A 57671-nucleotide genomic window follows, 5' to 3' on the forward strand; every position below is an offset into this window, starting at 1 on the left:
ATTACCCGTGATCGCCTTGCGTCCCACATCTGGGTTGTCTGTTGCAAACGGCTTCACTAAGCCCATCTTTTGGTACATTTGACCACCGGCGAGAGGACCACTGTGACACGCAGTACAACCTTTTGCTTTAAATAGGTTATAACCCTCGACTTGCGCAGTGGTTAGTGCGTTGTCGTCGCCTTTCAACCAAAGATCGAACGGTGCGTTCGGTGTGCGTAAGGTTTGCTCAAATGTCGCAATGGCGTCAGTCACGTTATCAATAGTGATCGTCTCACTGCCATAGGCTTGTTTAAACCACTCGCGATATTGAGGGATTGACTTAAGTGTGTCGATCGCAAGCTGGTGGCTAAAAGCCATTTCGAGTGGGTTCTCGATTGGACCGGCCGCTTGTTCTTGCAAATCTTTGGCACGCCCATTCCAGAACTGAACAAAGTTCAAATCTGAGTTAAACACCGTTGGCGAGTTGATAGGACCAATCGCCCATTTATGACCAATGGAACTTGGCAAGTTATCGACGCCACCTTTTGCGATGTTATGGCAAGAGTTACAAGAAATGGTGTTGGAGGCGGATAATCGAGGTTCAAACCACAACGTTTTACCCAGTTCTACCTTTTTCGCGTCAAGCCCAGCAACCGGTTCAATCACCTTGATGGGCTCTGCTGATTGGCGCTCTGCATAAGCACCGAAAGATAGGACTGACAAGACGCTCACTGCTATAAGAGTTTTCATAATAACTTCCTTTTTAAGTGATTTTTTCACTCTCACTAGGGCGGCGTACTTCTTATTGGTACGCTCTGGAAGTCACGGTATAGCAATCGTTTTTATCTATAAAATGCAAAAAATCGATGGTTTTTATGGCAAAAAACGATGTTAAAAGCGAACAAAGTTTGCACGATTTGATTTTGCTTGCCTCCCAAGGAGCTGATCACTTTTTGTTTACAACTATGCAAAGAATATAAACGAATGGTTCGTTGACTTAGGTCAATTATGCAATTGGATTCTTCAAACCTCTCAGTGCGACGGTGTTAACAATATTTCCCTTTGCGAGACATGGTATTACTGAAACGCATCAGTCTTTTGTCTTAAGAACTCAATCAGTGTTCGTACTCGTAACGGCATCAGGGCTTTCTCTTGGTACACCGCATAAATTGGGATCTCTAAATCGTGCACATTAGGTAGGATACGGACAAGATCTCCCCGTGCTAATTCTTCCTTCATCATAAAGCTTGGCATGATGGCAAACCCAAGATGATTCAAAACAAATTCTTTGACTGTCGCAGCGGTTCTCACTTGCACTTTTGGACTGTGCATCAAACGTGTCACCTGACCTTTGCTATTGGTCATCGTAAGCTGCTTATCACCGTGAACGATATGGTGGCTAATCCAATCCAGCGCTAAAAGATCTTCGGGTGTGGATACCGTTTTAACCTTGCTTAGATAGCTTGGTGTTGCACAAAGCATATCTCGGAAGTAGCCAAGCTTAACCGCGTATAAACTCGAATCTTCAAGGGCGGAAGAGGCACGTAGTGCGATATCACAACGAGATTCAATCAGGTTGCTGTAACTGTCGCTCTCGATAATATCGAGTTTGATTTCCGGATAGAGGTGTAAGAACTCACTCAATATATCCACCATCGCGGAGCTGGGGGTGGATATTCGAATCGTACCGCTTGGGATTTGATTGGCATCTTGTGTTTCTGCATTCGCTTCTGAGGCGATATCACCAATCAGTTTGCATTTCTCGTAGTAACGTAACCCAGCGTCAGTCAACGAAAGCGAGCGAGTGGTGCGATGCAACAGGCGAGTATTCAGCGCTTGTTCGAGCTTAGAGACGATCTGTGAGACGCGCGCCTTGCCAATATCAAGATCGTCCGCTGCTTGAGTAAAGGATTGTTTTTCTGCCACTTTGGCAAAGACCATCATGTCATCGAGTGAGATCATACCGATTACTTTCCAAAAGCTATTTATTATTGTTTAGTCAGAATGAACAATTAGTTTAATCAAAGGCTAATTATCTATCAATCATCAAACTATATAGTGTCTCCATCGACAGCGGGAAGCCAAAACAGCTTGGTCATTTCCGCCTTATTCAGAAAGAAATAATGTAAGAATTGAATGGAGAAACCATCATGTCAGATCGCAAAATTCTAGTAACAGGCGCATCAGGTAAACTAGGTTCACAAGTAGTAAAAGCATTGCTTGAAGACCTACATGTTCAACCAAGCCAATTGATTGTGACCACTCGTAACGCAGATAAACTACAAGCGTTAGCAAGCCAAGGTGTAGATGTTCGCGAAGCGGATTTTTCTAGCCCAGAGTCATTAGAGAAAGCATTCCAAGGAGCAGACAGCATGCTACTGATCAGCATTGACGCTTCTGGTCCTCGTACTCAAGCACACTTGAATGCGGTATCGGCAGCCGAAAAAGTAGGAGTGAACCATATTGCCTACACATCCATGCCTTCAGCAGAAAGCTCGCCAGTGATGTTTGCTCATGAGCACGAAGCTACCGAAAATGCGATTAAACAAAGCAGCATCCCTAATGCCACCATCACGCGCAACAACTGGTATTTTGAAAACTTGGCCGAGTACTTTGCCAGCATTCTGCAATCCGGTTATTGGTTGACGTCGGCAGCAGAAGGTCGCTCGGCTCAACTGTCACGTAAAGATCTGGCTTTTTCTGCGGCGTCTGCTTTAGTAAAACCAGCACAGGGAAAAGTGGTATTGCCAATGAACGGCGTGCAATCTATGACGCACGCAGAAATGGCGAAAGTGATAGATAAAGTACTGGGTACATCGATTACTATGGTGGATTTATCTGATGAGGATTACCAAGCGAAGCTTGAGTCGTTTGAACTGCCTGCACCAATCGTAGAGTTGTGCGTCACAATGGACAAGCACAACAGAGGAAACTATTCAGATGGTACGAGTGAAGCGTTTGAAAAACTTACTGGTAAACAACCGCAAAGCTTTGAGGCGTGGTTAGAAGAGAATAAAGCAGAGCTACAGAAGCTAGCGAACATCTAAGATAAATTGAACTAGAAGAGGGACTCATGTGAGTCCCTTTTTTTGTTTGGAGTGGGGAAGTTGTCCTCTGTAGCTTTCTCCAGACTCTACGCTTTCCGTTAGTACCATCCATTCGCTTTCGTCATAGACCTTGAGGCTAGCTCCATCGATTTCCGTAACAAAGCTCATGTTGCTAGTCGTAGCCTACGACTAATGTCTAACCACCTGAGACTATTTGTATTTTTTCGTTTGGTATAAGGTACTAGCAACTGAATTTAAAGAGTTCATAAAGATCAGTCATCGAGTTCTTGTAGCAGAGAATATATAGACAACGACTCGCTTAATCTTCGTTTAGTGAGTAAACAACGTTGGTTGGAAAACACACCTTAGAGTGTGAACGAAAGGAATCACAATGAGCAGCACTTTAGAGTCCGTACATATTGGAACAGATAAGCCTAAATCCAGTGAGGATGAACTCACTTATGAACAACAACATAAACCAAGCTCGGAGTTTGAGTCCCGAGAACAATATTTAGAGCACGAGTTGCAAATCATGGCGCCTAAACGTTGGCGTCCCAATTTGCCGTTTAAAGATTATCGATTCGAGGTAGAAGACACCATTCCGGCGATGGCCGCGACCATTGGTAAAGTGGTTATGGTGGGAGCCATTGCCGCAACTTTTGCCGGGGCGCTAGGGCTGAACGAGGGCTTTATTTTAGAAAATGTTCGTTATGAATTGCTCATTGCCTCTGTTTTCATCATTCTTTTCTCAGGCTTTCTATTGCCGACCGCAAACCTCGCGGGTACACACGGCCCACTTATTCCATTAATTCCTATCGTTGTTGCAGCTGGTGGGCACCCAATGGCCTTTGGTTTGCTGATTGGTGCTTTTGGTATACTGTTAGCCATCAGTAAAGGTGGCAGCATGTTGGCAAACCTCACCAGTAAAGGCGTGTGTGGCGGCTTATTACTTTACCTTGGCTTTGTTGGAACCGTCTCTCAAGTGAAAAAGCTGTTCGCTTGGGCTGAGGGAATAGGGATGAGCCACATTGCTTTTGTCGTGATCTTTTGCACCATTATTTTGTATGCATTACTGGAACATTTTCGTAAGCGTTGGCTAGCAGTCCCTCTTAGTTGCTTGCTAGGCGGTACGTTAGCTTTTGCCATGGGAGCGCCGTTTTCTTTTCAAACCGAGCCCGGTTTACCCAATATGAACCCTATGTATTGGTGGGGGGGGAAGACACAGGTTGGATGCTAGGCTTACCGACGATTGAGCATTTCATGGTGGTATTGCCGTTTGCTATTTTAGCAGTGGCTATGTGGTCACCAGACTTCTTAGGACATCAGGTCTTTCAAAAAATCAGCTACCCGAAACGTACCGAAAAAGTACACATGAACATTGACGACACCATGACCACGGCTTCTATTCGTCAGACGTTTGGTTCTCTTCTTGGTGGCACTAACTTTACCTCTTCATGGGGGACTTACATCGTGCCAGCAGCAATTGCTAAACGCCCGATTCCTGCGGGTGCTTTGCTGACGGCTCTGTTTTGTATCATCGCCGCGATTTGGGGCTACCCAATGGACTTAGCGATCTGGCAACCTGTACTTTGTGTTGCGCTCATTGTAGGGGTATTTGTGCCTTTGCTAGAAGCAGGAATGGAAATGACGCGTGAGGGGAAAACCACACAATCGGCAGCGATAGTTGTATTTTCTTCAGCGCTCGTTAACCCTGCATTTGGCTGGTCGCTCACTATGCTGTTAGACAATTTAGGCTTAGTCGGCTGTAAAGAACGTAGTGGGGAACTGAGTAAAATGAGCCGTTGGGTGTTGCCTGGCATTATGTTTGTTGTGTTAACAAGCGTAATGGCGCTGGTTGGTCTACTACCAGGTATTCCGGCGATTATCCCAAGTTTTCGTTAAATAGGCTCATAGTACGATTTATGGTTTGAAGAACTAAACCGTTTTTTGTCCCATTTCGAGTTAGAACAGGAGTGATGAGATAACACTGGATTAATCCTCTAACATAGGCGCCCGTTTGTTCTTGTGCCGACAAGCACTTACTACCTGCCAATATCGTTGGCGCTTACAACATCTTTCAGAGTGCGTATGAAAGTGGAGTTGACCGCGTGGTGTATGCGAGTAGCGCGCAAACAATCGAAGGCTATCCGCTTGATATTCAAGTAAAAGAGAATATGCCAACACTTCCTAAGAATCTATACGGTGTCAGCAAAGTCTTTGGCGAAGCACTTGGTCATACTATGCGTATCAAAAAAATATTGAGGTAGTCGCTGTCCGAATTGGTGCTTTTGAGTATCAGCAGGAGTGGAGACAAATGATTTCACGAGATTTGAGTGCATGGAGTGAACCGCAAGATCTCTGCTCATTGCTAATAAGTAGCATTGAGTCTGAATTAAAGGGTGAACCTTTCGTCATCACTCATGGAATCTCAAATAATCGTTTTAAGAGGTTGGACATTACTGAAACTAAAAGGTCTCTTGGTTATGACCCGAAAGCAGATGCTTTTGATGCTTGGAATATAAGCTTTGCAGTCGAGAGCGAGCCAAGCGATTGTACCGAATAGCCTCCAGAAAAGGAGTCGCTGTTTTGGGATAACTTGAATACATATTCAAGAATAAAAACGTAATAACGTCACTTCTTCGTGGGGGACTTACATCGCTCCGGCAGCTACCGATAAACGTCCCATTCTTGTCAGCGCGTTGCTAACGGCACTGTTCTGTATCATCGCTGCTGTTTTGGGGCACCCAATGGACTTGGCGATCAGGCAACTTGTACTTTGTGTTGCGCTCATTGTAGAGTATTTGTTCCTTTACTAGAAGCAGGAATGGAAATTGCGCGTAAAGGTAAACCACTCGATCGGCGGCGATTGGTAAAGAGTTTTTTGAAGAAAAATATGACCTGTTGGGCTTAGATAGTTATCTTGATTGTATAGAAAAGGAATTGGAAAAAGGTATCCCAGTAGAAGTGGAAAACTATATTAATTCAAATAGATATAGTGACTTTGATATGCCAAAAGTATTTTAAGAGCACAGTATGGAAGACCTTTTTACCCTAATTCACAAGTTGGCTAGCCTATGGGTTTTTATCTGGGCATTGCCATTTATGTTTTATTCTTATCGTTTTTGCTTCGGTGATCAGCGATATATTGATGAACTGATTGACAATTTGTCTAAAGAACCAGAGCAGTTTAAGGAAAAGTGGTATCTGAATAAGTCAGGCCTAGGGGCCGGAGGATTGTTTGTCATGTATGCACTCTTCTATCCTTTAGTGCGTTATAGGGCTAAAAAGAGAACCATGAAATTTGATTTTTTTATGTGGGCTAACTTTGCTTTTTTGCTAAGTTTTCTCATTTAGCTTATTATCTTTGTTAGTATTCAATTGAATTAATGACTTGTAACTACGTTTTTCCAGTAATGTTTAAACCTTTGATAGGACTAGTGTTTTTTTTATGGGCTCTAGTCTATTTTTATCACCTTGTCGTCTATTCCTTAGGCGACAAAAAGCACATAAATCAATTAGTAGACAACTTAGCGAAAGAGCCCGAAAGCTTTAAGCGTCTAAACTACATTGCTATGAATAGTATGGGGGCGGGTGGTTTATTCTCATACTTTTGCCTAGTTTACCCTCTTGTAAGACATCGAAGAAGAGAAAAAAACTGTTTTTCTGACGTTTTTATGTTTTTAAACTGGTTGTTTTTTATGGTTGTTCTATACCTTGCAGTTTTTGTATAAAAATTATGGAGTGCAATTACTCCCTAGTGTCGTTTGTATGCTGTTTCATTGGATGATTAAGACAACCAGTATGGTACTTTAACACTCACCAGTAGCTCGATTCAGGCATGATTGTTGAAATCAATATGAAGCGTTATTCTTCTGATCAACTCAGTCACTAAAATATCGACACAAACAAAAAGGGGCTACGTGAGCCCCTTTCTTAATTGGATGTAAAGCCGTTAACCTAAGCTTTCTGTTACTACTGGTTTGGTATTGCGTTTGGCGATCCAGTAAGCCACACCGCCCCAAAATACCGTCAGAACCCAAAGTGCAGTCCAGTGTTTTGCGACTTGCTGCCACGTTGCGCCCATCTGGTTTAGTGCTAAAAAGCCTTTGATTGCCCACGTGCTTGGGCTCAAGTCTGCAAACCAAAGTAACGGGGCAGGGATCGACTCAACGGGCCAAATAAAGCCTGCCAAGAAGATTAATGGCATTGAGCTAACCAGCACGACCAATGTCACCAGCTCGCGCCTTGGTAGCAAATACCCAAGCCACAAACCTAAACCACAACAGCCAAGTAAGAACGGCAATAGCAAGGTCAACAATTCGCCTGCGTTGGCAACATGGTTGACGTTCAAGCGTTCAAAACTGAAGCCAAAATAGTAGGCGCTGAGTAGGTAGTAGATAGTGACGAAGACCAAGGTTCTGGCAAGTAGCAGAGCGCCCGTTGGCACCTGAGACCAATAACCGCGACCATGACGTTGTGTACCCGTTTGCAAGCCGACTGCCATGATCAATGTTTGTTGAAGGATCAATACAAACACCGCTGGCACCACGTATTCGATGTAGTCCATGGTTGGGTTAAAGGTTGGCTTCATGTTGAGTTTGATTGCAGAGTAGTCGTGGCTTGCCATGCTCAGTGGTACACCATCGATCACCATCTTGCTTACTTTAACTTGAGCACCAAGCGTACCGCCTGCTGTTGCCAAACCTTCTACTACGGTACCGTAGACCAAGAAATAAGAAGCGTCGGCGGCATAAGCCAGAGTAGGGCTGCTGCCAAGCATCAAGTCTTTGTAGAAGTGTTCTGGAATCACTAAGAAGCCCGTGATCTCGCGGTTTAAGAACGCTTGTTTTGCATCGGCTATGGTGTGTAGGCGAGTCACCACTTTGACTTGTGGTGTCGCGTCTACCATACGTTCAAGCTTCAGGCTGGTTTGGCTGCCATCGAGATTCACAATCGCAATAGGCTGTTCTCTCGGCGTTTGTTGCGCGTACGGGAGCGGGTATAAGAACGAATAAAACACCACGCCCCCAAAGACGGTCAGTACCACGACAGGGTTGGTCATCACCGAGCGAAATTCTGTTTTAATCAGTTGCCACAGTGTCATACAACCTCCTTTTTGCTATCTGTTGCGGACGCGCTATTTAACAAAGCTATGTTGCGATGTTTTGCTAATAAAGCTGCCGTCATCAGTAGCGGGATAATGTACCCAACCATCGGCCAGAGTGAGCCAATAGATTGTGCCGCACTTGCGCCGTAGCTTGCTTGGTCCACTTGAACTTCGATGTAATGCGTAATCGGTAGTAAGCCTCGCCATGCTTGCGCTAAAGCGTTCATGTCAGAAACCGGGAAGGTTATCCCCATAAATGCAAAGCTTGGTGCGGTAAATGCGCCAGCAAAGCTCATCGCACGTGCTGGATCCATCGATAGGAAGAAGAACAACGCTCCCATGATGATGCATGCGATAGTCGTTACGAACTGCGCCAACAGCATTACTAAGTAACTGCCTTCCATCGGCCAATCAAGCACCACATAAAACCAAACTAAGAACAGTGCACTTTGTGCCATAAAGACAGGAATGTACTGGCTTAGAATTTTGCTTAGTCGAGTGAAAGGGCGAGCGCCTAAGAACGCAAAGCTGTTGTTGCCATTTCCATAAAGGCGAAAATGCGCCGCGAGGATCAAAATGGTGCTGACCACGACGCAAATTTGCCAGATAGCGGGCACAATCGCGGTGACTAAGAACTGAGCGTAATTGGTGTTACGGTTAAACAGAGCCGTAATCTGAGTCGAAATCGGCACTGCTTGACCAACGGCAGCAAGCGTTGTGGTATTCCCCTTTGCTAAGTTACCCATGGTTTCTAGCTGCGCATCAAAATACCCTTGAGACTGCGCGACTGCCGAGTTGATCAACTTGGCAACCAAAATGTATTGGCTGTTAAAGAAGACCGATAACTGCGGTTGTCGATGCAAAAGAATGTCTTGGTCAAATTTAGGTGGAATCACAGCATAAGCGTAGATATCACCGTCGATCATCGCGTTCTTCGCTTCTGTCGAACTGGTGTAGTGATAATCAACAGCAAGAGTGGAAGAGGCATCAAGAGATTGAATCATCTTGCGTGACAATTGTGAGTGCTGCAAATCAACCACACCAATCGGGAGATCTCTTGCAATGCCTGCAGAGAAAACACCCCAAATAGTGACTGCTAATAAGATCGGCACCCATGTCAAGCAAGATAACAGCCATTTATCGCGCCCCAGGACTTGTTGTTGTGAGATTTGAATCGTCATAGTTTTAAACCAACGCGATTACAGCTCAACCACAACACTCATGCCCATGCGTAGCTCAGGCTCTGGTTGGGTAGGGCGAGCTTCGACTTCGAATGTTCGAAGATCAAAACCTTTTGATGCGTCTGTCGCGCGCCATGTTGCGAAATCACCCATTACCGCAACGTGAGTCACTTTAAATTCAACGTCTTTATCTAACGCTGGTAAGTAAGCTTTGAATGTGGTGCCTTTGGTGAAGTGTTTTAGCAAATCTTCGCGTACGTTCAGTGTCGCCCAAGAATCTTGCGTATCAATAACCGTCACAACCGGGAAGCCTTGAGGTGCAAGTTCGCCGCTTTGCAATAGAACTTGAGAGACTTCGCCATCAAACCAGCTAAAGATTTGCGTGTCTTTTGCGTACGCTTCTACTTCCGCAACTGCGCCAGCCGCCATGCGTGCTTTTTCTGCTGCTGCGACTTTGGTTTCGCTACGCGCACCTTCTTTCGCCATGTTGTACATCTGGAACGCTGCGCTTTCGGTGTATTTCGAAGCTTGCCATTGTGTCATGGCTTCATCGCGTTTTTGCTCTGCGACTACGCCATCTTTATATAGGTTGTTTACACGTTGGTAAGTCTTTTCCATCAAGTCCGCCGCGGCTTTCGCTTTCAACCATTGGTCTTTTGCAGCTTGGATTTGTTGCTCACGCGCGCCTTTTTCTGCTTCTAGTGCCAAGGCGCCAGCGGCTTTTTCACCCGCCTTCGCTTGTTCTAGTTTTGCTTCGATTTCTGGGCTGTGAAGAGTGAAGATCAATTGACCTTTTTCTACTTCATCGCCTTTGCGCACCATGACCTCATCAATACGGCCAGGAACTTTAGAAGAGATGCTGTACTGCTGCGCTTCAATCAAACCTTGTAAACGAGGTGGCTCTGGTTGGTACGCTTGGTAGAACTGGTAACCAACCCAAGAAGCGACACCCAAAGCACAAAGTGATAGTAGAGCGGGTTTTAGAGATTTTGCTGCCATGACTTATTTTGCCTCTTTGGATGCTGATGCTGGAACGTAAGCAGTATGTTGGTATTGAGCGAAGCTGTTCATTTCGCTGCTCAGTGCTAATAGTTTGGTTAAAGAAATCAGATAACGGAAACGTGCCGCTGATTGCTGTGTTTCTACGCTGGCGATATACAGTTGCGCGTCAACAACATCCAAAGATGACGATAAGCCTGAGTGAAAGCTTTTTCGCGCAGGCGTAGGTTCTCATCTGCAAGGGCAATACTGGATTCTAGACCTTGCACTTCATCGATGGCTTGCTGTGCCTCTAGGTAGGTCTTTTGTACCAGAAGCGACAAGTCCTGCTTCGCTTGTGATTTCAGCGCATTCACTTGCGTGACCATGCTTTGTGCCGCTTTCACTTTCTCGCTGCGGCCTGTGGATTCAATTAGCGGAATGTTAACACCGACGCCAACTAACCAATCTGGTTTCATTTGGCTAGCAAGGGAGTCGTCTTCATACAGGCTGTAATCACCGTATAGATAAACTTCCGGATAGTATTTGCCTTTTTCAGCTTTGATTAGACTTGATGCTTGTTTGTGTTTGGCATCCAACAAATCTAAGCCTGGGTAGGTCAGCAGGGTTTGATCAACAAACGCGTTCAACGGCGGTAGGTTATTGTTGATAAACAGGGTTTCTGAAGGCTCTACAGAATCGTTCTGCGCTAAGATCTTGCCAAGAGCCGCTTGCGCGATACTTAGATCACTGGCTGCTTTGCGTGTTTCGACTTTAGCTTTGTCTAATGAGGCTTCGGCTTGAAGGCGTTCAACACGGGCGATTTGGCCTTGTTCTTCCATCTTAATCGCAAAATCACGGTGCTTGGTTAAGCCTTTTTCTACCGCTTGGCGTGTTGCCAATACTTCTTTGGCTAGAACAACAGAAAAGTAGTATTTAGAGAGATCTTCAAAGCGGGCTTGTTGCTCCATCGCGAGCTGGCTTTTCGCCTCGTCCGTTTTACCTTCTGCGGCGGTTTGAGCCGCATTGATGCGGCCGCCGGTAAAGATAGGCCAAATAGCGCGAATAGAAGAAGAGAAGATGTCACGCTCGGTGATCGTCGATGTGGTGTTTGCGAGAGCACTAAAAATAGGTTGGAAAACGGGTGGCACGCTGATGTGTTGCCCAGTGCTATCGAGAATTTGCTGACCAGATAGGGTCACGTCTGTATCTAAACGCGTGTAATTCGCGCCGATGCTGACTTGTGGCAAGTTGAGGTTGTCTGTCGCGCTTTGCTGGTATTCATAGCTTTCTACGTTAGCGCGCTGCGCTTTAAGGGAATAGTTGTTTTCTAACAACAAATTCCATGCATCATCGAATGTGATGGGAGCAGAGTGACAGGCAAGAGAAATCGAGCTGCTGAGAAGGCCCAAAATCCAGAACTTTCCGGTTTGTTTCATAGTGGCTACTTTACTTTAGAGTATAAGCTCTAATATAAAGTATTCATGAGACAGTGTTAAGTGATTGAAGAAAAGAAATGTTGGATAAATGTTGCGTCCAGTTAAGAAGTCCTAAGCTAGACGCAGCATAGTAGTGTGACTGGTGCTAAATCACTTCATTGAAGGGCAATGGTATTCTGCTCTCCATTCAAGCTGACGAGAGCCTCGCATAGTATTCAGTAAGTCTTTACCTGTCATCTGTGGGAATGACAGTAATACTTTTAAATCTGATGTGCTGGCGTCGCTCTTTTCATAAGCTCTGACGTGAGTAAACGTTGAATACATATTCTCTGACAGCATAGCCTTATTCAGGCAAATTCCAAATGTATCGCGTTCCATGTTTTGAGTTTCCTTTTAACTATAAAGCATCTCCATTTATAGTTATTGCAGTTGCAGATGGTGTCTAAGTGTTTGTCCTACGGTCAGTATTTGTATTTTATTATCAATGTGTCTTCAAATTTTCTGACGCAAGTGCTGAGCGTTAAATAGACTTCCAGTAGGCTGCTTTATCATAATGAAGCTCTAAATGGCTTCTGACTAAAAAGTATACGACGGAAAACATAAAAACGCCTCAAAAACAGCTAAATCTGTTGTGATCATGTTCAAGATTTAGATGGCAAAATTTGTATGATGCTGAATAAATTACAACATTATTTCGTTGGTAATATGATTGTTTTTTGATATTTCATGGCGTCTATAAACTAGCCCGTCGGGGCGAGTGATTTATAGAGATAGAGGCAAGATCTGGCGCTTGCCTCGAGTCGCTTAATATAAACAAAGACGGTTAGTCGTCGGCTCCGCATTTAGCGCATTCTTCGTAAGTACGTTCGCCTTCGCTAATCACTACATACTCCTTTACGCATTGGTCGCAAAGTGCAAGCTTAGGGTAAGCGAGTTTTTGCTTCTTGGCGTTTATATTGCCTTCGGTTACGTAGAACTTTCTCATTGGATTTCATTTCAAGTTGAACTGTGGCGAAAGTTTACCTCTATTCATGTGTAATGTTGAGCGATAACCCATTTCTCTTTAACCCGGCTATAAATTGAACGCAATTTGCCGAGATCATTCCGTCTGTTCACAGAATTGTCATTTGATGAAAGCCAGTCTGTTAACTCAGTGTTAATTTAGAGGGTGTCACCACAAAGACGTGGATGTTTTACAGGGATAAGGGAAAGTTCATGAGTTGGAGTACGATCAGCTTTCGCAAGCGTATGCTCATTATAATGACCCTTTCAGGGTTGATTGAGTTACTTATCCTTGTGGCTGCGGGCTTTACTTACCTTAAATTCGATCAAGAACAAGAGATGGGGGAGAAAGCACTAGGTGTTGCGCGTTTCCTCTCGACATCCCATATCGTCATCGAGATGATCGAATCTCAAAACTCTGAGCCATACCAACAGCGATTTCGTGAAATGACCGATGCGCTAGGTGCCGCGTTTATTGTGATTGGTGACAAAAATGGTGTGCGTTTGATTCACCCTGTCGACGAGCGTATTGGTAAGCCGATGAAAGGCGGTGACAACCAACGAGCGCTGGTGGAAGGTAAGTCATACATCTCGACAGCTCAAGGATCGTTGGGTTATTCCGTTCGTGGTAAAGCAGCAATTTTCGATCAACAAGGCAACATCATCGGTGTGGTTTCGGTCGGTTATTTGCTGGAACGCTTACAAGACCGCATCGAGCCTTTCTTTGCATTCCTTATCTTAATGGCATTAATCGTTGTTGCTGCCAACGCGATTGTTTCCAACTATGCATCTCGAAAATTCCAGCGTGCCATTTTGGGCTTTGAACCTGAGGAAATTGGACGTTTGTACGGTGAACTCGATGTCACCATGAGTACCATTAAAGAGGGAGTATTAAGTATTGATGCCCAAGGTGTATTGCGTTCCATCAACCGCAGTGCATGCCAGATTTTATGCATTGAAAGGGAAGCCGCTCTTAATAGGCCATTGACAGATACGCTACGAGATAGCGATTTGTATACCGTTCTGGAAACAGGGCAAGAAGATCACGATATCGAGATCTTCCTTAATCACAAGCGTTTAATTGCCAACCGTTCGCCAATCTACGTCGAAGGAAAAATCGTCGGTGCGGTTTCCAGTTTCCGTCTGCGTGATGAAATAAACGAACTTACTGAACAGCTTTCGCAAACTAAAGAATACGCCGATTTGCTTCGCTCTCAGACTCACGAGCACAGAAATAAGCTTAATACGATCAGCGGATTGGTTCAGATGGGGGAACTCGAAGCGGTTCAACAATTGATTGGGCAAGAGACTGCACACTATCAAGCGATGATAGAGTTTTTGCGCGATACCATCAAAGACCCACTTATTGCAGGCATGTTGCTGGGTAAAACTGAGCGTGCACGTGAACTGGGATTACAGTTAGTGGTAGAAGAAGGCAGTCGATTGGAGCCATTGCCAGAGTGGTTAAATGCAGAAGATCTGGTCACGGTACTTGGCAACCTAATCGACAACGCTTTCGATGCGACGCTGTCTGCCATTCGTGTTGAAGCTGCGTTTGCATTGGAGCGTCGTAGCATTGATGTGTCGATCAGTGATTACGGCAACGAAGTGATTTTAGAGGTAGTCGACCAAGGGTGTGGTCTACCGGAAAACATTGAGCCACAAGAGCTCTTGAAAAAGGGCATTTCAACCAAGTCACGCCAGAATCGAGGTGTGGGATTGCATCTTGTTAATCAACTGGCGACGCGTTATCACGGTTATGTTGAGATGCTGCCAAATACAGAACATGGAACGAGAATTACCGTGTATTTGCCTAAGGAAGAACAAGTATGAATACGGCAACGCGAGTCATGATCATCGAGGATGATATTGCCATTGCAGAGCTACATCATAAATATCTGAGCCAACTCTCCGGCTTGGAAGTGGTGGGCATTGCTACGACACGGATGGAAGCAGAATTACAGCTTGAGGTGCTCAAGCCTGATTTGCTGCTCATGGATGTGTATTTACCCGATGGAACAGGATTAGAGATCCTCAATACGCTTCGTGCGAACAATCAAACTTGTGATGTGATTTTAATTACCGCGGCAAGAGACGTAGATACACTACAACAAGCGATGCGAGGCGGGGTAGTTGATTATCTGCTTAAGCCAGTGATGTTTCCAAGGTTGGAGACCGCATTGCAAAAGTACATTTCGCAACGTCAACAACTCAATGTCGCACAAAGCTTGGACCAGAATTTAGTTGATAAGATGCTGCAATCAAATGTGGCATCAGACACGTCGTCGCAAAGATTGCCCAAAGGGATTGATGGGGTGACTTTGGATAAAATTCGCGGGTTGTTCGTCGGTGAAGAGATGTATACGGCGGATGAAGCTGGAGAGCAAATTGGTGCCAGCCGAACAACGGCCAGACGTTATTTGGAATACTTGATCAGTTCTGGTGAATTGGAGGCAGACTTAAACTATGGCACGGTAGGACGACCTGAGCGTTGCTACAGAAAAGTGACAAGGTAACTCAATTCGAACTTTAAATACTGTTCAGAAGCGCTCTGTAGTAAAACCTAAGAGAAATGAAAAGCGGTGGCTTATTGGTAGCCACCGCTTGTGATTTGTGAAATATACGGTTTGTTTTTATGTTCTCGAATAAGAACTTATTTGAGCAACTTGTTAGGCGTTAGAACTTGTATTCAAGCTTCGCTTCGATAGATCGCTCAGCACCAAACCAACAGTTGTTCTTGTCGTAACAGCTGTAGTATTCCTCATCAAAGATATTGCTCGCAGATACCGTGACGCTTGCGCCGTCGAGTGATTGTGAAGCCGCCGATAAGTCATAGCTCGCCGCTAGGTCAAACAAGGTGTAATCTGGCACTTGGTCACTGTTTTGTGCATCCATTTCTGTTTTACCTACGTAACGAACGCCAGCACTGGTGCGAAGCCCTGCTAACGTACCTTCGTAGTAGTAGTTTGCCCATAAAGAAGCGGTTTGTTCTGGTACCCACACTGGCGTTTTGCCTTCTTGCTGGTAGTAGCTGTCTTCTTTAATTTCCATATCGATATAGGTGTAGTTTAGCGTTAGGTCAGCTTGCGGCGTTGCTTGCCATTTCGCTTCTAGCTCTGCACCTTGAGAAACCACTTCACCAGCTTGGTATTGCGGTGCGTATGGGTTGTTAGGATCGGTCAAGATTGCGTTTTTCTTGGTGATATGGAATAGCGCGAGGTTGCCTGATACGTCCCCCCCCACGAGGGGCGTATTTGAAGCCCAGCTCCCATTGATGACCAGTAGAAGGGTCGAACGCTTTACCTGATGCATCAGCCCCCGCGATTGGTTCAAAGCTCTCTGAGTAAGTCAGGTAAGGAGACAGACCAAAATCAAGCTCGTACAACGCACCAACTCGGAAAGAGATGTTGTTTTCATCAAGCTTTTCCTTGCTCGGTGTGACTGTGCCTAGGTAATCACTCACGGTGTTGGTGTCGGATTCGTATGTATCCCAGCGAAGTCCCGCAATCATCACAAGGTTGTTGTAGCGAAGCTGGTCTTGGAAGTAAACGCCAAGCTGTTTCGTCTTGATGTCCAATGCTTGCTGGTAAGCGAACTTTAGAGCGTTGCGGTCAATCTGGTTGTGATTAGGGTTAAAGATGTCTTGCGTAAGCGAGTAACCTAAAGTGTCTTTGTATTTCACATCAGAATCTAGGTATTGGTAATCTAACCCAAATAGCAAGTTATGCTCGAAATTACCATGGGCAACGTAGCCTGATAATTGGTTATCAATCACAAATGAAGTTGAGTCTTCATCCGTGAGGTAAGCATTACGACCAATCGTGCGATTATCAGCGGCTAATGGGCTGTTGTACGTGTTTTCTTGGTACGAGTCAGCCGTCATGTAACGTGCATTTTGCAAGAACTGCCAGTTGTTGTTGAAGTCGTGCAGAATTTTGTAGCCAACCATCAACACTTCACGTTCATAGGTGTTCCAGTTTTTGTCGCCCAAGTAAGTATCAGGAGACAACGAACCGAGTGGGTTATCGAGAACGGAACCCGCTGCTGGTACTGTGGTGTAAATACCTGCCGAAGGATCGTTTTGGTAGTACACGTTAACATTAACAAGCGTGTTGTCTGTCGCTTGCCAGTCGAATGAAGGTGCAATCAGATAACGTTCGTCTTCTGATGTCTCAGCTTGACCATCTCGCTGCTTCGCCAACCCTACGATGCGGTAGTTCACGTTTGAATCACCAATTTGCCCCGTGGTGTCGAAGCTCAGCTCTTTCAGGCTGTTGGTGCCAGTACTGACTGATACCGTGTTAGCTGGCTCAGATTGCGGAGCCTTTGCGATGATGTTGACCATGCCGCCTGGTGGGATGTTTCCATATAAAACAGACGTAGGTCCTTTGAACACTTCAACTTGCTCAACCGCAGCCGCATCAATTTGTGGCTGTAAGTTCCAACCGTTGAATAGCAGAGGGAGACCATCGTAGAAGTTGGTGTAGTTAATGAAACCACGGATATTGAATAGGTCTAGACGCGTAACGGCACCACCGCGTAGTTCGGTATTTACACCAGATGAGTAACGAAGTGCTTCACTGACCGTGCTGACGCCGCGTAAATCCATCTCATCCTTGGTAATGATGGTGATTGCTTGTGGTGTCTCTTCTGGATCTAATGATGTTTTTGTCGCCGTATTTCGGTAAGTTTCACCTAATACGGTCATTGTTTCGAGTTGAGTTACGTCTTCGTCAGCAACAGAGTGTCCTGCGATCAGCGCAGAAACAACAACTGCAAGTGTTGAGCGATGAAATTTAATCGGGGTTTCCATTTTTCCTAATTCCACTACTTTTTCTAGTTATTGATAATGATTGTCATTTGTATTTTATATATAGGAGAAATAGAAAAGTTAACAATTTGGTGCAATTCGCTTTAAAGGGCCAGACTTTTCTCTTACTTCGAGTGTTGGCGGTAACGCTCTACGGGTAACCAATACTGCATTTGGGCGTTATCACTATCTGGCTGGTAGTCTGCCGGATAGTTTTCAAGTTCATACCCATCTACACCGCGATAATTTGAAGCAGGTAACCAACACATGATGAACCACTCAAGGGTTTGCGCAAGTTTCGCTGCCTTACCGATGTGAGTGATCACGGCATAAGTTTGCTGTGGTACGAATAAGGTCTCTAGTTGATCGGACACTGCATTTGTAATGCTTGGTAAATGGACATTGTCGTCGAGTTCATAACCTGCCCAATATTGAAGATTCGAACCATCAAAGTGAGGGTGGGTAACATCAATAACACCGAGATGGCGAACTGGCGACTCTTCGACTTGATCGGCAATAAGAGAAAGCTGAAGCCACAACTGCGGGACTTTGTAATGGAAGTTTGGAGAAGGGGAGAACAAACCGCTGATTGGTTGAGAAAGCCCCTGTAGATAAAAGCTTGGTTTCGTTTCTATCTTTACTTCGATAAAGTGCCCATCATTGTGCGACGCTTCTGGAAGGTGGCGTAACGTAAATGGTTTACGTAACCCTGATAACTGTTGGTTCTTTCGATACTCACGAGGGCTGACAGAAAACATCTGCTTGAATGCACGGCTGAATGCGTGCTCGGAGGCAAACCCCATTTCCAGCGCAATATCCAAAGAGCGCTCACATCCACCGACTAATCGCTCTGCAGCGTAGCTTAACTTAAGCTCTCTCACGTAGTTTGCAACCGAAAGCCCGGTTTGTTGCTGAAACACGCGCTGCAACTGCCAGCGAGACCAGCAACTTTGTTGCGAGATGTCATCAACGCTCAAAGGAGAATCAAGATTACTATGAATGTAATCCAATACGCCTTGAATACGATACGTCGATTGCTGTTTTTCTGAGCCCTGGGTCATAGCTGTCCTAACGTGTGTTGATAGAATTCTCCATTATCTTTAATTAAGTATCATTATCAACAACTATGAAGTAGAGTTGTAAATTCTGCATAGCGCACAGAGCTTATGTAATGGATTGCAAACTTGAGTGAGAAGTAGTCTATTTAGAGTTTTTGCTTAAATTTTGACGTCTAATCTTCAATGGCATTTATTTCTTAATTTTCATTGCCTTATGTTGATGTTTGTAAATTATTTAAACGTTTGCACGTCCAAGTGTTGATGTAAATCAAATACTCGTAGACAATACGCCCCCGTGTCGGAAATCTCCTCCACAGAGTGCAAGGTTGTACTCGAGAGACATAAGTGTCTTAAATGACCTCAAAACGCTAAATTTCACACACTCGTGAGAGGTTTAGTCATTGCGGTAATTTTAGGCTATAGGCTTTACCTATCAACGTAATAGGTAAGACCAATTTTCTATTTTGTGGTGCCATTGATAGGGTTGGCTCAATCCTTTTAGCCGTATCCGGGCACACAATAAGTACCTCGTTTTTAAGGGAAAGATGATGGTAATACCAGAAAACAGTAGCATCGTTATTTTTGGTGCTTCAGGTGACCTTACATACCGTAAGTTAATTCCTGCTCTATACCACCTTTATGCGAACAAGCAGCTTCCAGAAAATTTTGCCATTCTAGGTGTAAGCCGCACTGAGTACAGTGATGAGTCTTACCGTGAGAAGTTGTTAAAATCGCTTCAAGAAATGGAAAAAACTGAGCCAGAAACGCTTAATGCATTTATTAACCACCTGCATTACCAAGCAATCAATACATCTGACACACAAGATTACAGCAAGTTGGCGACACGCTTAGACCAACTGGCAGACGAATACCAATTCGAACAACGTAATACGCTTTTCTATCTTGCGACGCCACCAAGCCTATACAGCGTGATCCCTGCAAGTCTTGCAGCACACGGTCTGAACAATGAGGAAGATGGCTGGAAACGCCTGATCATCGAAAAACCATTCGGTTACGACCTTGAATCAGCGCGCACGTTGGACAAAGAAATCCACGAGCACTTCCAAGAGCATCAGATCTACCGCATCGACCACTACCTAGGTAAAGAAACGGTTCAGAACCTGCTTGTCCTACGTTTTTCTAACGCGATGTTTGAACCGTTATGGAACCGTAACTTCATTGATTACGTGGAAATCACCGGCGCAGAATTCTTAGGCGTAGAAGAGCGTGGTGGGTACTACGATGGTTCTGGGGCAGTACGCGATATGTTCCAAAATCACCTGCTACAAGTGCTAGCAATGGTGGGTATGGAGCCGCCTGCACAGATCAATGCTGACGCGATGCGTGATGAAGTGGTAAAAGTCCTTCAGTGTCTTAAACCGCTGGATGAGAACGCACTTCGTAACGACCTTGTATTAGGTCAGTACACGGCATCGGATGTTCGTGGTCAGCACCTTCCGGGTTACCGTGAAGAGAACGGCGTCGCAGACGATTCTCGTACCGAGACTTACATCGGCCTGAAAGCCTACATCAACAACTGGCGTTGGAATGGCGTGCCTTTCTACGTACGTACAGGTAAGCGTCTACCGACTCGCGTGACTGAAGTGGTTATCCACTTTAAACAGACACCACACCCAGTGTTTGGTCAAAACGCACCAGAGAATAAGCTGATTATTCGTATTCAGCCAGACGAAGGCATCCAAATGAGCTTTGGTCTGAAAGAGCCGGGCGCAGGCTTTAAAGCGAAGGAAGTGAAAATGAACTTCCACTACGCTGATCTGCAAGAAACCCAAATGCTGACTGCTTATGAGCGCCTACTTCTTGATGCCCTAAACGGTGATGCAACGCTATTTGCTCGTAGCGATGCGGTTGAAGCGTGTTGGAAATACGTGCAACCGATTCTAGATTTCAAGCAAGACCCACAAGCGCTATTCGGATACGCATGTGGTACATGGGGACCAAAAGAAGCGGACGACTTGCTACAGCGAGCCAACCGCGCTTGGCGTTTCCCTTGTAAAAACCTAACAGATACGGACTACTGCGAACTATGATCAACCACAAGATCTACCAAACAGCAGAGCAGGTAGTAGAAAGCCTTGCTAACGACATGAAAGCGTTTAGCGAAATGGGCCGACCTGTTCACATCTCTCTTTCTGGCGGCAGCACACCAAAAATGCTGTTTAAGCTACTAGCAACAGAAGCTTACGCGACGTCAATTCAGTGGCAAAACCTACACTTCTGGTGGGGTGATGAGCGCTGTGTTGCGCCTGATGATGCAGAAAGTAACTATGGCGAAGCGAATGCTCTACTATTTAGTCAAGTGAGCATTCCTGCTGAGAACATCCACCGCATCCGTGGTGAAGAAGAGCCAGAAGCAGAAGCACAGCGCTTTGCGAAAGAGATGGCAGAAGTGATTCCAACTGAAAATGGCACTCCTGTGTTTGATTGGATCTTGCTTGGCGTTGGCGCAGATGGTCATACCGCATCACTGTTCCCTGGTCAGACAAACTACGATGATGAGAACCTATCAGTATTGGCTTCTCATCCTGAGTCTGGTCAGATTCGCGTATCGAAGACGGCACGCGTATTAGAAGCAGCGAAGCGCATCAGTTACTTAGTACTTGGCGCTGGTAAAGCAGACATTATCGAAGAGATTAATAGCTCACCAGCACGCGTACTTCCATATCCGGCAGCGAAGATCCAAGCGAAAGCGGGTCTGACGGAATGGTATTTAGATTTAGACGCAGCGGCAAAAATCGCTTAATGCGGCCGTTGGTCGAATAAAAGACAATTGGAGAGAAACAATGAAAGGTGATATCGGTGTAATCGGCCTTGCTGTAATGGGTCAAAACCTTATCCTTAACATGAACGATCACGGCTTTAAAGTTGTGGCTCACAACCGTACTGCTGCAAAAGTAGACGAGTTCCTGGAAGGTCCAGCGAAAGGCACAAACATCATCGGTGCATACTCTCTAGAAGAACTAGTAGAGAAGCTAGAAACGCCACGTAAAGTGATGCTTATGGTTCGTGCAGGTGACGTTGTTGACACGTTCATCGACAACCTAATCCCGCTTCTAGACGAAGGCGACATCATCATTGACGGTGGTAACACTAACTACCCAGACACAAACCGTCGCGTAGCACACTGCCGTGAGAAAGGCATTCACTTCATCGGTACTGGTGTATCTGGTGGTGAAGAAGGTGCACGTTTTGGTCCTTCAATCATGCCTGGCGGCGCTGCTGAAGCTTGGGAAGCGGTTAAGCCAATCTTCCAAGGTATCTCTGCAAAAACTGACGCTGGCGAACCATGTTGTGACTGGGTTGGTAACGACGGTGCAGGTCACTTTGTTAAGATGGTGCACAACGGCATCGAATACGGTGACATGCAGCTTATCACTGAAGCTTACCAGTTCATGAAAGACGGTCTTGGTATGTCTGCTGACGAGATGCAAGCAGTATTCGCTGATTGGAACAAGACTGAGCTAGACAGCTACCTTGTTGAAATCACTGCTGACATCCTTGGCTACAAAGATGAAGACGGTGAGCCTCTAGTTGAGAAGATCCTAGACACAGCAGGCCAAAAAGGTACTGGTAAGTGGACAGGTATCAACGCACTAGACCTAGGTATTCCTCTAACGCTTATCTCTGAGTCTGTGTTCTCTCGTTGTCTATCTGCACTGAAAGACCAACGTGTTGAAGCTGAGTCTCTATTCGGTAAGACAATCACTCCAGTTGAAGGTGACAAGCAAGAGTGGGTTGATGCACTGCGTCAAGCGCTACTAGCTTCTAAGATCATCTCTTACGCTCAAGGCTTCATGCTAATGCGCGAAGCGTCTAACGAAAACGGTTGGGACCTAAACTACGGTAACGTAGCACTAATGTGGCGTGGTGGTTGTATCATCCGTTCTGCGTTCCTAGGCAACATCCGTGATGCGTACGAAGCGAACCCAGATATCGCATTCCTAGGTTCTGATGAGTACTTCAAAAACATCCTACAAGGCAGCCTAGCAGCATGGCGCAAAGTAGCAGCGAAATCTCTAGAGTCCGGTATCCCAATGCCATGTACGATTTCTGCGCTATCTTTCCTAGACGGTTACACAACTGCTCGTCTACCAGCGAACCTGCTTCAAGCTCAACGTGACTACTTCGGTGCTCACACTTACGAGCGTACTGACCGTCCACGTGGTGAATTCTTCCACACTAACTGGACTGGTACAGGCGGCGACACAGCGTCTACAACTTACGACGTTTAATCTGCAGTCAGTAAACGGATAAAAGCAAAAGGATGCCCAAGTGGCATCCTTTTTTATTACCTGCAATTCATGAGAGAGATACTACTAAAACTAACAGTTTCACAATGATTTGAAGTCAAACGCAGTTCTCAGAAATGGGAGAGCATGCTTTCGCTATCAGTTTAATATTCCTTTCCGAACAGTGAAGCTAAGCTGCTCTCTGGCGCCCCCTCAACTACAAGGTCACGATAATAGATATGACACAACAGAAGCATCCATTTCATCCAGTTTTTGCGTCGCTTATGTTCATATTGTTGATCATCTATGCCATTTATCGCCTTTATCATCATTTCGCTTTCGAATCTCTAATGCTTCAGCTCAGTAGTGATTTTCAAGTGGTCTACATTGATGCGTCATATGTTTTAAGTTTCTCAAGCTTACTCTTATGTCCCATATTATTGGTTTATCTTTTATTTGATCGAATGACACAGTTAGTCAAAGTGCCGATTAAAGTGATAACCATAGCAGTTCTCTTGTCCCTTATCGTTGCTATTCCAATTCAAATTTTTGAATTTTGGCGATTGAAGTATATTGCAGAAAATAATGGTTACTTAGCGTGTCCACCTTTCACAATCGCGTCCAGCGGAATGACGATAGAAGCAATGGTAAAAAATGAGAGGCTTTGCTCGGATGCTGAGATCAATCGCATTGCTATGTATGGCTATTTTCACGAATTAGAAAGGGTTGATAAGTTATTAAAGACACGTGAGGAATAGTAGGGCAATGGATGATACGCCAAGCATAAAAAAAGTTAGCCTGGTCGCTCTTGTTATCAGCTTGATTACATGTGGCATTGCTTTTACGTTGCTCAGTGATCATTTCGAATCTCTAAGCTTACAGGTTCAATTAGCTAAGCAATATCAAATAATCTACATTAATACGCGCTATGTAATCGTTATTGGCGCTAGTATCACTATTCTTGTAAGTTGTGTTTATGCCATATACAAAGCAAAGATAGGCAAAGCCGTGTCGACGGTATTAAGTCGTTCGCTTGAAGTTATGTTGTTGTCAGCAATAGCTCTAGCGTGGCCCGCTTCTCTTATAGAGCAAGAAAGATTAATTTCACTCGCGACAGGTCAAGGCTACTATGAATGCCCGTTATTTTCTTTAGCATCGAGTAAGCCGAGCATTGAGGTAATGGTCAGAGAGCCTGAGTTATGTCGAGATGAGAAGATGTTGACTATGACCGAAGACGGCAACTTATATCAACTTGATGAAATAAATGCTTATCTGAAGTCTAGGAGCATTGTTCATTAGTACTCAAAGAGCGCCTAAGCGCTCTTTTCTTTTACATTGCCTTTTGGGTGATGGCCGAATCTGTCATTCAAGTAGAGTAGTCCACTGACGAAAAGTGCCACAACGGAAACCGTAAAGAGGGCATACATACTTAATACCCAAGCGAATGTGGCTGTCAGAAAGGCAATGAAGGAAAACATTCTGCTGAATGACATTACATGACCTAATTTTTTACTTTTCATAACGCCTCCCAGAGCTTAGTGGGTAGAGCCAGAGTGCTTTCACTCCGCATTTGTATTGTCTCTTTTTTGCTCAGAAGATACCCAAAAAGTAGGCTAAATATTTCTCAAAAAAGATTAAATATTGACCTGGTAGACAGTTTTTAATAGCAAATTGTTGTGAGTTTCATTGCATAGTGTTTTGGACGGCGTTTTTGATTCTGTTGAGCGTCAAAAATGATTTTTATCTTTGGCTAAAGTAAATGCATCCCAACTGAAAACGCAGGAAACTCTTATGTTAAAGACTCAACTTAAACGTGTCGCATTGATTACCAGCCTATTGGTTTCATCATCAGTGATGGCAAGCACAGGCGCTTACAACACTGACATTCCATCAAGCATCATTACACCTGATAAGGTTGAAACCAGCATTGGTACTCTGAATTTCAAGGATGGCGTGCCAAGCCAACAAACCATGGAGATGCTGTACAACAATCTCGATACCATGCGTGCGACAGAAGTGTTTATGAACGCGATTCCTATGGCCTCTATGGAAGCGTTGAGAGTCGGGCATGAGAAGATGGGGCTAACCAATTCAAATCAGGTGATGCTGTTTGATGATCTGATGGATTCAAACCCGCTATTTTTAACGGGTAACACGGATACGGTTTACGCATCGGCGTTTCTTGATTTAGAGCGTGATGGTCCAACGGTTGTAGAAATCCCACCGGGCATGGGGCCAACCACTGTCAATGATGCCTTCTTCCGTTTCGTGACCGATATGGGCGTTGTAGGTCCAGACAAAGGTCAGGGTGGTAAATACCTTATTTTGCCACCAAATTACGATGGTCCAGTCCCTGAGGGTTACCATGTTTCGCAGTCAACAAGTTACACCAACTGGTTTATTGCGCGTGGGTTCCTGAAAGACGGTAAAACGGATGCAGCGGTTAACTCATACCACACAGGTTTGAAGATTTACCCACTGGCGAAGAAAGGTGAACAACCGAAGATGGAGTTTATCTCTGGTAGTGGTAAGTCCTTCAATACTATCCATGCGAACGACGACCATTTCTATGATGAAATCAAAACGGTGATCGACAAAGAGCCTATTGATTTTATCGACCCAGAAATGCGCGGTTTGATTGCGGCAATTGGTATTCAAAAAGGTAAGCCGTTCGAACCTGATGCGCGTATGCAGAAGATCCTGAAAGATGGTGCTGCAATTGGTAACGCGACGGCTCGTGCGCTGATGTTTAACCCACGTACAGAAAACGCGTATATTTGGGACGATCGTAACTGGAAAACTGCGTTTATCGGCAAAGATTATCAGTGGCTGATTGATGAAGGTAAAGGCGGACGTAATCTGGATGCGCGTACTTATTTCTTCTACATGGCAACGGTAAACACGCCAGCAATGGCGCTTAAGATGATTGGTAAAGGCTCTCAGTACGCCATTGTTGATAAAACGGCAGAGGGTAAGTTCTTTGATGGCGGTAAGAATTACAAGCTGACGATTCCTGCGAATGTGCCAGCGAAGAACTTCTGGTCTGTGGTTGCTTACGATACGCAAACACGTTCGGAGCTACAAACGAGCCAACCGTTCCCAAGTAAGAACGATAAGCGCGACAAGATGGTTGAAAACCCAGATGGTTCGGTCGATTTGTACTTCGGTCCAACCGCTCCGAAGGGTAAAGAAGCAAACTGGATTCAAACGGTTCCAAACAAAGGCTGGTTCAGTATCTTACGTATGTACGGTCCTTTAGAACCATGGTATGACGGTTCTTGGAAGCCAAGTGATATCACTGAAGTGAAATAAGACCATCGTAAGGTGCGACAAACTGAAGATGAAAGCCGACCTGTTAATTGGTCGGCTTTTTTTATTCCTTGGCTATGCGGCAACAAAAATTAGCGGCTTAGCTAAGCGCTCGTTTAATAAAGGTTTCCACTTGTGCAATGATCGGGTGTTGGTAAAAGGCTCGGTGGTACTGAATCCCGACATCAAACAACATTGACGTTCCCTCTAATTTTAACGGTAATCGACAAATTCCTGCGGGTAGCTCTTGATCGTCGATATACATACCGACAAATACATACGGACTGACTTTGACGCAATCGAGTGCTGCAGTCATTGAGGAGACGGTCAGCTTCTGCTCTAGATTCACACCCGTCAGTTTACGCATTCGTTCGTAATAAGCGTTCACATCGAGCGAACCCATGGAGACTCGCACCGTTTCAAGGTTTTCAATGTCACTGAGTTCGAGTTCGGTTTGTTGGTGAAGAGGGTGTTGAGCGTTCACATACGCAAAGATGGGGACGGAAGCCACCTTACGTTCCACCATTCTCTCGTTGAGTTCATTAGGAAACCCACCAATCCCAATCGCGACAGCGCCGCGTTTAGGGTTCTCTATGCTTTCTATCGACCAATCAATAAAGGAAATCTTGGGCTTTTGTTCATCTGTGGTAAGGGCGGTAACCAAAGGGATCGTTAACATGCCAGAAAGAGGGTTGATGATGCTGAAGACGTACTCGTTAGAATATTGGTTTGCATTAAAGGTCTTTGCCAACTGCGGTATCTGCTCAAGTTGCTCTAGAGGCTCCCCGATAGCCTCACACAATTGTTGACAGAGCAGCGTAGGGGTATAAACGCCTTTCTCTGCATTGAACAGTTCGTTATCAAATCGCAGGCGGCACTCGGCGAGTTGCCTAGTAAAGGTTGCTTTGCTGATGTCTAGCGTATGACACACTTTCGCCTGCGACTTTTGCTGGCTCAGTAGATAAAGAAAGCGATACAAATTTAAATCGATGGTATTTTTCACGAAGTAAGCGCCTCAAAACGTTAAGCTTTAAGTATCAACGTCTCTCATCCTCTGTTCCAATAAAATCGAAGACAAATTTTCCTTTTGTGACATGGGGTTAGGTCGTAAGGGTATGGTGTATTAAATCTGATTAAGAAACAAAGATTGCATAAAAGGTGAAAAAGAGTGCTAGGTAAGCCTTTGAACTCATCCTATAATTAGCTTGCATATGGAGGATGTTTGATGGTCAAACATCCTCTATTTTTTGAAACCTACAACAAGGATCCGGCATAAGATGTTTTTTGCTGGTGTTGTTTACATTTACCAAGAAGGTGATTTAACACTATTAATTGAGGTTCTTAAGATGACTCTTAACAAGTACTTTGTTTTCATTCCGACTGATATGGACCAGGAAACGCACAAGGAACAGAAAGTGAATTCAGACACGGAAACTCAACGTCAGGCATTAGTAAAACAGGCGCAGCAAGAAGGCGGACTGTAAGGCTAGGTTTCAAAACAAGAAGAGCACCCAATACGGTGCTCTTTTTTTATTCCTCAGTTATTACTTGAGAATACCAAGGCTTTTAAGCTTGCGATAAATGGTATTGCGACTTAGCCCGAGCATACGCGAGGTTTTGCTGATGTTGCCTTGGTTTGCTTGGTAGGTTTTTACCAGCTTATCTTCTACAGTAGAACGCATGTCTTTAGTGTTTGGTGTATCAGCATCGACAATATTGGGTGATTGACCAAGTTTCTTAGCCAGATGGTTGGGTACGTGGCTAAGCTCAAGTTGGGGTTCACCTTGCGCCATCAAAGCAGAGACTTTTACTAAGCTATCGAGCTCACGTAGGTTCCCCGGCCAACCATAACTCAACATCAGTGACAGCAGGTGAGGGCAAATACTTTGCTTTGATTCAGAGTGGCGGCGATGAATGTTTTCAATCAGCGCTTGCTTATCACTGCGCTCCTCAAAACGAGGAAGTTCTACGATTAATCCATTTAGTCGGTAATAAAGATCCTGACGAAACTCACCTTGATCAACTAATAGCTCTAAGTCTTTGTGTGTTGCGGCGATGATTTGCGTATCAACTTGAATGGTCTGGTTAGAGCCTACGGGCAATACGGTTTTGTCTTGGAGCACGTGCAACAACCGGCTTTGCGCTTCTAATGGTAAGTCTGCAATTTCATCTAAGAACAAGATGCCTTTGTGTGCTTGACGGATTTTACCTTGGTAACCTTTGCTGTTTGCGCCTGTGAATGCTCCGCCCACGTAGCCAAATAGCTCTGATTCGACCAAGTCTTTGGGTAGCGCACCACAGTTGACGGAAACCAAAGGCCCATTCTTTCTCTTGCTGTTTTTGTGCAGAGCTTTAACAAATTCATTTTTGCCTACTCCCGTCTCGCCAAGGATCAATAAGCTAATGTCTTTGTCTATAACACGATTCGCTTGTTGCCAGCAGTGCTCTACGTTTGCGTCGCCATAATGGAGATCATTTGAGGCTGAAATGGAGCGAGATTGAGTTTTAGGTTCCGAGAGTGGCTGAGTTTTAAACACTAAATATTGATTACTGGCAGAACCGTCGAGTATCGATGCCAGTGATTGTCCAACAACGTTCGTTTGAGCCAACAATTGTGAGGCTACTTGGTTATGAGCCAGAATTTGACCTTCTTCATTGGCGATGATGATGCCTTGCCAACCGCTATTGAGCAGACCTTGCTCACAGGCTAAGTCCACTCGAATGTGCCCTTTGGGAATTTGGTTAAGGAGTTGGTTTTCTACCTGTTGAACCATGTTTTGCACTAAGACTTGTGTTGAAAAGTCATGCTTCTTTTGCTCGCTGGTAATGTCCAGAACCCCAATCAAATTACCCAAATGATCAAAGATCGGGCTCGCTGAGCAACTGATAAAGCGATGATGTTGTATAAAGTGTTGGTCACCAATCACGGAAACGGGTTTTGCTTCCACTAGCGCAGTGCCAATGGCGTTGGTGCCTTTGAGTTTTTCCTGCCAACACGCGCCAGAACTAAGCGCAATTTCTGTCAGTTTTTCACGGAACTTAGGTTGCCCCCAGCTCCCAATGATCACGCCTTCGGCATCGGTCAGTATTAACCGACTGTCGCTGTGGGAGAACAATTGATTAAACAAAGGCAAAGCATATTGCTTAACGGCATCGATTAAGAAGTGGAGCTGGTGGCGTCGGTCCTCAAGTAACGCTGAGGTGACACGAATATCGTCTGGCCGACGTCGCTGTTTTAAACCGGCTTGTTCACTTCTGTTCCATGAGGTGGAAAGCCAATTGCTGTTGGTAATGTGCTGAAGTTCCATGACTGTACCATTTTGTCACAGTGAGGGTGTGCCGTTTTGGAACACTTGAACACTGGTGTTCACACCATACATCCGCTCAAACGTCACTCACTTAGTTTGTTATCGCTTGGTAATCATAGTTTTACATTTAATTAACAACAAGGTGCTCATTGTTGGCATGTGACTTGAGTGATGTTCTTGCAACAATGCTGAGTTGAACACTCGGTTGTTTAAAACAAAAAAATGAACGAGAACAAAAGGAAGAGTTATGATCTATGCACAGCCAGGTAGTGAAAATGCCATCGTTAATTTCAAATCGCATTACGACAACTACATCGGTGGCGAATGGGTAAAACCAACGGGTGGTGAATACTTCGACAATACATCGCCAATCAATGGCCAAGCGTATTGTAAGGTTGCTCGTTCTGGGGAAGCAGACATCAACCTTGCACTGGATGCAGCGCATAGCGTAAGAGCACAGTGGGCAAAAACCAGCGTGACTGAGCGTGCGAATATACTACTAAAAATTGCAGACCGCATTGAACAAAACCTTGAAGAGCTTGCAGTTGCTGAAACATGGGAAAACGGCAAACCCGTTCGTGAAACGTTAGCGGCAGACCTTCCTTTAGTAGTGGACCATTTCCGTTACTTTGCAGGTTGTATCCGTGCTCAAGAAGGCAGTGCGGCTGAGTTAGATGAGCATACTGCAAGTTATCACTTCCCTGAGCCGATTGGTGTTGTGGGGCAGATCATTCCTTGGAACTTCCCAATGTTGATGGCGGCTTGGAAGCTGGCACCTGCGTTGGCCGCGGGCTGTTGTGTGGTACTTAAGCCTGCTGAGCAAACGCCGACTTCAATTCTGGTTCTGATGGAAAAGATTGGTGACCTTCTGCCTGCTGGCGTGGTGAACGTAGTCAATGGCTTTGGCTCAGAAGCAGGGCAAGCACTGGCGACGAGTAACCGAATCGCTAAGTTAGCATTTACGGGGTCAACGGAAGTGGGCAACCACATCCTAAAATGTGCGGCGGAGAGTCTAATTCCGTCGACGGTTGAGCTCGGTGGTAAGTCTCCGAACATCTATTTCCCAGATGTGTTTGATCACGAAGATGAGTATTTAGATAAGTGTATTGAAGGTACTTTGCTTGCTTTCTTTAACCAAGGCGAGGTGTGTACTTGCCCATCACGTGTACTGGTACATGAATCTGTATTCGACAAGTTCATTGCTAAAGTTGCAGAGCGAGCAAAAACCATTAAGCAAGGCAATCCAATGGACACTGATACTCAGGTTGGCGCTCAAGCCTCGCAAGAGCAGTTCGATAAGATCCTGAGTTACCTAGAGATCGGCCGCCAAGAAGGAGCGAAAGTCGTATTTGGTGGAGATGTAGCGAAACAAGAGAATGACTTGGAACAGGGCTACTATATTCAACCGACGTTGTTACAGGGTCATAATAAGATGCGAGTTTTCCAAGAAGAGATCTTTGGTCCGGTAATCGCAGTGACTACTTTTAAAGATGAAGCAGAAGCGCTGGCAATTGCTAATGACACTGAATACGGTCTGGGTGCTGGTGTGTGGACTCGTGATCAGAACCTTGCTTACCGCATGGGACGTAACATTGAAGCGGGACGCATTTGGATAAACTGTTACCACGCTTACCCTGCACATGCTGCATTTGGCGGCTACAAGAAATCCGGCATTGGTCGAGAGACGCATAAGATGATGCTCGATCACTATCAGAACACGAAAAACCTGTTAATCAGCTACGACGTCAATCCGCTAGGATTCTTCTAAATAAATCGCCTTCAGGCAAAAGAAAAAGCAGTAAAACAAAGCCCCGAGTGCTCGGGGCTTTTTTTAACAAGCAACGGCGCTTTGGGTACTTTCGTGGTCTCTGTGGTGGGAACGGATCGCCAAAAATTCGTCTAGGTGTTCGATCAGCATGTCGACGCAATCTGGGTCGAACATCAATAACCTATGTTCTTTAATAAAGTTTGCCGTATCAGACAGTGACCAAGCAGCTTTATACGCGCGCTTACTTAGCAAGGCATCGAATACATCGGCCAGTGTTACGATCCTCGCTTCTAAGGGAATGTCTTCACCACACAATGCGTCGGGTAAACCTGTACCGTTGTAATACTCATGGTGATGGCGAATGATGTTCTTAATAAATTGCACTTCATCTGGTGCAATCATTGATGTGTCAGACAGCGCGACAACGTCTTCAATGATCCGCTCTCCAAAAATGGTGTGTTGATTCATAACTTCGCGTTCAGCTGCTGTAAAGCGCTTATCACTGAAGAGTACATCGTCAGGGATTTTGTATTTACCTATATCATGAAAGGGGGCATATAGCCTGATGCGGTGGATAAACTCAGGGGTAATAGACCTATTTTTATCTGCTAGTAACCGTGCAAGTCGCTCACTGTATTTTCCCATTCGTATTAAATGCTCTGCTGTTTCAGGGTCTCTTTCGTGTCCCATCTTCAAAGCAATCGCTAAAGCTGATTGAAAGTGCTTTTGTTTTTCATCTAGCTGAATGAACATGCCCGATATGATTTGGCTCAGGTAGGCGAAGTCTCGTTGCGTATGCTCATCCGAGAAAAACTTGGTTTTTGTTGCATTGCAGAAAAGGAACCCAATGATAGAACCACGATTATATATAGGTGATGCATAACTGCTTTTGTGGCCGAGTTTGATCAGTTTCTTTATGCGTTCGGTGTTGTCGAAGTTTTCTAGGTCATCAACGATTCTAACTTGGCAGTTATAGGCGACCTCCGTCAATGAAGAGTTTATGCGAAGCTCTTGGTCCTCAAAATCAAGACCAAATGGTTGAGCTATAGTGTCATTTACATAGTAGTTAGAAGCCTTGTTTCCTTTGATTAATACCACAGAAAATCGGCTGAACTCTGGGTAGCTTGTTTGAGCGAGCTTAAATAGCTCATCCAGTATTGCTGTGGTCTTCTTTTCTTTGGTCGCTGTTTTACTTAATAGGGGATAATCGAGCATGCTTGCCAACCTTTGTTGCACATTTTTGCTTTTTATAATGGAATCGATTTCTCATAATTTAGACTTAAAATGTAGCACCCGAATTACATTCAATTAACCCGTCTTACTTTGAAATTAGATTCCCATCATAAAAGTAAGGTTATTTATGTAACGATATAGTAAAAAAGCTTGAAGTAACCACATATAACGAGAATGTTAGACATTACTTAACTATCTGTATTTTTAAATTATTCATGAATTTCTAGGATGTGATCTTGTGCGTTAACAACTTGTTAATAGTTGCTATACTTACTTCACTACAACAACGGAGAAGGACATTCAATGTTTAAGTTAAAACAGCTCGCAGTGGCGGCATCGCTAGTTGCAATGAGCGCAAGCTTTTCAGTTTCTGCTAAAGATACGTTTGTGACCATTGGTACGGGCGGTGTAACTGGCGTGTATTACCCTACGGGTGGTGCAATCTGTCGTTTGGTGAATAAATCACGTGCTGACCATGGCATTCGTTGTTCAGTGGAAAGTACTGGTGGTTCGATCTACAACATTAATACCATTCGTGCGGGTGAACTGGATTTAGGTATCGCTCAGTCAGACTGGCAGTACCATGCTTACAACGGTTCGAGCAAGTTTGAAGACAAAGGCCCATTCAAAGAGCTTCGTGCAGTGTTCTCTGTACACCCAGAACCGTTTACGGTTGTTGCTCGTAAAGATGCCAACATTCAATCGTTCGATGATCTAAAAGGCAAACGAGTTAACATAGGTAACCCTGGCTCTGGTCAACGCGGTACGATGGAAGTACTGATGAAAGAGTACGGTTGGACGAATGACGATTTCAAATTGGTGTCTGAGCTAAAAGCATCAGAACAGTCTAAAGCGCTGTGCGATAACAAGATTGACGCAATGATCTACACCGTAGGCCACCCAAGTGGTGCTATTAAAGAGGCGACCACCTCTTGTGACAGTAACATCGTAACTGTAGCTGGTCCGCAAGTAGATAAGCTAGTTTCTGACAACAGCTTCTACCGTATCGCAAACGTACCGGGTGGTATGTACCGTGGTTCAGACAGCGATGTACAGACCTTTGGTGTGGGTGCGACGTTTGTCTCTTCTACGGCAGTGCCAGATGAAGTGGTGTATAACGTAGTAAAAGCGGTTTTTGAAAACTTTGATGACTTCCGCCGTCTACACCCAGCATTCGCGAACTTGAAGAAAGAAGAAATGGTGAAAGATGGTCTGTCCGCGCCGCTTCACCCAGGTGCTGAGAAGTACTACAAAGAAGTTGGTTTGATTAAGTAATCTCTCTCTGGCCAATAAAAAACGCCATCGTATTTCGCGATGGCGTTTTTGTTTGTAGCTTGTCAGAGTTATTGCACTTTAAACCGTGAAACGACATCACCCAAACCAGTAGAGGTGGCTTTCAGTTCGTCGCTGACTGATGTTGTTTGCGAGGCGTTCTCGTTGAGTTTGCGAATGATCTCTTGAATTGCGCTCATGTTACGGCTGACTTCCTGAGTCACCTGACGCTGCTCTTGAGCAGATGTCGCCATCAAGGTGTTCAAGTCGTTGATCTCTACCACAGAATCTGTCACTACGTTTAAAGAGTCCATTACCTGATTGGTGCGATCTGCGGTTTGTTGACAACTTGAGCGCGTCGAGTCCATTTCATTGACCACATTATCGGTCGTCGACTTCAATTTCGCTAACATCTCATTGATTTGAGAAGTGCTTTGTTGTGTACGAGCAGCGAGGGCACGAACTTCGTCAGCGACGACCGCAAAACCACGTCCTTGCTCACCGGCACGGGCGGCTTCAATTGCAGCGTTTAATGCTAGTAGGTTTGTCTGTTCTGCGATCTCTCCAATCACTTGTAACACAGAGCTGATCTGCTTGGTGTCTTCGCTCATTGTTCCAATGGTGTCAGACATAGAAGCCACCTGTGTGACCATGTCACTTACGCTTTGAACCGCGTTTCCAACAGTACGCTTCGATTCCTCTGCATAGCGGTTAGTACGGTCAGTAAGCTTAGCTGCATCATCAGCACTGCTCGCAATAGACTCTGCCGTTGCACTCATTTCTTCAATTGCAGTGATGGCTTGTTCTGATTCAATAGTGTGCTGATTTAGAGTGCTACTATTGTTATCTGACTGTTTGGCAAGCTCACCAACCGCGTGGTCGATATGTGAAGATGAATGAGACACTTCAACAAACATTTTCTGCAGTTGGGCAATGAACAGGTCTATTGATTGGGATATATGGCCTATCTCATCCTTGCTGTCGATATTGAGCCTTTGAGTTAGATCGCCGTTACCATCTGACAGGTCACTGACTAATTTCTTCAATTGCTCAAGCGGCTTAAAAGCAAAGTGGAGCAAAACAATACTACCCAAAATGATTGCAATGCCAGCAATTGATAGCGCTAACGTAATCATCCAATTCAGCTTGTCTGTGTTAGCTTGAATGTTACTTTGGTCAATATATCCTATCAGCTGCCACTGGCCATTGCCGAATGAGATGTTACGCTCTACAGGCGTTAAGTCACTACCTTGCTTATTACTGTAAATAACAGTTCCATCACCGATAAGTTCAGCAAAGCTTCCCTCAGCCGCAAGTCCAACAATGACCTTACTTAAGGAAGCCAGGTCGTAAGTGAAAAAATCAACGGAATCGTCAAACCTTTTAATTGAAAAAGTGATGTATGGGACAGTGTCTTTGATAGTGATAGGGCTAATACTCAGTTGCTCAGTTTGCGTCTCTGCAGCGTCGATAAAATATTGAGCATCTTCTTCACTCATGTTGCCCGTATCATCGAACGCGTAACCGTTGACGATTTTCACAACCTGAGCAAAACCAGAGGTCTCTTTTGCATCCGCAATGTCCATCATGCTGAAGTTGAGATTGGTGGCCTGCGCAACTTTACTATTAAGTTCAGCTTCGAGTTTGTCGCGGGTGATGTCAATGATATGGGTGATGTTCTTGCTGTCTGATTGGTGAATGTAGTTGCTTATAAAGTGGTTGACGCTGAAGTAAGAGATAAGAGTGGTTGTGGTGATGATCGCGACGATCAGCAACACCAGTTTATTCTTAAACGAAAGGTGAGCCATATTACCTATACATCCTTGTTGAGTGACCATAAAAAAGACTGCAATCCGGCAGTCAAACAAAATTACGTTTTTTGTTGAATTGGCTCAATAATAAGACACCTGTATGGTAAATGTAAATAAGTTCATATATTTATGTTATCGCTTGAGGCTCGATTTTTAAGTGTAAACATCGATAAAAAAGTAGATAGTGATGGCGATAGAAGAAAGGGCAACGAAGCCTCTTACATGGTTTGGGTTTAGTTGACGGGAGATTCGTGCAGCTAAGTAGCCGCCAACTAAAGTGCCAACCATTACAACGCTGCCTTTGGTCCAATCGATTGAACCGTTAGCAACAAAGATCACGATAGCAATCAGGGAAACACAGGTCGAAACCAGAAGCTTAAGCCCGTTCATTAAGTTGATGTCTTGGTGTCCTGCAACCACTAAATAACTCAAGACGATCACGCCTAGCCCCGCGTTAAAGAAACCACCATAAGCAGAAACTCCAACTAAAAGCAGGCTCAAAGCTATTATGCCTAAAATGCCAGCGTGTTTGCTCTCTTTGGTCAGAGGCTTAATCAACGCAGTCATGCGCGAGCCAGTTAAAAAGAGCACGGTTGCGAATAACAGTAGCCATGGAATCGCTTCAAGAAAAACAGATTCTGGCGTATTCAGCAGAAGATAAGCACCGACAGCGCCACCAATCAAACTGAAAGAGATAGTGAAAGCCAGCTCTTGCTTGTTCTTCATGATTTCTTCGCGAAAGCCGATTGCACCACTAATATAGCCTGCGCAAGAAGCATAAGTATTCGTCGCGTTTGCCATGATGGGAGGCACGCCAACCGCCATCAATGTAGGGAAGGTAATGAAGCTACCACCACCGGCGACGGAGTTCATGATCCCACCAACGACGCCCGCAGCAAATAAGAGAGCAAATTCCAGCAGCATAAAAGGTCCTTTTTTTGTTCTTATAATTTTTGTTTCATAACTGTTAACACTACGCAACTCACTCAAAGAAATAAAGTAGCGATTAGTCCAATAAAAAAGCCACCGCAGAGGGTGGCTAGGTTTCAAAGGTCTATCTTGAGGGAGAGATAGAATGCTTATTGCTCAACTTTCACTGGTTGTGCTTTAAGCTTTTGAAAGAGTTTTACAAACAGTGGGCTGCCAAGTACCAGTACTGCAAGCACTGTGAATGTCAGTGTGATTGGGCGTTCCCATAAGAAGCTCAGTTCACCGTCGGAAATCATCAACGCACGGCGTAAGTTCTCTTCCATTAATCCACCAAGGATAAAGCCAAGCAACAGCGGTGCGAGAGGGAAATTTGCCACCCTCAGCGCGATGGCAGCCATTGCCACAAGTAACATCACAAATACGTCCATGGTGTTGAAAGAAACCAGATACACACCCGTAATGGAGAAGAACAGAATCATCGGCAACAACACGGTTCTTGGTACTGCCAACAGCTTTGAGATGTATGGGATCAGCGGTAGGTTAAGAATCACCAACACAATGTTGCCGAAGTACATGGAGATAATTACCGACCAGAACACATCTGGATGTTCAACAAACAGGCGAGGGCCCGGTTGAATACCGTATGCGATTAACGCTCCTAGCATGATTGCGGTTGTACCAGATCCCGGGATACCAAGAGTCAAAAGAGGAACGAAAGAACCACTTGATGCTGCGTTGTTCGCCGACTCTGGAGCCACCAAACCTCGGATGCAGCCTTTACCAAACTGTTCTTTTTTATCCTTTGGAGCAAGATTACGTTCCATGCCGTAGCTTAAGAAGGCGGCGATGGTTGCACCTGCGCCCGGAAGCACACCAGTAAAGAAGCCAAGGATTGAAGAGCGAATAGAAACCGGTGCTACTTCTTTGATTTCTTCCTTGGTGACTTTCATCGAACCAATGTTGCTCAGCTTATCTTGCTCTTCATCACGCGTGTCCTCGGAAGGCTTTAAAATGCCCATCAAAGTTTCACCAAGTGCAAAGGTCGCCATTGCCAACAATAGGAAGCTGAAGCCGTCCATTAAATCCGTTAGACCAAAGGTGAAACGCTCAACACCGACGCCTTTATCAATGCCGACGGTAGACAACATCAAGCCTAGAATGGTCATCATCCATGCTTTGATCACTTGCCCTTTACCTGCGAACGCAGCCACTGCGGATAAGCCAAGAAGCATTAGCGCAAAGTAGTCAGAAGATTGGAAGCTTAGCGAGACGTTAGCCAGCGCTGGTGCAGCCACAAGCAGCATGATGGCTGAAAGCGTGCCACCAGTGAAAGAAGAGTAAGCCGCCAGCGCTAGCGCTTTACCCGCTTGTCCTTTCTGTGCCATTGGGTAGCCATCAAACGCGGTGACTACGGTTGAAGAACAACCCGGTGCGTTGATAAGAATAGAAGAAGTTGAACCACCAAATACCGCACCATAGTAAACACCTGCCATCAGAATCAGACCCGAAGACGGATCCAAACCATAGGTGATAGGGATCATCAGAGCGATGGCAGAAATAGGGCCAAGCCCCGGTAGCATTCCGATAAACGTACCGACAAAACAGCCAACAATCACCATCATGATGTTCATTGGCATCACGGCGGTGGATAAACCTTGTAGAATTCCATCTAACATAATTCAGTCCTTTCTTTTGACTACCAGATGGTGAAAATCAGACCAGGCTCAAGGTAGATATCCAGACCTTGAGTGAGCAACAAGTAAAACGCGATAACGAACGGGAATGAGGCACCAAACAGCACCGATTTACGTCGTTCGCCAAGAAGGTAAAAGCCCGCAAGCAGGAAGAATCCCGTCGCTAATACAAAGCCGATGTAAGTCAAACCCAGACCATAAAGTGCCATCAAAACTAAAAAGGCGATAAGCAATTTCCAGTTGAATGACATCACAGCGCCGCTTTGTTTATCGGGCTGACCAGTGACCAATAGCATTAACGCTAAACCAATCCCGACGTAGGTCAGAATGGTCGGTAAAGTGCGAGCCGTGAAGGGTTCGTATTCATCCCCGGGAAAGAGAGGGATTTGCGTAGTTTGGTAGCCATAGCATAGGCAAAACAACAAAAAGATCATCGCGCCAACACGATCGCGGCACAGCAAATTCTCTTTGCTAAAAATATTGGTTGAATGAGACATATCCAACTCCTAGAACAAAGGAAAAGACCGTATATGGGCGTTAATGAAGAAGGACCAAGTCATTAACAATTAAGCGCATCGCTGCTAGTCGAGTTACTTAGTGTTTACCAATCAATAAACAAAGGAGTTTTTACTTGTCGAATATCGACAATGCCCATATACGGTGAAATTAGAGTGCAAATACAACGGGACTAGGGATAGCTAACCCCACAAACTCGGATGGGAGTTATTACTTTTTAAGGAAACCTAATTCGCGCATTAGATCGCCCATTTGCTGCTCTTGCTCTTCTAGGAACGCGAAGAACTCTTTATCCGCTTTGTAGTTGTCAATCCAACCATTGCGATCACGAACAACTTGCCATTCGTCCGTTTTGTACATTTTGGTCAGAGCTGCGTTCCATTCGTCGAGCTTGGCTTGGCTCGTGCCAGGAGCGGCAAAGAAACCACGCCAGTTCGCGAACACAGTCTCATTGCCATATTCTTTCAGGGTAGGGATATTTGGTGCAGCGTCTAGACGTTTTGGTGCCGTAATCGCCAGTACTTTTACCTGACCAGATTTCGACATCTCTAGCACTTCGCCAAGACCGGTTGAAAGCAATTGTGTTTCGCCAGACAGAAGTGCTGCCATTGCTTTACCGCCGGCATCGTACGCGATGTAGCGAACTGTACGTGCATCGAAGCCTTCACCCTTAAATGCGGCTGCTACGACTAAGTGATCCATAGAGCCACGAGCAGAACCGCCTGCGATTTTGACTTTACGTGGGTTAGATTCGAAATCTTTGACCACATCTTCCCATGTGTTGTATTTCGAATCCGCGGAGGTCACGATAGCGCCGTAATCAGCAATCGTTGCGGCTACTGGCGTCAGATCTCGGAAAGACTGCGGGAAGATACCCGTCAGTGAACGAACAACGATTGGGGTGGAGTTCACCATTAGTGTGTCAGGTTGGCGTTCAGCGGTTTCGATGAGGTGTGCAATCGCTTTGCCACCACCGCCACCAGAGAGGTTTTGGAAAGAGACACTTTCAACGATGTCGGATTTAACCAGTACATCACCTGTACCACGAGCCGTCATATCCCAACCGCCACCAGCACCACCTGGGATTAGAAAGTGGATTTTTTCAACATCAGCAGCAAAAGCGTGGAAAGAAAATGAAGCTGCAATGATGGATGCGGCGAGCGTTGGTTTGAGTACCTTTAACATGTTTCACGTTCCTTATGTTGGTGACTCTCTTGTTTTGAAGAGTCTTATTATTTGTTCTCCTAGCGAGGTAGGGTGACTCGCTAGTGATGAGCTAAAGGTTAATAAGGTGTTAACGTGATGTCTCTAATGCGTAGATAAAGAGAATATTGAGCATAAACGACGTTTTGTTCATAAAGTTCATGAAAAAGGGATCCAAGGCTGGATTTAATAAAAGACTAGATTGGTCACATCAATTGGGCGCCTTAAAACGCCATAATAATGGAGGTTTAATAGGGAGTGACAGCGATGAAAGGAACCTGTTTATGTGGCGCTATTGAAGTGACCGCGCCTAAACACAATGAAGTGAGCTTTTGCCATTGCGATATGTGTCGAAAGTGGTCAAGTGGGCCTTTGCATGCGGTGCATTGCGGCCCCGGTGTGACATTTAGTGGTGCTGAGCCCAAACGCTATCAATCATCCCAATGGGCAGTACGAGGTTTTTGTGGTGAATGCGGCACGAACATCTATTACCACTTATTGGCAACGGATGAATACATTCTTTCTGCGGGATTATTTAATGAGCCAGATTTCAAATTAAGCTTAGAGATCTTCACTGACGAGAAGCCTGCGTACTATGATCTGCAGCCACACAGCAAGAAAATGACAGCTCAAGAAGTTTTTGACCAATACGCGCCTGAAGAGTAGATCATAATGAAGTTTCTCTGGTTAAAGGTTTTACTGACAGTAGCGGTATTTGCAGGTTTATTTTTGATTGTCTATCAGCAAGTACAAAGTGGCGTGAGCTAAAGATTGAGAAAGCTAGGTTACCTCGGTTTTTTTTCACCTAAAAACAATAACCTCTTACAATAGGCGTTACGGTTGTTATTAAGTTGTGTAATATGTTGCACATAAGGTTTATGCAAAGACATGATAGGTGGCGCAGGGAGGCGCTCTTAGATGAAGCAACAGCGCGCAGGGGTAGTTTTGATTAACCGAAACTTCCAATTATTGCTCATTGAGAGGAGCAAGGACGGAAGAAATTATCATGTTTTCCCGGGCGGCTCAGTAGAGAGTGATGAATCAATAGTTGAGGCAGCGAAGAGAGAAGCGCTGGAAGAGACAAGCATAGTACTCGATTTGTTGGAGTATGTGTTCGAGATTCGAAATCAAGCGCGAATCGAACATTACTTTCTATCGTATGTCGACAATCCAATAGTAAGACTTGGCTGCGGCCCTGAACAACAGCGAAGATCGGATACTAATCAATACAAGTTAAAATGGGTTGGCTATGAAGAAATAGCCCCTCTCAACCTTTATCCAATTGAAGCAAAAAAGCTTTGTTTAAGAAATAAGGAATGGTTTGGTGGTCGATAAAGTATGTCCATTGGTGTTGAGAAACCAAAATAGTGAGATTCTTCTTTTCAAGCATCCTCTTGCTGGTATCCAGTTGGTGAAAGGTACCGTCGAATCATTTGATGGTGATTTGTTAAGTGCCGCTAAAAGGGAACTAGCAGAAGAGTCGGGCATTGATCAAGTAAAGCAAACAAGATATTTAGGCAGTTGGGAAAGTGAGTTCCAAGAGCAAGTGTGGCATTTTGTTTTATGTGAGTGCGGGGCTCTTCCAGAACAATGGGTATTTCATACAAAAGATGATGGTGGACATCATTTCGCTTTCTATTGGCATGACATTACGCAAGATATCACTTCACACGCGCATCCTGTTTTTCAACGTGCTTTAGAGCAGGTTCGTGAGTTTATCCGCCTCGGTAAGATTGATTTACCAGTATCTGAAGAGGAAAAAAACTAGACGGAGTGCCGTTCTTTGTATTCGATACCGTTTTTTCGGCTATTGCCGACACCTTGGTCTTACCGTACACAATCACCATGCAAGCTGAAAAAGGCTCAATAGACGTTAATTAAGTAGTTATGCGACCTTTCTGATGAACGACTATTCTTTGGGTATTGGTGTTCAACCGCGAGAATGTGTGACTTTGGGACTGAGATAGCCGTTTTTAAAGCATGATCGCTCTCAAAAATGAACATCAAATTATTGATATCTCGCATAGTCTAGTATGATTCGCCATCAAAACGATGATAAGGAAGCCAACAATGAAGGAAAAGTTTGCAGTATTCATCCTTTGTTCGTATCTGCTTGTAGGCAGCGTTATACATATTTATGACAACGTAACTGGTGGTTTCTTGCCATATACCGAAGTGCCGCAATGGCTTAATAGCTACTGGACGAGTTTAGGGATATTAAACTTACTCTCAATCTATTTGCTTATTAAACACCGCCGCACTGGGGTATTGATGTTGATTCTGACGATGGGCAGTGATGTCGTCTTTACCTCATATGCACACTACAACTTTGGGCTTTTTAGCGATGAAGTTCCTTTGCAACTTCAATCAATGATCTTTGGTTTTGCTTTAGCCGCATCGTTATGGTTATGGAGTGCAAACAGGGTTAGAAACTCTCGTCAGATATTCCGCTAATTTTATTTTTAAATTGTTTTCTAACAGGGATGAGTTATGAACAACGTTAAGGATCTTGCGAGCTTTGGACTTTTCGCAGCGATCTCTGGCTTTAGCTTTGGTGCAATCTTTTTTGGGATTGCGTTTGTTTACTCTGCTATCAACAAACAACAAGATGTGAGTATGTTAGCGCTTGCGTCAATTGTGTTAGGTGTTATTGGCTTGTTTGTTGGCGTAACCCAATCAAACAAGAAGCGCGATTTGATCAAAGCCTAATTCCAGCAGAGCATAAATGCTTCAACACGTTTCTAGTGGAGACCCTTCGGTCGAATCCCTTTCCAGAGATTGCTTTCATGAACTGAGAGCAATCTACTCCCCAAACAAAACCGCAAAACCAACTTCAGGCAAAGATGAATGGGTCACTTACGCCTATTATATTGAAACTAAGGTGGTTGCTTGCATCAAAGTCAAATTAACAAGCAGCGAACTACAATTATCGGGATTAGCCGTCGAAAGAGCATCTCGTAAACAGGGCACCGCTCGCCGCTTAATTGCGGCTTTGTGTGAGTTATATGATTCGGTGAATTGTTTGAGCGTCTGGTGTGTACAAGAGACGGGTAATGTTGTGTTTTTTGAAGCTCTCGGTTTTGAAGTGCTACAAAGTGAGGGGTCGACGCTATTCTCATTAACCAATGGCAACCCTGCAACGGAAGTTAAGCTGGTTTATTCCATTCGAAACACACAGGGATGAGTTGCAGTCGCATATTCGTGATACATATCGTCTAGGTAGATCAGTAACTCATCTTCATCGAGAAAGGGCGGCACAACAAAATCTCTAACAGGGCGTTTTATAGATGTTTCCGAGTCGATATAAAGCGCCCAAACTCCGCCTTTGCATTCCGCGAACATGATTCTTCCAAACACATTCACTTTCATCGAACTGGTCATAAAGAAGACTTGTCCTTAAAACGAAATGGCTGTGTGAGCAGTTTATCCAATCTTTGCTCATCTTTGTCGCGGATCTCAGGAACACCAATCACAACATTATCATGACCTAATTCCGGCTGAGCGCGGTATGTGCCAAACAAACGATCCCAGATAGACAAGAAAAAACCAAAGTTAGAATGGGTTTCTCGCGCGATGACAGAGTGGTGCACGCGGTGCATGTCTGGCGTCACAACCAACTTACGTAACTTCGAGTCCCAAGGCAGTGGCAGCTTTGCATTGCTATGGTTAAACATCGCGCTAGCATTCAATACAATTTCAAACACTACGATGGCGATAGGAGAGACGCCCAAAGCGAAAACAGCGGTGATTTTTACCCCCATAGAGAGAATGATTTCTATCGGGTGGAATCGTGTTCCTGTGGTGACGTCGATATCCAGATCGGCGTGATGCATGCGGTGAAGCTTCCACAGCGGTTTAACGCGATGGAAGACTAAATGTTGTAGATAGATGATGAGATCGAGTAACACAACGGCAATCAGCACATGTAACCAAGTTGGTAAGGTGAATGCATTGAGTAGACCCCATTGGTTTTCATAAGCGATGATGGCAGCTTGGAAAGCGGCAATAGGCATGACAATAGCAATGATGACACTATTTAGAGCGACCAGCGTAAGGTTGTTAAACCAGCGAAATGAACGCTCGACGGTAAGCTTCTTTCTCGGCAGCTTGTTTTCCCATAGCGTACAGAGCAACAACACACCAATGAAGATGCTAAGCCTTAGCCAGGAAGGGTCGTTAATTGCAGTTTCAGTCACTCTAATTTCCTTGATTAATTCGCTTAACTCCTAAGACCTTACGACATCAATGTATCTTTCACCGAAAGGTAGGAAGGTGAATTGCGGTCTGTTTGCGAGCATTCCTTGAGACTAACAGACGATGCAAGTAGAATCGCGCTCTACTTTAAAAAGACCCTAACAACTGGCACTTTCTATCCATGAGAATCCACGCTTTCCATCGTTTATACCAGCACCGTCAATCTATCTCAACGAAGCCATTTAATGCTCGTGGTTGTAAAGTGGTTCGTTGTCCATATTGTCAGGTTTCTGAGCAATTTTGTTTGTGCGACATTCAACCGAACATCGAATCTAATATCGCGTGTATGCTGATTGTGTCGGAAAACGAAGTGTTCAAACCAAGCAATACCGGGCGTTTAATTGCTGATACGATTCAAGAGACCTACGTGTATCAATGGAATCGCACAGAACCTTCTGAAGAGATGCTGGCGCTGCTAAAGAACGACGCTTATCAACCTGTGGTTGTCTTCCCCGCAGATTACGTCGATGAGCCTGAGCGTTTGTTAGACGGTTTGAATCCAGAGCGATTGAAGGCAGCCGATGGCTCAGAGAAAAAATGGCTGCTGATTTTCATTGATGGCAGTTGGCGTGAAGCTCGCAAGATCTTCCGCCGTTCAGAGTTTCTTAAATCTTTGCCTGTGCTTTCTATTGAGCCGGAGTCACTGTCTGAATACATTATGCGTCGTTCAGATAACGAGCAGCATTTATCTACGGCTGAAGTGGCGACGTTAGTATTCAAACAAGCGGGAGAAGAACAAGCGTCAGAGTGCTTGCAATTGTGGTTTGAAGCATTCCGTGAAACTTACATGCTAACAAAAACTCGCGTGAAAACTGACTGGTCTCGACCGCATCTGAAACGTTTCAAAGAGTGGGCTAAAATCGAGAGCTAACTCTAAGGAATGAACTTTTGTTGATGGCTTGTTGTTCAACTGGCTTTAATGAGGGGATAAATCTGCATTCGGTCACGGTTTGCAGGCGTACAGATATGGATAATGCCTAAAGTTTATATTTTTGACTCCAGCATTTTTTGGGAGTCGTTTGAGCATTTTAGGAGAGAATTGCATGTATTACGGCTTTGATGTCGGTGGCACTAAAATCGAGTTTGGTGCGTTTAACGATAAACTTGAGCGTGTAGCAACAGAACGTGTACCAACACCAACAGACAACTACGATTTGCTGGTAGAAACCATCGCAGGTCTAGTAAACAAATACGATGCTGAATTTGGTTGTGAAGGTACGATTGGTCTTGGTCTTCCTGGTATGGAAGATGCCGATGACGCAACGGTACTAACGGTTAACGTACCTGCGGCGAAAGGTAAACCACTTCGTGCGGATCTAGAAGCAAAAATTGGCCGCAGCGTAAAAATCGAAAACGACGCAAACTGTTTTGCGCTTTCAGAAGCGTGGGATGAGGAACTTAAAGACGAGCCATCGGTACTTGGCTTAATCCTTGGTACTGGCTTTGGTGGCGGCTTCATCTACGAAGGTAAGGTGTTCTCTGGTCGTAACCACGTAGCAGGTGAGGTGGGTCATACCCGTCTTCCCCTTGATGCTTGGTTCCACCTAGGTGAAAACGCACCGTTACTAGGTTGTGGTTGTGATAAGAAAGGCTGTCTAGATAGCTACCTATCTGGTCGTGGTTTCGAACTTCTTTACACGCATTACTACGGCGAAGAGAAGAAAGCGATCGACATCATCAAGTCACACGCAGAAGGCGAAGCAAAAGCGGTTGAACACGTTGAGCGCTTTATGGAGCTTCTAGCAATCTGTTTTGCGAACCTATTTACTGCAACTGACCCACATGTAGTTGTGTTGGGTGGTGGTCTATCTAATTTCGAACTGATTTACGAAGAGATGCCAAAACGTATTCCTAAGTACCTACTTTCTGTAGCGAAATGTCCGAAGATCATCAAAGCAAAACACGGTGATTCAGGCGGTGTACGCGGCGCTGCGTTCCTAAATATCAAGTAATCGTCAGAGTTTTCATTAAGAGAAAACATTTAAGACAAAGATTGAAAGCCTCGCTTCCCTTTAAGGTAAGCGAGGCTTTTTTATTGCTGTTATGCCGTTGCTATCTTTACCCAGTTTTACGCTTCATTTACGTCTCTTGAACTCGTGATTGATAAGCTGTTTCCATTGCTTCCATGAACAGTAGGAATGAAGATGTTCAACTCATTAAGATTTCGGTATGGTGTTCTTAGTATCGCTTTAGTTGGTATGGTCTCGCCGACGCTTGCAAAGCTGCCAGCACCTAAGCCCCAAAAACACGTAAAGAAAGTGGTGGTAGTTAAACCTGTTTATCGTCCCGTTTATAAAGCACCTGTTCACCGTGTTTATCATTACAACAAGATCCCAAGAACCGCGACGTACCTAGTGATTGCGGGGATCACTTATGCAGTGGTTGATAATGTCTATTACAAGCGAAGTGGCGATCAGTATATTTATGTGGAGCAACCACCGGTCTCAGTAAAGAGCGAAGTGAATACAGCGAGTAGCACTGTCGTAGCAAATAAGGGAATGGCAGGTAAGATAGTCGATGTGTTGCCAAATGAAGCGACTACGGTGACCGTTAATGGGGCGACTTTCTATGTCCAAGGCAGTGATTGGTATGCGCCAATTGCAGGAACGAACCAGTTTGTGATTGTTGAGCCTCAGTTATAAAGCCTTACCCTTGGATTTCATGCATAAAAAACTCGCGACGAATCGCGAGTTTTTTGCGTTGACCTATTTGGTTAGGCTTATTTGTTCTTTTTACCTACGCCCAAGTTTTCTTTTTGAGCTAGGGTGATCTTGCTAAAGCCTAATTTTCTGAAGTAGTTATCACGGTAGTTACGCACCGCTTTAGTATCAGATACTGCTTCAATTTGTTGCTCCATCTTTAGGAACTCAGTGATGTCGATACCTTCTGCTTCTGCAACCGCTTCTTGAATGTTGCGGTGTTGCTGGTACGAGAACGTCAGTTCTTTGTCTTGGTCTTTGTAAGTGTAAAGAATGGTGCGAGCCATAGCTGTCTCTCTGAAAAATTTTTCTGTAATCAATAAAAAGGCCAGACATGCTGACCTTTGAATTCTGAATTGGCCTAGATTCTGCCTTGAAGCGGGATAATTGTCACGCTTTCTCCCGCTTTTACTGTATCAACAGCAGGGGAGATTTCGATCAAACAGTTCGCCTCACTCATAGAGCGCAGAATGCCAGAGCCTTGTTTGCCTGTTGTGCGAACGGTTAGGCGACCTGTTTCGTCTAGCTCGTAAATACCACGGCTAAATTCGGTACGACCTTGGCGAGAGCGCAGATTTTCTGTTGCAATGGCACTGACTTTGAGTGGCTTCCAACCTTGTTCACCTTGCATCTTACGCAGCGCAGGCTCAACAAAGTTAATGAATGAAACCATCACAGCCACAGGGTTACCCGGTAAACCGAAGAAAGGCTTATCGTTGATTTGACCGAACGCAAGTGGACGACCTGGGCGCATGTTGATACGCCAGAAATCAATTTGACCGAGCTTATCCAATGCCAGCTTAATGTAATCGGCATCGCCAACGGAAACGCCGCCAGAAGTCATCACTACGTCGGCTTGCGCAGAAGCATTTTCGAGCGCTTCAATCATCAATTGCTCGTTGTCTTCTAGAATACCGAAATCCAAAATTTCGCAGCCAAGTTTCTCTAACATGCCCATGATAGTGAAACGGTTTGAATCGTAGATTGAATTCGCTTTCTGATCTGTACCTGGCGCTTGAACTTCGTCACCGGTAGAGAACACAGCAACTTTCAACTTGCGGAACACGTTCGCTTCACCAAAGCCAAGAGAAGCAATCATGCCCATCTCAGGAGAGGCTAGGCGAGTGCCTGCGGTAAACACATCGCTACCAATTGCTAAGTCTTCACCCGCTTGGCGAACGTTTTGACCGGTTTTGATGCTCGCACCATTGAACATGACTGTATCGCCGTCTTGGGAAGCTTGTTCACGCATAACAACGGTATCACCATTGATAGGTGTTGGAGCGCCTGTCATGATCTTAACCGCTTGACCAACTTCTAAAGGCTGATCGTAAGCATGACCCGCCATCACTTCAGCAACCACTTGGTAGTTGTCGCGCTCGATGTCATCACCGCGAATCGCGTAACCGTCCATCGCTGAGTTGGTGTATTGCGGAACATTTACTGGTGACACCACGTGATCTGCAAGCACACGGCCGTATGCATCCTCAATCTTGCATGCTTCGGTTTCAGCAACCGTGTTCACCAAAGAAAGGATCTTTTCTTGTCCTTGAACCACAGAAAGGAAAGCTGGAGAAAGGGTATCGCAGCAAGCGGCTTCTTTCTCTTTACTCTTTGGTGCTTTTGCTTCTTGAACATACTGAATAACGAACTGGGCAATTGCTTCAAGATCGTTGATGTTCATTTGTGGTAGTTCAGAGTCCAATTCGCCGCTGTCTGAAGCAATCGCGATGATGTTTTCATCGTTTGGATGAAGCCAAGGCTTGCCGACTTCTTCACGGTGCAATTCGATCTTAGGAAAGGCAATGTTTTTGCAGCCTTCCACTAAAACCACGTCTAGTTTGTCTTCGTCGAAACGCGTCAGTAGGTAATCAAACTCCGATTCTGACTCTGGTGTTTCTGTCATCAGCGCAAAACGGTTACGAGAAGAGATCAGCATTTGCGATGCGCCTGCTTTACGTAGGCGGTGGCTGTCTTTGCCCGGTTGGTCGACATCGAAGTTATGGTGTGCGTGCTTTAGCATACCGATGCGTAAACCCGCGTCGGTCAACTTTGGTAGCAATGCTTCAAGTAGCGTAGTTTTGCCCGTGCCAGAGTAAGCAGCAAAACCAAGAATAGGGATGTTTAGCGTGTGTTTCATGATTCGAGTTGTCCAAATTGCGCCAGTTCTTCAGGCGTATTTAAGTTGACGAAACAGTTTGGTGAGTCGCTAAAGTCAACGTAACTGGTGTTGCACTCTTTGTAGAGTAGGATGATCTTACGATCGCCACGTTCTAAAAACGCGGTCAGCTTTGGCAGTACGCGCTTGTGGTAAAGCGTGAAGACAGGCTGCTGGTGGTCGCCATCATGAGCAACCAAAATATCGGTGTCTTCTTTTACTGCATTGCAAAAACGTTCAACAAGATCAGTGTTGATTTGTGGGCTGTCGCAAGGGACGAAGCCAACCCAATCGGTTTCTGCATGAACCAAGCCCGCGTGGATACCACCCATCGGACCTGGGAAATCTTTAAATTGATCGCTGAAGACGAAACCAAACGCACGGTAGGCGTCTTGGTTTCGGTTCGCATTGATTAGAATGCGTGGTGTTTGCGGAGATAAACGTTCGATAACGTGTTCGATGAGTGGCTTCTGATTCAGTTCGATCAGACCTTTGTCTTTTCCACCCATGCGGCTGGCTTGACCACCAGCCAAAATGACCCAACTAGTTTGTGTTGGCTGAAGCATATGCGTTCTCTTGGGATGTTTCTTTTGGTATGACATACAAGAGTGGAGACTCTACCAAAGTCTTGTCTTTAATCCACCACTGTTTTTTACATAAATCCGTCAACGCGTTCGCTTGGTGGCTAGTCACAACAATACTAGAACCGCGATCAAGCAGATCTTTTGCCATGATAACCAGACGTTCAATCGACTCTTGGTCGAGAGAGGCACTTGGTTCGTCCATCAACAAAATCGATGGTTTTAAGATCCAAGCTCGTGCCATTGCTACGCGTTGCTTTTCACCGCCGGACAATACAGAGATGTGTTCGTCGGCTAAGGTTTCTAACCCTACCATGCGCAGCGCACTAATAACTTGAGCTCGCTTATCTTTTGCCGTGTCTTGTTGATATTTAACTCCATAAACGACGTTTTCATACACAGTGCCGTCAAAAAGGTAAGGAGATTGATGGAGATAAATCACATCAACACGACCACTACGACGTGTCCACTTCTTCAACCAAGTATCTTTCGGTGCCACCACTTTACCCGTTGAAGGCTTGAGCAAACCTGCAAGGATCTTGAGTAGGGTGGTTTTACCAACGCCATTGTCACCTTTTAGGTAAATCGCGTCGTTTGGACCAATGGCCAATTCAGGGATGTGGAAAAGCACACGCTCTTTAAAGCGCATGGACAATTGCTCGGCGGTAATTTTTATAGTCATAATTCACCCTTACATTGGGTCGATGGCGAGTCGATTGCTTGCTTCATGTTCTTAGATAGCCTTTGCCTCTCATGCTCGATAAGAGGAAGTTGAGCGCTAACGCTAACGATAGTAATACAATTCCTAATGCAACTCCTTGCGCAAAAGCACCTTTACTACTTTCCATAGCAATGGCAGTCGGAATATTACGGGTTACGCCCATAATGTTGCCACCAACCATCATTGAACAGCCTACCTCTGTGACGATTCGTGAGAATCCCGCAATGATAGCCGCCAATAAAGGAAAACGTGTCTCCCAGATCATAGTAGCAGCGATACGAGGGATTGACGCACCTAACGTAATCGCTGTTTCAACTGCGCGACGGTCACTCGATTGAAGCGCACCGTGCATCATGGAAACCAGAACCGGAAAGCAGACGATCATTTGTCCTAAGATCATGGCTTTTTGCGTAAACAGCATTTGCCAATCACCCAAAGGGCCTGCTCTTGAAAGCATCATGTACAACAGCAAACCAATTACGACCGTTGGCACCGCCTGTAAGGTGTTCACAATGGACAGCAAGAACCACTTACCACGAAAGTCGGTGTAGGCGAGGACAAAGGACATCAAAATAGACGGCAATACCACCAAAGATATTGCCGTAATAGAAACACTAAAGGAGACCGCAACGATCTCCCATAGGTCTGCATCAAAATTCACCAGTAAGCGCAGGGCTTCTAGTGTTGTATCAGCAAGATTCATATTGCGTTATTTGCTCTCAGCATTCGCAACGAACAATTGTTTACCATTCAGACGGAAGCCATTGATCAGCTCCTGACCGCGTGGATTCACCAACCAGTCACTGAAAGCCTTCGCACCTTGGTAGTTGATGGTTGGGTAACGCTCTGGGTTAACCAAAATCACTTGGTACGGGTTAAACAGTTTTTCGTCGCCTTGGAATAGAATCGCAAGATCCAATTTGTTTTGGTAAGCCAACCAAGTGCCACGGTCAGTCATGGTGTAGCCTTGCATTTCTGACGCCATGTTTAGAGTAGGGCCCATGCCTTGGCCTACACTGCGGTAGCCACCAAAGTTTGGTTCCATCTTAGTTTGCGCCCAGATGCCCAATTCTTTTTTGTGTGTACCAGAATCATCGCCACGAGAGATGAACGTCGCGTCTTTGTTTGCGATCTCTTTGAATACGTCTAGTACTGACGCATCGTCTTTTACTTGCGCAGGGTCAGCTTTAGGGCCAACGATAACGAAATCGTTATACATCAGTTTACGAGGAAGGACGCCGTAGCCGTTCTCAACAAACACACCTTCTGCTTTAGGAGCGTGTGTCATAACCAAATCAACGTCGCCGTTTTCACCCATCTTCAGCGCTTTACCAGTACCAGCAGCGATGATATCCACTTTGTAGCCAGTGTCTTTTTCAAATTGAGGTAGGAGGTAGTCTAGTAAGCCAGAATGGTAAGTACTTGTTGTTGTCGCCAGACGAATGTGTTCGCCATCTTGAGCTGAAAAAGCAGAGTAGCTTACAAGAGTGATTGACGTTGCAGCTAGAGTCAGCGCAATTTTTTTCATTTTAGTTGTTTCCTTTCCAATGATTCTTTGGCTTCTTAAGTCTTGGGTTACTAAAGAAGTCGCCAGAGCGTCAGAGAGCGCTCAAATCACAAGCCACCTTAGGGTGAGGGAGTGAGAAGCGATGGTATTGCATTGATGTCTCCCACATCCTGAGGTCACTTGGACACTCCATATAGCAAACAAGATGCCAACATTTTACAAGCTCAAAATGTTTGATTTATGCGCTAATTCATGGACTTATTTGCATAAAAATTTGCGTTGGTACAAAATGTCGCACTTTTTGTAGGGTATCTCTGTTTAAACTTGGTACACTCTGTCCCATTCCAATCCAACTGGGGTAAATATGTCTACTCAATCCCATATTAGTACAAACCAACAATACAACGCTTTTTCAGTACTGGTCGTTGATGACGAACTCGGTATGCAAGCCATCCTTAAAAAGGCTCTGGGCAAACTGTTTTCGCAAGTCGATACAGCGGGCAGCATTGAAGAAGCGGAAGAGCTACGTAACTCACGCCACTACGATTTGATTCTGTTGGATATCAACTTGCCAGGGCGTTCTGGGATTGAATGGGAAGAAGCCTTTGAGGATGACGACAAACGCGCCGATGTTATTTTCATGACCGGTTACGCGGATTTAGAAATCGCGATTCGAGCACTTCAGCTCGGCGCATCGGACTTTATTCTCAAGCCATTTAACCTAGAACAGATGTTGAAAGCGGTCAGTCGTTGTATGGATCGCCGCTTAAACGAGCGCATGCAATACGCGATGAAGCGTGACTATCAGCGTCACAACACCTCAGAGATTATTGGCGGCTCGGAAAAAACTCGCCAGCTCAAACAGCTGATCACTCAGTTTGCGCCGTCTCGTGCGTCTGTATTAGTAGAAGGCGAGTCGGGCACGGGTAAAGAACTGGTAGCGAGAGGCATTCACCAAGCAAGTGGTCGAACAGGCCCATTCGTCCCACTTAACTGTGGCGCGATTGCACCAGAGCTTTTAGAGAGTGAGTTGTTTGGTCATACCTCGGGGGCTTTTACTGGCGCAAAGAAATCTCGCGAAGGTCTTTTCCGCGTAGCCAATGGTGGCACATTATTCCTTGATGAAATCGGTGAAATGCCTTTATCCATGCAAGCGTCACTCTTGCGCGTGTTAGAGCAACGTACGATTCGTCCTGTAGGCTCAGAGCGTGAAATCAGTATCGATGTGCGCATTGTCGCGGCGACCAACCGCAACTTACAAGAAGAAGTCAACAAAGGTAATTTCCGAAGCGACCTTTATTACCGTTTAAACGTGTTAAAAATTGAAGTCGCACCTCTGCGTGAGCGTAAAACCGACTTGTTTGAACTGGTGCCGTACTTTAGCAATATGCTGACCAGTGAACTTGGCATGCAAGCACCGAAGTGGGCGCATGAAGATATGGAAGCAATGAGCGAATACGATTGGCCGGGCAACATTCGTGAGCTTAAAAACCTAATTGAGCGCTGTATTTTGTTAGGTAAACCGCCGGCGCATCACTGGCGTGAACTCAATGGCGGTCATGCTTTACCTAATGTTTCCATTACCGTGTCACATAGCGAAGAGCTACCGACGTTCAAAGAAGGTAAATCGTTCTCTGGGGAGGGCTATCCAAACTCTTGGACCTTAAAAGAAGTAGAAAAAGCGCATATTCAACAATTGGTTAATTTGCACGAAGGTAATAAGTCAGCGGCGTCTCGAGACTTAGGAGTGGCACGAAAAACGCTAGAGCGCAAATACAAAGAGTGGGACTCCGAGGACGAGGATTATGCCGAGTAATAGTTGGCAGCAACACAAAGGAATGTCGAAATGGACATATCGATTTAAAACTATGGTCCGTTATCGACTGTTGATTTTAACATCTGCGCCAATCTTCCTAACGCTGATAGCCCTTATTGGTATTACGATCTATTGGTCTATTCACTATACGTGGCAAAACGCGCTATTAGATGTGTCTGAGCGTTTGGGCGTTGCGAATAACAGCATTACGCTGCTGCAACAAAAGCAAGCGAATTACGTTAAAGCGTTCTCGGATTCATATGATTTCCGTACACGAGTGAACCAAAATCTCCCACAAGCACAACTGCAAACTTGGGTGACCGAGCAGAAGAAACGCTACGGGTTGGATTTTTTATCCTTTCAGCGTGTTAACTCGATGGAAAACAAATTCCGCTTTATGGATTTAACCAAGCGTGAATCTTTCTTCGATGTACTGGATAGAAAAGAGCTGGAGAAGCTTGACCCAGAACTCGCTAAACGCGCTGAAGTGCCTATTTTGAAAAATGGCGGCGTAGAAGCTCGTGGCTTAGTGAGTAGAACGGTTATCCCTGTTTATAGCCAGCATAATGACTTACTTGGTTTTTTAGATGGGGGACTGCTGCTTAATAACAGTACGGTACTGGTCGATCAAATTCGTGATCTTATCTATTTGAACGATAACGACAGGCTACGTCCGGTGGGAACTCTGACGGTATTTTTGGATGATCTTCGTGTTAGTACCAATGTTCCTTTAGATAGTGACCAACGTTTAGGGCGTGCGATCGGCACACGAGTCAGTTCAGAGGTTTACAACAAAGTTCTAGATGAAGGTGAGCAGTGGGTAGATAGAGCCTTTGTTTACGATGCTTGGTACATTACGGCATATCAACCTATCAAAGACCAGTACGATAACGTCATTGGCATGCTTTACACTGGTTATTTGATGTGGCCGTTTGTTAAGGCATACATGACCAACATTGTCGAAATCAGCGTCATTACTTTGGTGCTTTTATTGGCTTCTGGTGTGATGGTGTATCGTGGTTCACGGGATTTGTTTCGTCCAATAGAACGGATTTACAAGGTCGTGAAGTTGGTCCAACTAGGTAAAGAACAACGTATTGGTCCACTAGGTCTAGATGAACATCATGAGTTGGCACAGTTGGCTCGGCAGTTCGATAATATGTTGGATGCGCTAGAAGAACAAAAGTTAGAACTGAAATACTCAGCAGCACAATTAGAGTGTAAAGTCCAAGAGCGAACCGCCAGTTTAAAAGATAAAACTGAAGAGCTAGAGCTGCATATTCAACTGCTTAACCAAACACGAGACAAGCTAGTCGTAAATGAAAAGCTTGCGGCGCTTGGCGAACTAACAGCGGGTATTGCTCACGAGATTAATAACCCAACGGCCGTGATTCTTGGTAACGTCGAGTTGATTCAGTTTGAACTTGGTGATGAAGCGAGTCGCGTTCAAGAAGAGATTGATGCGATTCATGTTCAGATAGACCGTATTCGCAATATCACTCGCAGCCTGCTGCAATACAGTCGTCAGGGCGGTGTTCAAGATGAAATCACTTGGCAGCACGTCAATCCAATCATCGACGAGAGCATTACGCTAGTTAAAACCGGAACCAAGAAACGCGATATTGAGTTTGTAACGGATCTACAAGCGCATACATCTGTAGAGGTCAATCGTCACCAATTACTGCAGATTTTGGTTAACTTGCAGATGAATGGTATCCATGCGATGGAGGGGGCAGGCAAACTGACCGTTGTGAGTAAAGACTGGGTAGAGGACGGAGAATTAAAAGGCGCGGAGATTCATGTGACCGATGAAGGTTGTGGTATTAAACCAGAAAACCTAAGCCGTATTTTCTCACCGTTTTATACCACCAAACGGGACGGTACCGGTCTGGGGCTGTCGGTTTCTCAAAGTATTCTGAGCCAGACGGGCGGCGAGTTAAAAGCAGAATCAGAATGGGGCAAAGGCAGTACGTTCAGTATTTATCTACCGAAGAAAGCTGAGCTGTTGCTTGACGTGATGAATATCGCGTAGGTGATAGTCGGTACTGGGCATTTGAACTCGTTTTACCAATTAAAGAAAAGGGTCAGGGTAATCACTGACCCTTTTTAGTATCTGCTTCTTTTTTAACTGCTAAAGCAGGACGTCGAATTAACCCGTATGTACAGCGATTTTTGGGGGGGGTTGATACTGTGTTTCTTAAACTCTTTCATTACACGTAACGTAATGTCGGTCTCAAATAATTTCTCATAAGCGGTATCTACCACGTAAGCTTTACACGTAAGCTGAATCGCTAGGTAGTTATCCGTAATGGTCTGTTTCACCAGAACCGTTACTGGCTTAGGTAGGTGGATATAACGGCTTGAGGATGCTGCTTCCTGAATCAAGTCACGTGCTAATGTAATGTCTTCATTCATGCCCACATAGAAAGGAATCACCACCTGCATATCCAATGCGCCATAGTTACCGCTGACCACCACTTCACTCAAGAACTTGTTGTTTGGAATCGTAATGATGTCATCGGTTAGGGTGCGCATACGAACAGAGCGTAGACCAATTGCAATAATGTCGCCGTAGTTTCCCTCAAAGGTGACGCGGTCACCAACTTGGAATGGTCGGTCAACCATAACGGTCATACCAGCAATAAAGGATGCCGCCAGGTCTTTCATGGCGAAACCAACCGAGACCGCTAACGTACCACCAATTAGCGCAAGGATTTGGTCATTGATACGAAAGCTCATCATAAACACGACAGAGCCTGCCGTTAAGTAAATGAAGAACTGCAAGAATGACTGTAGCTTTTGCAGCATCATTCTGTACTGGACGAACTGGCTACCAATACTCTCTACCATCGAGCTCATAAACTTGAGCAGTAGCCAAGTGCAGGCGATGACAATGATTGAGAAGAACACGCCACTCCAGCGAATTAAACTGGCAATTTGTGAAATGTTATCCACACTTGCGATTTCTTCACTCGCAAATACAGAGGTACTTAGTAGAGAAAGAGCCAATACGGTGAGTAGTTTTTTCATCGTTATTTCACCAATAAATGTTGACGGTCGAGAACGTTGGTAATGTGGCGGAACCAGTGATCCGACACGCGAGCTTTGTCTTCACTCCACTCAATAAAACCGCGGCTTTGGAAGTAGCGAAGGGTACCAATCACTTCCGCAATACTCAGCTGCGTACACTCAGACAGTTCTTCCGGCGACGCCACCTCAAGCTGAACAATAGAACGCAGCACTGCCAGCATAGGCTTTGGCATTTTCTCCAGCTCTTGCGACTCTGGTGCATGGAATAATCGAACCACCACTTGCTGAGTCTCTTTATCCTGACGCAAAGACAAGCGGAAGAAGCGCAGGCCAACGGTTGGGTTGCCATCTGAGTAATGCCAAAGAATGCGGTAGAATCCTTGCTTAGCACGTTCTTCTTCCGTGATGTCTTCTTGGTCCCATTGCTTTGGCACAACAAGGCCGTCAAACGTTACAGGATTTTCAACTTCCTGGTTAATACGCGTATCAAACAGTGCAGACAGTTGTTTCTCGCTCCAACGCGGCATAAATGCCACCCAGTCAAACAGCAAACGTTCGCCACGAGCACGGTCAACAAAACGCCAGCTCGCTTTCTCAATCGCCATCACAACGCGGTGATTCTTCTTAGAGCGACGAAGTAGGTTAGTCAGCTTAATTAAACCACCTAAACCACCCACCATTGGTTTCACTAAGCGTTGGGCGTTGTCGACGGCGATAAGGTAAGGCGTATCACTCTTACGCAGATGGGCGAGAACCTGAATCTCGGACGCGTCCTCTTCCAATCCCAGTTGCAGAGCCAGTTCTTTCAGTAGCTCACTGTAACCTGCGTATGGGCAGTTTAGATAAAGCGGCTCGGCATTCTTTACTTTGCTCAACATAGTGCGCAGGAAGGTCGTTGTACCGACACCACGTTCACCGGAAATAACGCAAACCGCAGGGCTGTCTGTCAGTAGGTATTTGGACAACTGCTTAATCTCGTCAGCAGCATATTCTACCAATTCACTGTCTTC

The 57671-nt window shown here is 45.1% G+C and carries 53 protein-coding genes and 5 pseudogenes (2 of these 58 running past the window's edge); 29 read left to right on the forward strand and 29 right to left on the reverse strand.

Annotated elements, in window-relative coordinates; translation table 11 throughout:
- Window positions 1-729, reverse strand: the 5' portion of a protein-coding gene (locus B853_RS06830; RefSeq protein WP_038884750.1) for a cytochrome-c peroxidase. It extends 258 nt beyond the left edge of the window; the window shows 729 of its 987 coding nt (coding positions 1-729); the start codon lies at window positions 727-729; the stop codon falls past the left edge of the window.
- A gap of 327 nt (window positions 730-1056) precedes the next feature.
- On the reverse strand, window positions 1057-1941 hold the full coding sequence (locus tag B853_RS06835) for a LysR family transcriptional regulator (protein WP_038884751.1): 885 nt from the start codon (window positions 1939-1941) through the stop codon (window positions 1057-1059).
- Between the two features lie 188 nt (window positions 1942-2129).
- Here B853_RS06835 and B853_RS06840 point away from each other — a divergent pair, with 188 nt between their 5' ends.
- From B853_RS06840 to B853_RS06865, 6 genes and pseudogenes are all read left to right on the forward strand, one after another.
- Window positions 2130-3026: an SDR family oxidoreductase gene (locus B853_RS06840; protein WP_038884753.1), complete on the forward strand. Its 897-nt coding sequence runs from the start codon at window positions 2130-2132 to the stop codon at window positions 3024-3026.
- 391 nt (window positions 3027-3417) lie between these two features.
- Window positions 3418-4928, forward strand: a pseudogene (locus B853_RS06845) (DUF3360 family protein).
- A 149-nt stretch (window positions 4929-5077) separates the two neighbouring features.
- A pseudogene (locus B853_RS26880) lies at window positions 5078-5293 on the forward strand (NAD-dependent epimerase/dehydratase family protein); the annotation flags it as partial.
- 47 nt (window positions 5294-5340) lie between these two features.
- Window positions 5341-5589 carry a hypothetical protein gene (locus tag B853_RS06855; RefSeq protein WP_050568956.1) on the forward strand — a complete coding sequence of 83 codons (249 nt, stop codon included), beginning with the start codon at window positions 5341-5343 and terminating at the stop codon, window positions 5587-5589.
- A 64-nt stretch (window positions 5590-5653) separates the two neighbouring features.
- Window positions 5654-5898: pseudogene (locus B853_RS06860) on the forward strand (DUF3360 family protein); the annotation flags it as partial.
- A gap of 161 nt (window positions 5899-6059) precedes the next feature.
- On the forward strand, window positions 6060-6380 hold the full coding sequence (locus B853_RS06865) for a hypothetical protein (protein WP_038884757.1): 321 nt from the start codon (window positions 6060-6062) through the stop codon (window positions 6378-6380).
- Window positions 6381-6978: 598 nt separating this feature from the next.
- On the opposite strand, the gene B853_RS06875 is transcribed toward B853_RS06865, so the two are convergent.
- From B853_RS06875 to B853_RS06900, 6 genes and pseudogenes are all read right to left on the reverse strand, one after another.
- Window positions 6979-8130, reverse strand: a complete 1152-nt coding sequence (locus B853_RS06875) for an ABC transporter permease (protein WP_038884760.1) — start codon at window positions 8128-8130, stop codon at window positions 6979-6981.
- Window positions 8127-9314, reverse strand: a complete 1188-nt coding sequence (locus B853_RS06880; RefSeq protein WP_038884762.1) for an ABC transporter permease — start codon at window positions 9312-9314, stop codon at window positions 8127-8129. Before B853_RS06880 ends, B853_RS06875 begins: the two co-directional genes overlap by 4 nt.
- 18 nt (window positions 9315-9332) lie before the next feature.
- A complete protein-coding gene (locus tag B853_RS06885; RefSeq protein ID WP_038884763.1) occupies window positions 9333-10313 on the reverse strand; it encodes an HlyD family secretion protein in 981 nt (326 codons plus the stop codon).
- Window positions 10314-10316: 3 nt separating this feature from the next.
- Window positions 10317-11731 (reverse strand): annotated as a pseudogene (locus tag B853_RS06890) (TolC family protein).
- 150 nt (window positions 11732-11881) lie between these two features.
- A complete protein-coding gene (locus B853_RS06895; RefSeq protein WP_010448347.1) occupies window positions 11882-12109 on the reverse strand; it encodes a hypothetical protein in 228 nt (75 codons plus the stop codon).
- A gap of 445 nt (window positions 12110-12554) precedes the next feature.
- Window positions 12555-12716 carry a hypothetical protein gene (locus B853_RS06900; RefSeq protein ID WP_010448345.1) on the reverse strand — a complete coding sequence of 54 codons (162 nt, stop codon included), beginning with the start codon at window positions 12714-12716 and terminating at the stop codon, window positions 12555-12557.
- Window positions 12717-12946: 230 nt separating this feature from the next.
- Here B853_RS06900 and B853_RS06905 point away from each other — a divergent pair, with 230 nt between their 5' ends.
- Both B853_RS06905 and B853_RS06910 read left to right on the forward strand, forming a co-directional pair.
- The gene (locus B853_RS06905) at window positions 12947-14566 is read left to right on the forward strand and encodes an ATP-binding protein (protein WP_038884768.1); all 1620 of its coding nucleotides are present in this window, start codon (window positions 12947-12949) and stop codon (window positions 14564-14566) included.
- Window positions 14563-15249: a response regulator gene (locus B853_RS06910; RefSeq protein ID WP_038884769.1), complete on the forward strand. Its 687-nt coding sequence runs from the start codon at window positions 14563-14565 to the stop codon at window positions 15247-15249. Before B853_RS06905 ends, B853_RS06910 begins: the two co-directional genes overlap by 4 nt.
- A 160-nt stretch (window positions 15250-15409) precedes the next feature.
- Here the strand turns inward: B853_RS06910 and B853_RS06915 are convergent.
- Window positions 15410-17546, reverse strand: a pseudogene (locus tag B853_RS06915) (TonB-dependent siderophore receptor).
- Window positions 17547-17668: 122 nt separating this feature from the next.
- Window positions 17669-18604 (reverse strand): AraC family transcriptional regulator, encoded by a 936-nt coding sequence (locus B853_RS06920; RefSeq protein WP_038884773.1) that lies wholly within the window; start codon window positions 18602-18604, stop codon window positions 17669-17671.
- Window positions 18605-19149: 545 nt separating this feature from the next.
- Between B853_RS06920 and zwf the strand changes: the two genes are divergently transcribed.
- From zwf to B853_RS06945, 5 genes are all read left to right on the forward strand, one after another.
- On the forward strand, window positions 19150-20652 hold the full coding sequence (gene zwf / locus B853_RS06925) for a glucose-6-phosphate dehydrogenase (protein WP_038884774.1): 1503 nt from the start codon (window positions 19150-19152) through the stop codon (window positions 20650-20652).
- Entirely contained in the window at window positions 20649-21365 is a 717-nt protein-coding gene (gene pgl / locus B853_RS06930) for a 6-phosphogluconolactonase (protein ID WP_010448335.1), read from the forward strand. The genes zwf and pgl overlap by 4 nt, the downstream gene beginning before the upstream one ends.
- 40 nt (window positions 21366-21405) lie before the next feature.
- Complete coding sequence (gene gnd, locus B853_RS06935; protein ID WP_005531010.1) at window positions 21406-22854, forward strand: decarboxylating NADP(+)-dependent phosphogluconate dehydrogenase; 1449 nt, start codon at window positions 21406-21408, stop codon at window positions 22852-22854.
- 236 nt (window positions 22855-23090) lie between these two features.
- Window positions 23091-23609, forward strand: coding sequence for a DUF1240 domain-containing protein (locus B853_RS26405; RefSeq protein ID WP_038884775.1), 519 nt, complete (start codon window positions 23091-23093; stop codon window positions 23607-23609).
- A 7-nt stretch (window positions 23610-23616) separates the two neighbouring features.
- On the forward strand, window positions 23617-24150 hold the full coding sequence (locus B853_RS06945; protein WP_038884777.1) for a hypothetical protein: 534 nt from the start codon (window positions 23617-23619) through the stop codon (window positions 24148-24150).
- A 14-nt stretch (window positions 24151-24164) separates the two neighbouring features.
- Here the strand turns inward: B853_RS06945 and B853_RS06950 are convergent, their stop codons facing one another.
- On the reverse strand, window positions 24165-24371 hold the full coding sequence (locus tag B853_RS06950) for a hypothetical protein (protein WP_020197504.1): 207 nt from the start codon (window positions 24369-24371) through the stop codon (window positions 24165-24167).
- Window positions 24372-24642: 271 nt separating this feature from the next.
- Here B853_RS06950 and B853_RS06955 point away from each other — a divergent pair, with 271 nt between their 5' ends.
- A complete protein-coding gene (locus B853_RS06955) occupies window positions 24643-26163 on the forward strand; it encodes a DUF1254 domain-containing protein (RefSeq protein ID WP_038884779.1) in 1521 nt (506 codons plus the stop codon).
- Window positions 26164-26260: 97 nt separating this feature from the next.
- Here the strand turns inward: B853_RS06955 and B853_RS06960 are convergent, their stop codons facing one another.
- Window positions 26261-27163 carry a LysR family transcriptional regulator gene (locus tag B853_RS06960; RefSeq protein WP_038884780.1) on the reverse strand — a complete coding sequence of 301 codons (903 nt, stop codon included), beginning with the start codon at window positions 27161-27163 and terminating at the stop codon, window positions 26261-26263.
- A 274-nt stretch (window positions 27164-27437) separates the two neighbouring features.
- Here B853_RS06960 and B853_RS25945 point away from each other — a divergent pair, with 274 nt between their 5' ends.
- Window positions 27438-27644 (forward strand): hypothetical protein, encoded by a 207-nt coding sequence (locus B853_RS25945; protein ID WP_038884782.1) that lies wholly within the window; start codon window positions 27438-27440, stop codon window positions 27642-27644.
- Between the two features lie 60 nt (window positions 27645-27704).
- Here B853_RS25945 and B853_RS06965 read toward each other — a convergent pair whose 3' ends face one another.
- The gene (locus tag B853_RS06965; RefSeq protein ID WP_038884783.1) at window positions 27705-29468 is read right to left on the reverse strand and encodes a sigma-54-dependent Fis family transcriptional regulator; all 1764 of its coding nucleotides are present in this window, start codon (window positions 29466-29468) and stop codon (window positions 27705-27707) included.
- A gap of 247 nt (window positions 29469-29715) precedes the next feature.
- Here B853_RS06965 and exaC point away from each other — a divergent pair, with 247 nt between their 5' ends.
- Window positions 29716-31236 carry an acetaldehyde dehydrogenase ExaC gene (gene exaC, locus B853_RS06970; protein ID WP_038884784.1) on the forward strand — a complete coding sequence of 507 codons (1521 nt, stop codon included), beginning with the start codon at window positions 29716-29718 and terminating at the stop codon, window positions 31234-31236.
- Between the two features lie 63 nt (window positions 31237-31299).
- Here exaC and B853_RS06975 read toward each other — a convergent pair whose 3' ends face one another.
- Window positions 31300-32451 carry an HD-GYP domain-containing protein gene (locus tag B853_RS06975; protein WP_038884785.1) on the reverse strand — a complete coding sequence of 384 codons (1152 nt, stop codon included), beginning with the start codon at window positions 32449-32451 and terminating at the stop codon, window positions 31300-31302.
- Window positions 32452-32772: 321 nt separating this feature from the next.
- On the opposite strand from B853_RS06975, the gene B853_RS06980 reads away from it, so the two are divergent.
- Window positions 32773-33744: a TAXI family TRAP transporter solute-binding subunit gene (locus B853_RS06980; RefSeq protein ID WP_010448314.1), complete on the forward strand. Its 972-nt coding sequence runs from the start codon at window positions 32773-32775 to the stop codon at window positions 33742-33744.
- 68 nt (window positions 33745-33812) lie between these two features.
- On the opposite strand, the gene B853_RS06985 is transcribed toward B853_RS06980, so the two are convergent.
- The 5 genes from B853_RS06985 to B853_RS07005 all read right to left on the reverse strand — a co-directional run bounded on the left by B853_RS06985 (window position 33813) and on the right by B853_RS07005 (window position 39877).
- Window positions 33813-35549: a methyl-accepting chemotaxis protein gene (locus B853_RS06985; RefSeq protein ID WP_038884786.1), complete on the reverse strand. Its 1737-nt coding sequence runs from the start codon at window positions 35547-35549 to the stop codon at window positions 33813-33815.
- Between the two features lie 156 nt (window positions 35550-35705).
- Window positions 35706-36476: a sulfite exporter TauE/SafE family protein gene (locus tag B853_RS06990; protein ID WP_038884787.1), complete on the reverse strand. Its 771-nt coding sequence runs from the start codon at window positions 36474-36476 to the stop codon at window positions 35706-35708.
- Between the two features lie 155 nt (window positions 36477-36631).
- Entirely contained in the window at window positions 36632-38158 is a 1527-nt protein-coding gene (locus B853_RS06995) for a tripartite tricarboxylate transporter permease (protein ID WP_038884789.1), read from the reverse strand.
- Between the two features lie 20 nt (window positions 38159-38178).
- Complete coding sequence (locus tag B853_RS07000) at window positions 38179-38673, reverse strand: tripartite tricarboxylate transporter TctB family protein (RefSeq protein ID WP_038884791.1); 495 nt, start codon at window positions 38671-38673, stop codon at window positions 38179-38181.
- A gap of 229 nt (window positions 38674-38902) precedes the next feature.
- The gene (locus tag B853_RS07005) at window positions 38903-39877 is read right to left on the reverse strand and encodes a tripartite tricarboxylate transporter substrate binding protein (protein WP_038884792.1); all 975 of its coding nucleotides are present in this window, start codon (window positions 39875-39877) and stop codon (window positions 38903-38905) included.
- A 285-nt stretch (window positions 39878-40162) separates the two neighbouring features.
- On the opposite strand from B853_RS07005, the gene B853_RS07010 reads away from it, so the two are divergent.
- From B853_RS07010 to B853_RS07040, 7 genes are all read left to right on the forward strand, one after another.
- On the forward strand, window positions 40163-40561 hold the full coding sequence (locus B853_RS07010) for a GFA family protein (protein WP_038884793.1): 399 nt from the start codon (window positions 40163-40165) through the stop codon (window positions 40559-40561).
- 252 nt (window positions 40562-40813) lie between these two features.
- On the forward strand, window positions 40814-41230 hold the full coding sequence (locus B853_RS07015) for an NUDIX domain-containing protein (RefSeq protein WP_038884795.1): 417 nt from the start codon (window positions 40814-40816) through the stop codon (window positions 41228-41230).
- Complete coding sequence (locus tag B853_RS07020) at window positions 41220-41663, forward strand: NUDIX hydrolase (protein ID WP_038884797.1); 444 nt, start codon at window positions 41220-41222, stop codon at window positions 41661-41663. The genes B853_RS07015 and B853_RS07020 overlap by 11 nt, the downstream gene beginning before the upstream one ends.
- Before the next feature lie 5 nt (window positions 41664-41668).
- The gene (locus B853_RS07025) at window positions 41669-41776 is read left to right on the forward strand and encodes a YceK/YidQ family lipoprotein (protein WP_227741912.1); all 108 of its coding nucleotides are present in this window, start codon (window positions 41669-41671) and stop codon (window positions 41774-41776) included.
- Window positions 41777-41965: 189 nt separating this feature from the next.
- The gene (locus B853_RS07030; protein WP_010448293.1) at window positions 41966-42349 is read left to right on the forward strand and encodes a hypothetical protein; all 384 of its coding nucleotides are present in this window, start codon (window positions 41966-41968) and stop codon (window positions 42347-42349) included.
- A gap of 36 nt (window positions 42350-42385) precedes the next feature.
- Entirely contained in the window at window positions 42386-42604 is a 219-nt protein-coding gene (locus B853_RS07035; protein ID WP_038884798.1) for a hypothetical protein, read from the forward strand.
- Window positions 42605-42620: 16 nt separating this feature from the next.
- Entirely contained in the window at window positions 42621-43079 is a 459-nt protein-coding gene (locus B853_RS07040) for a GNAT family N-acetyltransferase (protein ID WP_038884799.1), read from the forward strand.
- On the opposite strand, the gene B853_RS26885 is transcribed toward B853_RS07040, so the two are convergent.
- Together B853_RS26885 and B853_RS07050 are read right to left on the reverse strand one after the other, a co-directional pair.
- Window positions 43052-43276, reverse strand: coding sequence for a DUF7661 family protein (locus B853_RS26885; RefSeq protein ID WP_050568957.1), 225 nt, complete (start codon window positions 43274-43276; stop codon window positions 43052-43054). The two genes, B853_RS07040 and B853_RS26885, sit on opposite strands and share 28 nt — an antisense overlap.
- Window positions 43273-44091 carry a sterol desaturase family protein gene (locus B853_RS07050; protein ID WP_038884800.1) on the reverse strand — a complete coding sequence of 273 codons (819 nt, stop codon included), beginning with the start codon at window positions 44089-44091 and terminating at the stop codon, window positions 43273-43275. Before B853_RS07050 ends, B853_RS26885 begins: the two co-directional genes overlap by 4 nt.
- A 179-nt stretch (window positions 44092-44270) precedes the next feature.
- Here B853_RS07050 and B853_RS07055 point away from each other — a divergent pair, with 179 nt between their 5' ends.
- The 3 genes from B853_RS07055 (at window position 44271) to B853_RS07065 (ending at window position 46791) form a co-directional block, all read left to right on the forward strand.
- Window positions 44271-45020, forward strand: a complete 750-nt coding sequence (locus B853_RS07055; RefSeq protein ID WP_038884803.1) for a tRNA-uridine aminocarboxypropyltransferase — start codon at window positions 44271-44273, stop codon at window positions 45018-45020.
- 172 nt (window positions 45021-45192) lie between these two features.
- Window positions 45193-46101 (forward strand): N-acetylglucosamine kinase, encoded by a 909-nt coding sequence (gene nagK / locus B853_RS07060; protein ID WP_010448284.1) that lies wholly within the window; start codon window positions 45193-45195, stop codon window positions 46099-46101.
- Window positions 46102-46293: 192 nt separating this feature from the next.
- The gene (locus B853_RS07065) at window positions 46294-46791 is read left to right on the forward strand and encodes a hypothetical protein (RefSeq protein ID WP_038884805.1); all 498 of its coding nucleotides are present in this window, start codon (window positions 46294-46296) and stop codon (window positions 46789-46791) included.
- 77 nt (window positions 46792-46868) lie between these two features.
- On the opposite strand, the gene B853_RS07070 is transcribed toward B853_RS07065, so the two are convergent.
- From B853_RS07070 to B853_RS07095, 6 genes are all read right to left on the reverse strand, one after another.
- Entirely contained in the window at window positions 46869-47135 is a 267-nt protein-coding gene (locus B853_RS07070; protein ID WP_005377584.1) for a DUF2960 domain-containing protein, read from the reverse strand.
- Window positions 47136-47209: 74 nt separating this feature from the next.
- Entirely contained in the window at window positions 47210-48988 is a 1779-nt protein-coding gene (locus tag B853_RS07075; RefSeq protein ID WP_038883726.1) for a bifunctional molybdopterin-guanine dinucleotide biosynthesis adaptor protein MobB/molybdopterin molybdotransferase MoeA, read from the reverse strand.
- Window positions 48985-49572 (reverse strand): molybdenum cofactor guanylyltransferase MobA, encoded by a 588-nt coding sequence (mobA, locus tag B853_RS07080; RefSeq protein WP_005441549.1) that lies wholly within the window; start codon window positions 49570-49572, stop codon window positions 48985-48987. Before mobA ends, B853_RS07075 begins: the two co-directional genes overlap by 4 nt.
- Window positions 49550-50269 carry an energy-coupling factor ABC transporter ATP-binding protein gene (locus B853_RS07085; RefSeq protein ID WP_038883724.1) on the reverse strand — a complete coding sequence of 240 codons (720 nt, stop codon included), beginning with the start codon at window positions 50267-50269 and terminating at the stop codon, window positions 49550-49552. Before B853_RS07085 ends, mobA begins: the two co-directional genes overlap by 23 nt.
- A gap of 43 nt (window positions 50270-50312) precedes the next feature.
- Complete coding sequence (locus tag B853_RS07090) at window positions 50313-51011, reverse strand: ABC transporter permease (RefSeq protein ID WP_005427748.1); 699 nt, start codon at window positions 51009-51011, stop codon at window positions 50313-50315.
- Window positions 51012-51017: 6 nt separating this feature from the next.
- A complete protein-coding gene (locus B853_RS07095) occupies window positions 51018-51836 on the reverse strand; it encodes an ABC transporter substrate-binding protein (protein WP_005441551.1) in 819 nt (272 codons plus the stop codon).
- A 343-nt stretch (window positions 51837-52179) separates the two neighbouring features.
- On the opposite strand from B853_RS07095, the gene B853_RS07100 reads away from it, so the two are divergent.
- Window positions 52180-53631, forward strand: a complete 1452-nt coding sequence (locus tag B853_RS07100; protein WP_038883722.1) for a sigma-54-dependent transcriptional regulator — start codon at window positions 52180-52182, stop codon at window positions 53629-53631.
- Complete coding sequence (locus tag B853_RS07105) at window positions 53621-55663, forward strand: sensor histidine kinase (protein ID WP_038883720.1); 2043 nt, start codon at window positions 53621-53623, stop codon at window positions 55661-55663. The genes B853_RS07100 and B853_RS07105 overlap by 11 nt, the downstream gene beginning before the upstream one ends.
- A 92-nt stretch (window positions 55664-55755) precedes the next feature.
- On the opposite strand, the gene B853_RS07110 is transcribed toward B853_RS07105, so the two are convergent.
- Window positions 55756-56661 carry a mechanosensitive ion channel family protein gene (locus B853_RS07110; RefSeq protein WP_128826837.1) on the reverse strand — a complete coding sequence of 302 codons (906 nt, stop codon included), beginning with the start codon at window positions 56659-56661 and terminating at the stop codon, window positions 55756-55758.
- Between the two features lie 2 nt (window positions 56662-56663).
- Window positions 56664-57671, reverse strand: partial view of an ATP-binding protein gene (locus B853_RS07115; protein ID WP_038883718.1) — the final stretch only. The gene runs 1338 nt beyond the window's last position; the window shows 1008 of its 2346 coding nt (coding positions 1339-2346); the start codon falls outside the window, past its right edge — the gene reads right to left on this strand; it ends in the stop codon at window positions 56664-56666.

This window comes from Vibrio rotiferianus CAIM 577 = LMG 21460, from assembly GCF_002741985.1.
GTDB classification, from domain to species: Bacteria; Pseudomonadota; Gammaproteobacteria; order Enterobacterales; family Vibrionaceae; genus Vibrio; species Vibrio rotiferianus.

Bases quoted from the DNA above. Each gene is read 5' to 3' on its own strand.
- B853_RS06835 (WP_038884751.1), bottom strand. From the start codon at position 1,941: ATGATCTCACTCGATGACATGATGGTCTTTGCCAAAGTGGCAGAAAAA.
- B853_RS06840 (WP_038884753.1), top strand. From the start codon at position 2,130: ATGTCAGATCGCAAAATTCTAGTAACAGGCGCATCAGGTAAACTAGGT.
- B853_RS06855 (WP_050568956.1), top strand. From the start codon at position 5,341: ATGATTTCACGAGATTTGAGTGCATGGAGTGAACCGCAAGATCTCTGC.
- B853_RS06865 (WP_038884757.1), top strand. From the start codon at position 6,060: ATGGAAGACCTTTTTACCCTAATTCACAAGTTGGCTAGCCTATGGGTT.
- B853_RS06875 (WP_038884760.1), bottom strand. From the start codon at position 8,130: ATGACACTGTGGCAACTGATTAAAACAGAATTTCGCTCGGTGATGACC.
- B853_RS06880 (WP_038884762.1), bottom strand. From the start codon at position 9,314: ATGACGATTCAAATCTCACAACAACAAGTCCTGGGGCGCGATAAATGG.
- B853_RS06885 (WP_038884763.1), bottom strand. From the start codon at position 10,313: ATGGCAGCAAAATCTCTAAAACCCGCTCTACTATCACTTTGTGCTTTG.
- B853_RS06895 (WP_010448347.1), bottom strand. From the start codon at position 12,109: ATGGAACGCGATACATTTGGAATTTGCCTGAATAAGGCTATGCTGTCA.
- B853_RS06900 (WP_010448345.1), bottom strand. From the start codon at position 12,716: ATGAGAAAGTTCTACGTAACCGAAGGCAATATAAACGCCAAGAAGCAA.
- B853_RS06905 (WP_038884768.1), top strand. From the start codon at position 12,947: ATGAGTTGGAGTACGATCAGCTTTCGCAAGCGTATGCTCATTATAATG.
- B853_RS06910 (WP_038884769.1), top strand. From the start codon at position 14,563: ATGAATACGGCAACGCGAGTCATGATCATCGAGGATGATATTGCCATT.
- B853_RS06920 (WP_038884773.1), bottom strand. From the start codon at position 18,604: ATGACCCAGGGCTCAGAAAAACAGCAATCGACGTATCGTATTCAAGGC.
- zwf (WP_038884774.1), top strand. From the start codon at position 19,150: ATGGTAATACCAGAAAACAGTAGCATCGTTATTTTTGGTGCTTCAGGT.
- pgl (WP_010448335.1), top strand. From the start codon at position 20,649: ATGATCAACCACAAGATCTACCAAACAGCAGAGCAGGTAGTAGAAAGC.
- gnd (WP_005531010.1), top strand. From the start codon at position 21,406: ATGAAAGGTGATATCGGTGTAATCGGCCTTGCTGTAATGGGTCAAAAC.
- B853_RS26405 (WP_038884775.1), top strand. From the start codon at position 23,091: ATGACACAACAGAAGCATCCATTTCATCCAGTTTTTGCGTCGCTTATG.
- B853_RS06945 (WP_038884777.1), top strand. From the start codon at position 23,617: ATGGATGATACGCCAAGCATAAAAAAAGTTAGCCTGGTCGCTCTTGTT.
- B853_RS06950 (WP_020197504.1), bottom strand. From the start codon at position 24,371: ATGAAAAGTAAAAAATTAGGTCATGTAATGTCATTCAGCAGAATGTTT.
- B853_RS06955 (WP_038884779.1), top strand. From the start codon at position 24,643: ATGTTAAAGACTCAACTTAAACGTGTCGCATTGATTACCAGCCTATTG.
- B853_RS25945 (WP_038884782.1), top strand. From the start codon at position 27,438: ATGTTTTTTGCTGGTGTTGTTTACATTTACCAAGAAGGTGATTTAACA.
- B853_RS06965 (WP_038884783.1), bottom strand. From the start codon at position 29,468: ATGGAACTTCAGCACATTACCAACAGCAATTGGCTTTCCACCTCATGG.
- exaC (WP_038884784.1), top strand. From the start codon at position 29,716: ATGATCTATGCACAGCCAGGTAGTGAAAATGCCATCGTTAATTTCAAA.
- B853_RS06975 (WP_038884785.1), bottom strand. From the start codon at position 32,451: ATGCTCGATTATCCCCTATTAAGTAAAACAGCGACCAAAGAAAAGAAG.
- B853_RS06980 (WP_010448314.1), top strand. From the start codon at position 32,773: ATGTTTAAGTTAAAACAGCTCGCAGTGGCGGCATCGCTAGTTGCAATG.
- B853_RS06985 (WP_038884786.1), bottom strand. From the start codon at position 35,549: ATGGCTCACCTTTCGTTTAAGAATAAACTGGTGTTGCTGATCGTCGCG.
- B853_RS06990 (WP_038884787.1), bottom strand. From the start codon at position 36,476: ATGCTGCTGGAATTTGCTCTCTTATTTGCTGCGGGCGTCGTTGGTGGG.
- B853_RS06995 (WP_038884789.1), bottom strand. From the start codon at position 38,158: ATGTTAGATGGAATTCTACAAGGTTTATCCACCGCCGTGATGCCAATG.
- B853_RS07000 (WP_038884791.1), bottom strand. From the start codon at position 38,673: ATGTCTCATTCAACCAATATTTTTAGCAAAGAGAATTTGCTGTGCCGC.
- B853_RS07005 (WP_038884792.1), bottom strand. From the start codon at position 39,877: ATGTTAAAGGTACTCAAACCAACGCTCGCCGCATCCATCATTGCAGCT.
- B853_RS07010 (WP_038884793.1), top strand. From the start codon at position 40,163: ATGAAAGGAACCTGTTTATGTGGCGCTATTGAAGTGACCGCGCCTAAA.
- B853_RS07015 (WP_038884795.1), top strand. From the start codon at position 40,814: ATGAAGCAACAGCGCGCAGGGGTAGTTTTGATTAACCGAAACTTCCAA.
- B853_RS07030 (WP_010448293.1), top strand. From the start codon at position 41,966: ATGAAGGAAAAGTTTGCAGTATTCATCCTTTGTTCGTATCTGCTTGTA.
- B853_RS07035 (WP_038884798.1), top strand. From the start codon at position 42,386: ATGAACAACGTTAAGGATCTTGCGAGCTTTGGACTTTTCGCAGCGATC.
- B853_RS07040 (WP_038884799.1), top strand. From the start codon at position 42,621: ATGCTTCAACACGTTTCTAGTGGAGACCCTTCGGTCGAATCCCTTTCC.
- B853_RS26885 (WP_050568957.1), bottom strand. From the start codon at position 43,276: ATGACCAGTTCGATGAAAGTGAATGTGTTTGGAAGAATCATGTTCGCG.
- B853_RS07055 (WP_038884803.1), top strand. From the start codon at position 44,271: ATGAGAATCCACGCTTTCCATCGTTTATACCAGCACCGTCAATCTATC.
- nagK (WP_010448284.1), top strand. From the start codon at position 45,193: ATGTATTACGGCTTTGATGTCGGTGGCACTAAAATCGAGTTTGGTGCG.
- B853_RS07065 (WP_038884805.1), top strand. From the start codon at position 46,294: ATGTTCAACTCATTAAGATTTCGGTATGGTGTTCTTAGTATCGCTTTA.
- B853_RS07070 (WP_005377584.1), bottom strand. From the start codon at position 47,135: ATGGCTCGCACCATTCTTTACACTTACAAAGACCAAGACAAAGAACTG.
- B853_RS07075 (WP_038883726.1), bottom strand. From the start codon at position 48,988: ATGAAACACACGCTAAACATCCCTATTCTTGGTTTTGCTGCTTACTCT.
- mobA (WP_005441549.1), bottom strand. From the start codon at position 49,572: ATGCTTCAGCCAACACAAACTAGTTGGGTCATTTTGGCTGGTGGTCAA.
- B853_RS07085 (WP_038883724.1), bottom strand. From the start codon at position 50,269: ATGACTATAAAAATTACCGCCGAGCAATTGTCCATGCGCTTTAAAGAG.
- B853_RS07090 (WP_005427748.1), bottom strand. From the start codon at position 51,011: ATGAATCTTGCTGATACAACACTAGAAGCCCTGCGCTTACTGGTGAAT.
- B853_RS07095 (WP_005441551.1), bottom strand. From the start codon at position 51,836: ATGAAAAAAATTGCGCTGACTCTAGCTGCAACGTCAATCACTCTTGTA.
- B853_RS07100 (WP_038883722.1), top strand. From the start codon at position 52,180: ATGTCTACTCAATCCCATATTAGTACAAACCAACAATACAACGCTTTT.
- B853_RS07105 (WP_038883720.1), top strand. From the start codon at position 53,621: ATGCCGAGTAATAGTTGGCAGCAACACAAAGGAATGTCGAAATGGACA.
- B853_RS07110 (WP_128826837.1), bottom strand. From the start codon at position 56,661: ATGAAAAAACTACTCACCGTATTGGCTCTTTCTCTACTAAGTACCTCT.